This is a genomic window from Mycobacterium riyadhense (assembly GCF_963853645.1).
GTDB lineage: Bacteria > Actinomycetota > Actinomycetes > Mycobacteriales > Mycobacteriaceae > Mycobacterium > Mycobacterium riyadhense.
In genome coordinates, this window is record NZ_OY970456.1 from 2,581,743 (window position 1) to 2,638,523 (window position 56,781).

The 56,781-nt window shown below is 65.3% G+C and carries 50 protein-coding genes and 5 pseudogenes (2 of these 55 running past the window's edge); 35 read left to right on the forward strand and 20 right to left on the reverse strand.

Annotated features, from left to right (window positions below):
- Positions 1–878: pseudogene (locus AADZ78_RS11730) on the forward strand (IS5 family transposase) (it extends 50 nt beyond the left edge of the window).
- 84 nt (positions 879–962) lie between these two features.
- Here AADZ78_RS11730 and AADZ78_RS11735 read toward each other — a convergent pair.
- Together AADZ78_RS11735 and AADZ78_RS11740 are read right to left on the reverse strand one after the other, a co-directional pair.
- Positions 963–3,008: a PPE family protein gene (locus tag AADZ78_RS11735; protein WP_085252731.1), complete on the reverse strand. Its 2,046-nt coding sequence runs from the start codon at positions 3,006–3,008 to the stop codon at positions 963–965.
- A 174-nt stretch (positions 3,009–3,182) separates the two neighbouring features.
- A pseudogene (locus AADZ78_RS11740) lies at positions 3,183–3,359 on the reverse strand (class I SAM-dependent methyltransferase); the annotation flags it as partial.
- A 228-nt stretch (positions 3,360–3,587) separates the two neighbouring features.
- Here AADZ78_RS11740 and fadD11 point away from each other — a divergent pair.
- Both fadD11 and AADZ78_RS11750 read left to right on the forward strand, forming a co-directional pair.
- Positions 3,588–5,411 (forward strand): fatty acid--CoA ligase FadD11, encoded by a 1,824-nt coding sequence (fadD11, locus tag AADZ78_RS11745; RefSeq protein WP_085252729.1) that lies wholly within the window; start codon positions 3,588–3,590, stop codon positions 5,409–5,411.
- A gap of 13 nt (positions 5,412–5,424) precedes the next feature.
- Positions 5,425–7,164, forward strand: a pseudogene (locus AADZ78_RS11750) (lysophospholipid acyltransferase); the annotation flags it as partial.
- On the opposite strand, the pseudogene AADZ78_RS11755 reads toward AADZ78_RS11750, so the two are convergent.
- Positions 7,156–8,083: pseudogene (locus tag AADZ78_RS11755) on the reverse strand (IS5 family transposase). The pseudogenes AADZ78_RS11750 and AADZ78_RS11755 sit on opposite strands and share 9 nt — an antisense overlap.
- 46 nt (positions 8,084–8,129) lie before the next feature.
- Between AADZ78_RS11755 and AADZ78_RS29030 the strand changes: the two are divergent.
- The 8 genes and pseudogenes from AADZ78_RS29030 to ilvA form a co-directional block, all read left to right on the forward strand.
- A pseudogene (locus AADZ78_RS29030) lies at positions 8,130–8,273 on the forward strand (hypothetical protein); the annotation flags it as partial.
- Positions 8,274–8,451: 178 nt separating this feature from the next.
- Positions 8,452–8,694: a hypothetical protein gene (locus AADZ78_RS11760; RefSeq protein WP_239656296.1), complete on the forward strand. Its 243-nt coding sequence runs from the start codon at positions 8,452–8,454 to the stop codon at positions 8,692–8,694.
- Positions 8,695–8,703: 9 nt separating this feature from the next.
- On the forward strand, positions 8,704–10,455 hold the full coding sequence (gene frdA / locus AADZ78_RS11765; RefSeq protein ID WP_085251928.1) for a fumarate reductase (quinol) flavoprotein subunit: 1,752 nt from the start codon (positions 8,704–8,706) through the stop codon (positions 10,453–10,455).
- 2 nt (positions 10,456–10,457) lie between these two features.
- Positions 10,458–11,201: a succinate dehydrogenase iron-sulfur subunit gene (sdhB, locus tag AADZ78_RS11770; RefSeq protein WP_085251927.1), complete on the forward strand. Its 744-nt coding sequence runs from the start codon at positions 10,458–10,460 to the stop codon at positions 11,199–11,201.
- A complete protein-coding gene (locus tag AADZ78_RS11775) occupies positions 11,198–11,602 on the forward strand; it encodes a fumarate reductase subunit C (protein ID WP_085251926.1) in 405 nt (134 codons plus the stop codon). The genes sdhB and AADZ78_RS11775 overlap by 4 nt, the downstream gene beginning before the upstream one ends.
- Complete coding sequence (gene frdD, locus AADZ78_RS11780) at positions 11,599–11,964, forward strand: fumarate reductase subunit FrdD (RefSeq protein ID WP_085251925.1); 366 nt, start codon at positions 11,599–11,601, stop codon at positions 11,962–11,964. The genes AADZ78_RS11775 and frdD overlap by 4 nt, the downstream gene beginning before the upstream one ends.
- A 49-nt stretch (positions 11,965–12,013) precedes the next feature.
- Positions 12,014–12,451, forward strand: coding sequence for a nitroreductase family deazaflavin-dependent oxidoreductase (locus AADZ78_RS11785; RefSeq protein WP_085251924.1), 438 nt, complete (start codon positions 12,014–12,016; stop codon positions 12,449–12,451).
- Between the two features lie 33 nt (positions 12,452–12,484).
- Entirely contained in the window at positions 12,485–13,774 is a 1,290-nt protein-coding gene (gene ilvA / locus AADZ78_RS11790; RefSeq protein ID WP_085251923.1) for a threonine ammonia-lyase, read from the forward strand.
- Here the strand turns inward: ilvA and AADZ78_RS11795 are convergent.
- Positions 13,762–14,442 (reverse strand): pyridoxamine 5'-phosphate oxidase family protein, encoded by a 681-nt coding sequence (locus AADZ78_RS11795; RefSeq protein ID WP_085251922.1) that lies wholly within the window; start codon positions 14,440–14,442, stop codon positions 13,762–13,764. The genes ilvA and AADZ78_RS11795 overlap by 13 nt on opposite strands.
- Before the next feature lie 41 nt (positions 14,443–14,483).
- Between AADZ78_RS11795 and AADZ78_RS11800 the strand changes: the two genes are divergently transcribed.
- Positions 14,484–15,809, forward strand: coding sequence for an aminotransferase class I/II-fold pyridoxal phosphate-dependent enzyme (locus AADZ78_RS11800; RefSeq protein WP_085251921.1), 1,326 nt, complete (start codon positions 14,484–14,486; stop codon positions 15,807–15,809).
- A 55-nt stretch (positions 15,810–15,864) separates the two neighbouring features.
- On the opposite strand, the gene treZ is transcribed toward AADZ78_RS11800, so the two are convergent.
- The 6 genes from treZ to AADZ78_RS11830 form a co-directional block, all read right to left on the reverse strand.
- Positions 15,865–17,598: a malto-oligosyltrehalose trehalohydrolase gene (treZ, locus tag AADZ78_RS11805; RefSeq protein WP_085251920.1), complete on the reverse strand. Its 1,734-nt coding sequence runs from the start codon at positions 17,596–17,598 to the stop codon at positions 15,865–15,867.
- Entirely contained in the window at positions 17,591–19,888 is a 2,298-nt protein-coding gene (gene treY / locus AADZ78_RS11810) for a malto-oligosyltrehalose synthase (protein ID WP_085251919.1), read from the reverse strand. The genes treZ and treY overlap by 8 nt, the downstream gene beginning before the upstream one ends.
- A gap of 3 nt (positions 19,889–19,891) precedes the next feature.
- The gene (gene glgX / locus AADZ78_RS11815; protein ID WP_085251918.1) at positions 19,892–22,084 is read right to left on the reverse strand and encodes a glycogen debranching protein GlgX; all 2,193 of its coding nucleotides are present in this window, start codon (positions 22,082–22,084) and stop codon (positions 19,892–19,894) included.
- Between the two features lie 35 nt (positions 22,085–22,119).
- Complete coding sequence (locus AADZ78_RS11820) at positions 22,120–24,273, reverse strand: acyltransferase family protein (protein WP_085251917.1); 2,154 nt, start codon at positions 24,271–24,273, stop codon at positions 22,120–22,122.
- 101 nt (positions 24,274–24,374) lie between these two features.
- Positions 24,375–25,172, reverse strand: coding sequence for an NlpC/P60 family peptidoglycan-binding protein RipD (gene ripD, locus AADZ78_RS11825; protein WP_085251916.1), 798 nt, complete (start codon positions 25,170–25,172; stop codon positions 24,375–24,377).
- Positions 25,173–25,479: 307 nt separating this feature from the next.
- Positions 25,480–25,917 (reverse strand): hypothetical protein, encoded by a 438-nt coding sequence (locus tag AADZ78_RS11830; protein WP_085251915.1) that lies wholly within the window; start codon positions 25,915–25,917, stop codon positions 25,480–25,482.
- Between the two features lie 95 nt (positions 25,918–26,012).
- On the opposite strand from AADZ78_RS11830, the gene AADZ78_RS11835 reads away from it, so the two are divergent.
- The 4 genes from AADZ78_RS11835 to AADZ78_RS11850 are packed head-to-tail and all read left to right on the forward strand — an operon-like array spanning position 26,013 to position 29,656.
- Positions 26,013–27,323, forward strand: a complete 1,311-nt coding sequence (locus tag AADZ78_RS11835) for an adenosylmethionine--8-amino-7-oxononanoate transaminase (protein WP_085251914.1) — start codon at positions 26,013–26,015, stop codon at positions 27,321–27,323.
- Between the two features lie 4 nt (positions 27,324–27,327).
- Complete coding sequence (locus AADZ78_RS11840) at positions 27,328–28,470, forward strand: 8-amino-7-oxononanoate synthase (protein ID WP_085251913.1); 1,143 nt, start codon at positions 27,328–27,330, stop codon at positions 28,468–28,470.
- Positions 28,467–29,147 carry a dethiobiotin synthase gene (gene bioD / locus AADZ78_RS11845; RefSeq protein ID WP_085251912.1) on the forward strand — a complete coding sequence of 227 codons (681 nt, stop codon included), beginning with the start codon at positions 28,467–28,469 and terminating at the stop codon, positions 29,145–29,147. Before AADZ78_RS11840 ends, bioD begins: the two co-directional genes overlap by 4 nt.
- A complete protein-coding gene (locus tag AADZ78_RS11850) occupies positions 29,147–29,656 on the forward strand; it encodes a 2'-5' RNA ligase family protein (RefSeq protein WP_085251911.1) in 510 nt (169 codons plus the stop codon). Before bioD ends, AADZ78_RS11850 begins: the two co-directional genes overlap by 1 nt.
- A gap of 1 nt (position 29,657) precedes the next feature.
- Here AADZ78_RS11850 and AADZ78_RS11855 read toward each other — a convergent pair whose 3' ends face one another.
- The 4 genes from AADZ78_RS11855 to AADZ78_RS11870 form a co-directional block, all read right to left on the reverse strand.
- Positions 29,658–30,989, reverse strand: coding sequence for a hypothetical protein (locus AADZ78_RS11855; RefSeq protein WP_085251910.1), 1,332 nt, complete (start codon positions 30,987–30,989; stop codon positions 29,658–29,660).
- A complete protein-coding gene (locus AADZ78_RS11860; RefSeq protein WP_085251909.1) occupies positions 30,986–31,345 on the reverse strand; it encodes a hypothetical protein in 360 nt (119 codons plus the stop codon). Before AADZ78_RS11860 ends, AADZ78_RS11855 begins: the two co-directional genes overlap by 4 nt.
- Positions 31,345–33,165 carry a hypothetical protein gene (locus AADZ78_RS11865; protein ID WP_204903414.1) on the reverse strand — a complete coding sequence of 607 codons (1,821 nt, stop codon included), beginning with the start codon at positions 33,163–33,165 and terminating at the stop codon, positions 31,345–31,347. The genes AADZ78_RS11860 and AADZ78_RS11865 overlap by 1 nt, the downstream gene beginning before the upstream one ends.
- 119 nt (positions 33,166–33,284) lie before the next feature.
- Positions 33,285–33,473, reverse strand: a complete 189-nt coding sequence (locus AADZ78_RS11870; protein ID WP_085251932.1) for a hypothetical protein — start codon at positions 33,471–33,473, stop codon at positions 33,285–33,287.
- 291 nt (positions 33,474–33,764) lie between these two features.
- Between AADZ78_RS11870 and bioB the strand changes: the two genes are divergently transcribed.
- The 3 genes from bioB to AADZ78_RS11885 are packed head-to-tail and all read left to right on the forward strand — an operon-like array spanning position 33,765 to position 35,793.
- Positions 33,765–34,814, forward strand: a complete 1,050-nt coding sequence (gene bioB / locus AADZ78_RS11875) for a biotin synthase BioB (protein ID WP_085251907.1) — start codon at positions 33,765–33,767, stop codon at positions 34,812–34,814.
- 11 nt (positions 34,815–34,825) lie between these two features.
- On the forward strand, positions 34,826–35,053 hold the full coding sequence (locus AADZ78_RS11880) for a hypothetical protein (RefSeq protein ID WP_085251906.1): 228 nt from the start codon (positions 34,826–34,828) through the stop codon (positions 35,051–35,053).
- Positions 35,050–35,793, forward strand: coding sequence for a DUF2567 domain-containing protein (locus AADZ78_RS11885; RefSeq protein WP_085251905.1), 744 nt, complete (start codon positions 35,050–35,052; stop codon positions 35,791–35,793). Before AADZ78_RS11880 ends, AADZ78_RS11885 begins: the two co-directional genes overlap by 4 nt.
- Here the strand turns inward: AADZ78_RS11885 and AADZ78_RS11890 are convergent.
- Both AADZ78_RS11890 and AADZ78_RS11895 read right to left on the reverse strand, forming a co-directional pair.
- Complete coding sequence (locus tag AADZ78_RS11890; RefSeq protein WP_085251931.1) at positions 35,734–37,074, reverse strand: lipase family protein; 1,341 nt, start codon at positions 37,072–37,074, stop codon at positions 35,734–35,736. The genes AADZ78_RS11885 and AADZ78_RS11890 overlap by 60 nt on opposite strands.
- Positions 37,075–37,364: 290 nt before the next feature.
- Positions 37,365–38,087, reverse strand: a complete 723-nt coding sequence (locus tag AADZ78_RS11895; protein WP_085251904.1) for an NUDIX hydrolase — start codon at positions 38,085–38,087, stop codon at positions 37,365–37,367.
- 47 nt (positions 38,088–38,134) lie between these two features.
- On the opposite strand from AADZ78_RS11895, the gene nadA reads away from it, so the two are divergent.
- Genes nadA through nadC form a run of 3 tightly spaced genes read left to right on the forward strand, consistent with a single transcriptional unit; the run spans position 38,135 to position 41,648 of the window.
- The gene (gene nadA / locus AADZ78_RS11900; RefSeq protein ID WP_085251903.1) at positions 38,135–39,193 is read left to right on the forward strand and encodes a quinolinate synthase NadA; all 1,059 of its coding nucleotides are present in this window, start codon (positions 38,135–38,137) and stop codon (positions 39,191–39,193) included.
- Positions 39,190–40,791, forward strand: a complete 1,602-nt coding sequence (locus AADZ78_RS11905; protein WP_085251902.1) for an L-aspartate oxidase — start codon at positions 39,190–39,192, stop codon at positions 40,789–40,791. Before nadA ends, AADZ78_RS11905 begins: the two co-directional genes overlap by 4 nt.
- Entirely contained in the window at positions 40,791–41,648 is an 858-nt protein-coding gene (gene nadC, locus AADZ78_RS11910; RefSeq protein WP_085251901.1) for a carboxylating nicotinate-nucleotide diphosphorylase, read from the forward strand. The genes AADZ78_RS11905 and nadC overlap by 1 nt, the downstream gene beginning before the upstream one ends.
- Before the next feature lie 55 nt (positions 41,649–41,703).
- Here nadC and AADZ78_RS11915 read toward each other — a convergent pair whose 3' ends face one another.
- Together AADZ78_RS11915 and AADZ78_RS11920 are read right to left on the reverse strand one after the other, a co-directional pair.
- The gene (locus AADZ78_RS11915; protein ID WP_085251900.1) at positions 41,704–42,276 is read right to left on the reverse strand and encodes a hypothetical protein; all 573 of its coding nucleotides are present in this window, start codon (positions 42,274–42,276) and stop codon (positions 41,704–41,706) included.
- An 86-nt stretch (positions 42,277–42,362) separates the two neighbouring features.
- Positions 42,363–42,773 carry a nitroreductase family deazaflavin-dependent oxidoreductase gene (locus tag AADZ78_RS11920; RefSeq protein ID WP_085251899.1) on the reverse strand — a complete coding sequence of 137 codons (411 nt, stop codon included), beginning with the start codon at positions 42,771–42,773 and terminating at the stop codon, positions 42,363–42,365.
- A gap of 73 nt (positions 42,774–42,846) precedes the next feature.
- Between AADZ78_RS11920 and hisD the strand changes: the two genes are divergently transcribed.
- Genes hisD through hisI form a run of 8 tightly spaced genes read left to right on the forward strand, consistent with a single transcriptional unit; the run spans position 42,847 to position 49,235 of the window.
- Entirely contained in the window at positions 42,847–44,175 is a 1,329-nt protein-coding gene (hisD, locus tag AADZ78_RS11925) for a histidinol dehydrogenase (RefSeq protein WP_139828893.1), read from the forward strand.
- A complete protein-coding gene (locus AADZ78_RS11930) occupies positions 44,172–45,305 on the forward strand; it encodes a histidinol-phosphate transaminase (protein ID WP_085251897.1) in 1,134 nt (377 codons plus the stop codon). Before hisD ends, AADZ78_RS11930 begins: the two co-directional genes overlap by 4 nt.
- Positions 45,302–45,922 (forward strand): imidazoleglycerol-phosphate dehydratase HisB, encoded by a 621-nt coding sequence (hisB, locus tag AADZ78_RS11935; protein WP_085251896.1) that lies wholly within the window; start codon positions 45,302–45,304, stop codon positions 45,920–45,922. Before AADZ78_RS11930 ends, hisB begins: the two co-directional genes overlap by 4 nt.
- Complete coding sequence (gene hisH, locus AADZ78_RS11940; protein ID WP_139828891.1) at positions 45,919–46,533, forward strand: imidazole glycerol phosphate synthase subunit HisH; 615 nt, start codon at positions 45,919–45,921, stop codon at positions 46,531–46,533. The genes hisB and hisH overlap by 4 nt, the downstream gene beginning before the upstream one ends.
- Before the next feature lie 4 nt (positions 46,534–46,537).
- Complete coding sequence (priA, locus tag AADZ78_RS11945) at positions 46,538–47,272, forward strand: bifunctional 1-(5-phosphoribosyl)-5-((5-phosphoribosylamino)methylideneamino)imidazole-4-carboxamide isomerase/phosphoribosylanthranilate isomerase PriA (RefSeq protein ID WP_085251895.1); 735 nt, start codon at positions 46,538–46,540, stop codon at positions 47,270–47,272.
- A 7-nt stretch (positions 47,273–47,279) separates the two neighbouring features.
- The gene (locus tag AADZ78_RS11950; protein ID WP_085251894.1) at positions 47,280–48,092 is read left to right on the forward strand and encodes an inositol monophosphatase family protein; all 813 of its coding nucleotides are present in this window, start codon (positions 47,280–47,282) and stop codon (positions 48,090–48,092) included.
- Between the two features lies 1 nt (position 48,093).
- Positions 48,094–48,891 carry an imidazole glycerol phosphate synthase subunit HisF gene (gene hisF, locus AADZ78_RS11955; RefSeq protein ID WP_085251893.1) on the forward strand — a complete coding sequence of 266 codons (798 nt, stop codon included), beginning with the start codon at positions 48,094–48,096 and terminating at the stop codon, positions 48,889–48,891.
- Positions 48,888–49,235, forward strand: a complete 348-nt coding sequence (gene hisI / locus AADZ78_RS11960; protein WP_085251892.1) for a phosphoribosyl-AMP cyclohydrolase — start codon at positions 48,888–48,890, stop codon at positions 49,233–49,235. The genes hisF and hisI overlap by 4 nt, the downstream gene beginning before the upstream one ends.
- On the opposite strand, the gene AADZ78_RS11965 is transcribed toward hisI, so the two are convergent.
- On the reverse strand, positions 49,236–50,744 hold the full coding sequence (locus tag AADZ78_RS11965; RefSeq protein WP_085251891.1) for a serine/threonine-protein kinase: 1,509 nt from the start codon (positions 50,742–50,744) through the stop codon (positions 49,236–49,238).
- Between the two features lie 286 nt (positions 50,745–51,030).
- Between AADZ78_RS11965 and AADZ78_RS11970 the strand changes: the two genes are divergently transcribed.
- A complete protein-coding gene (locus AADZ78_RS11970; protein WP_085251890.1) occupies positions 51,031–52,101 on the forward strand; it encodes a calcium:proton antiporter in 1,071 nt (356 codons plus the stop codon).
- 72 nt (positions 52,102–52,173) lie between these two features.
- Here the strand turns inward: AADZ78_RS11970 and AADZ78_RS11975 are convergent, their stop codons facing one another.
- Complete coding sequence (locus AADZ78_RS11975) at positions 52,174–52,632, reverse strand: peroxiredoxin (protein WP_085251929.1); 459 nt, start codon at positions 52,630–52,632, stop codon at positions 52,174–52,176.
- Positions 52,633–52,757: 125 nt separating this feature from the next.
- Here AADZ78_RS11975 and AADZ78_RS11980 point away from each other — a divergent pair, with 125 nt between their 5' ends.
- The 4 genes from AADZ78_RS11980 to trpB all read left to right on the forward strand — a co-directional run.
- Positions 52,758–54,296, forward strand: a complete 1,539-nt coding sequence (locus AADZ78_RS11980; RefSeq protein ID WP_085251889.1) for an anthranilate synthase component I — start codon at positions 52,758–52,760, stop codon at positions 54,294–54,296.
- Entirely contained in the window at positions 54,277–54,957 is a 681-nt protein-coding gene (locus AADZ78_RS11985) for a TIGR02234 family membrane protein (RefSeq protein WP_085251888.1), read from the forward strand. The genes AADZ78_RS11980 and AADZ78_RS11985 overlap by 20 nt, the downstream gene beginning before the upstream one ends.
- Before the next feature lie 91 nt (positions 54,958–55,048).
- Positions 55,049–55,867, forward strand: a complete 819-nt coding sequence (gene trpC / locus AADZ78_RS11990; RefSeq protein WP_085251887.1) for an indole-3-glycerol phosphate synthase TrpC — start codon at positions 55,049–55,051, stop codon at positions 55,865–55,867.
- Between the two features lie 46 nt (positions 55,868–55,913).
- Positions 55,914–56,781, forward strand: partial view of a tryptophan synthase subunit beta gene (trpB, locus tag AADZ78_RS11995; RefSeq protein WP_085251886.1) — the 5' portion only. 401 nt of this gene lie beyond the right edge of the window; only the first 868 of its 1,269 coding nucleotides appear in the window; the start codon lies at positions 55,914–55,916; the stop codon falls past the right edge of the window.

A 56,781-nucleotide genomic window follows, 5' to 3' on the forward strand; every position in this document is an offset into this window, starting at 1 on the left:
GGTGATGCCGTCGCATGAGGGCAAGCGCGGCAACAGGTTTAGTGATCATCGGCTGATTCTGGAAGGGATTGTCTGGCGGTTTCGCACGGGAAGCCCGTGGCGGGACCTGCCTGCGGAGTTTGGGCCCTGGCAAACGGTGTGGAAGCGCCATCACCGGTGGTCGCTGGATGGCACCTACGACGAGATGTTCGCCCACGTCGCAGCCGCGTGCGGGTCCGGCGCCGAGATGACCGAGGGCATCGAGAAGTTGTTGTCGGTGGATTCGACGAACGTGCGGGCACACCAGCACAGTGCGGGTGCGCGCTCGGACACGCTGCACACAGGGGGCACTGTCGAATTACAAGAAATCCGCCGATGAGCCCGACGATCATGCGATCGGCCGTTCGCGTGGCGGGCTGACCACCAAGATCCACGCTTTGACCGATCAGCGCCAAGCTCCGGTGAGGATCCGATTGACCGCCGGCCAGGCCGGCGACAATCCGCAACTGATGCCCCTGCTCGACGACTATCGCCAGGCATGCGCCGAATACGCCCTGGGCAGCACGGATTTTCGGTTGCTCGCCGACAAGGCCTACTCGCACCCGAGTACCCGTACCGCATTACGGTCTAAGAAGATCAAGCACACCATTCCCGAACGCCAAGATCAGATTGACCGGCGCAAGGCCAAGGGGTCAGCCGGCGGGCGGCCACCGGCTTTCGACGCGACGCTCTACGGGCTGCGCAACACCGTCGAACGCGGCTTCAGCCGGCTCAAGCAGTGGCGCGGAATCGCGACCCGCTACGACAAATACGCCCTGACCTACCTCGGCGGCGTGCTACTGGCCTGCTCCGTCATCCACGCCAGGGTAGGGGCCAACAAATCGGGAGACACGCCCTAAGCGGGCGGCTGCGACGGCGCGGTGAAATGACCTCCGGGCGTCACCGCCAATGTTAGTGCGGCCCAACAAGTTCCAGACTGATCGCTAGTGGATCCAACCCGATGCTTGATCTTCTGCGTTGAGGTACCCGGAGACCTCGTCGCTGAAGTTCGCGAAGCCCGACATGAGGTTGCCGAAGTTGAAAAAGCCCGAAATTGACGTTCCCACGTTGACGAAACCCGAGTTGGCGGCGGTGCCGGTGACTGTGGCTGCCGCGTTTCTGAAGCCCGAGCTGTAGTCACCAACGTTGATGATGCCCGCGTTGTAGTTGCCCTTGTTTGCAAGGCCCGCATTGCCGGTGACGGCGGGGTCCTGACCGGTGTTGTGATCGCTATTGTCGTGGTCGAAGCCCGAGTTATTGGTGCCGGTGTGTGCGTACCCCGAGTTATTGGTGCCGGTGTGCACCCAGCCCGAGTTTTCGACGGGTTGGTTAACCGAGTTGAACAACCCCGTGTTGAGGTCGCCCGAGTTGAGAAAGCCTGTGTTGATGTTGCCCGAGTTGAAGGAACCGGTGTTCGTGTCGCCCGAGTTGAAGTCACCCGTGTTTGTGCTACCCGCATTAAAACTGCCGACGTTTGTGTGGCCTGAGTTGAACAAACCCATGCTGCCACTGACCAAATTTCCGCCCGAGTTTCCGAATCCCGTGTTGGTGGTGCCCGAGTTGAACCAGCCCGTGTTGGTGGTGCCCGAGTTGAACCAGCCCGTGCTGGTGCTGGCCGAGTTGAACCAGCCCGTGCTGAGCGGGCCCGAGTTGCTGAGGCCCGTGCTGAGCTCGCCCGAGTTGCCGAAGCCCGAGTTGCGGTAGCCCGAACTGCCGAACTCCACGCTCAAGGCACCTTTTCCGGTGCCCGAGTTGTGTGCGCCGATGTTTGAATCGCCCGAGTTGAAGAAGCCGATGTTACCGTTGCCCGAGTTTCCGAAGCCGATGTTTCCGCTACCGGAATTCAGGGCGCCGAAACCTATCTGGTTATCGCCGGTGAGTCCGAAGCCGATGTTATTGCTGCCGCGGTTCCCGAAGCCGATGTTGTTGAAGCCTTTGTTCCCGAATCCGATATTGCCAGTGCCAAAGTTGCCGCTGCCAAGGTTCGTGTCGCCGGTGTTGCCGTTACCAAAGTTGGTATTGCCGGTGTTGCCGAACCCAAAATTCGAGTTTCCGGTGTTGCCGCCGCCCAGGTTGAGATTGCCGGTATTTCCGCTGCCAAAGTTGGAATGGCCGGTATTCCCACTACCCGGGTTTGAGTTTCCGACGTTGCCGCTGCCGAGGTTGTAGCCGCCAATGTTTCCGCTACCCAGGTTGAGCCCTCCCGTGTTTCCGCTGCCGAGGTTGAAGTCGCCGGTATTGCCGCCACCCAGGTTGTAACTGCCGATGTTGCCGCTGCCAAGGTTGACGTTCCCGATGTTGGCGATGCCCAAGTTGGTGTCGCCCGTGTTGGCGCTACCCAAGTTGAAACTGCCAAGGTTGCCGATGCCCAGGCTGCCGCTGGCAAAGTTGAAGCCGCCGATGGTGACGTTACCCAGGTCCAGAAAGGGAAGCCCCGCGACGAACACTGCACCGCCGTTCGAGGCTGCCGCGCTCGACACTGGCACGAACGGCGTCAACAACGAGGCGACCGTCGAGACCTCGCCGTGGTAGCCAAGCATCGCGACCACATCCTGGGCCCACATCTCGTCATATGCGGCCTCGGTGGCCGCAATGGCCGGGGCGTTCTGCCCCAACAGATTCGCCGCCACCAGTGAGATCAGCCGACTCCGATTGGCCGTCACCGCGGCCGGATGCACCGTTGCCGCCAACGCTGTCTCGAACGCAGACGCGGCCGCCCGGGCCTGGTTCGCCGCCTGTTCGGCTTGGATCGCCACCGTGCGCAACAATCCCGCATAGGAGCCCGCAACGCCCGTCATCGCGGCCGCTGCCGGACCCCGCCAGGCGCCGCCGACCAACTGAGAGGTCACCGACGAAAATGAGGCCGCTGCCGAACCCAAGTCGCCGGCCAGCCCATCCCAGGCCGACGCCGCCGCCAACATCGGTCCAGATCCCGCACCGGTGAATAGCAGCACCGAATTGACCTCCGGCGGCAACACCGAAAAATTCATCACAACCATCCCGTCGGCCAGCAATGCACGATGGGCCGACGACGTTGTGCGAGCCCAAACCGCAGCGAATCCTATGGATAGACAGCGGGCTTTGGGGCGGCACAGGTTAAATCCGTGTAACGCCGGCCCAACGATGAGGCAGCTGTGACTCTTGTTACGTGCGACGCTCGGAATTCACACGGTGGCAAACCGATAGCGCAAGATGCGTGCCTTACGGGCACCCGCCTTGAACTTCGCGAATACCTTGGTAGCCAAGCGAATCCAGCCCGGAAACAACTCAACCTCGGGAGCATGCGCCAGGCTGGCCTCTTCCACGAGCGTTAACCGCGGATTCCAGGACTCCGCTACCCGGGGCCACCGGCTATCGAGCGCCCTGGCGTACCGGGTCAGCAGCGCAGTCCGCTCAACCGGGGACAGATTGCTGACGTCGATGCTTGGACTGACACCCACTGTCGCCAACGTACTCGGCGCCCCGCCGGCCGGCGAGGCCAAGCGTGCGGGCTTCCGCGCCCCACGACGCGGACGTACGCTCACCGATGTGATGCGGGCAGTGCTGATTCGGGGCTAAGGAGAACCGAAATGACCACAACCGGGCGTCCGACGACCATGTGCGAGGCATTCCAGCGCACCGCGGCGATCGATCCGGACGCCGTGGCGCTGCGGACGCCGGGCGCCACGCAGACGTTGACCTGGCGCGAGTATGCGGCGCAGGTGCGCCAGGTCGCCGCCGGCCTAGCGGGTCTTGGTGTGCGGCGCGGCGACACCGTGTCGCTGATGATGGCAAACCGGATCGAGTTCTATCCGCTCGAGGTAGGTGCCCAACACGTTGGCGCAACCTCGTTTTCGGTGTACAACACGCTGCCCGCCGAGCAGCTGTCCTACCTGTTCGACAATGCCGGCACCAAGGTGGTGATGTGCGAAGAACAATACGTCGACCGCGTGCGCGCCAGCGGTGCCCCCATCGAACACATCATCTGCATTGACGGGACGCCGGCGGGCACACTCTCGGTCGACGACCTGTATGCCGCCGGCAGCACGGATTTCGACTTCGAGTCGAGCTGGCGCGCCGTAGCGCCCGACGACATAGTCACTTTGATTTACACCTCCGGGACGACGGGAAACCCGAAGGGCGTGGAAATGACCCATACGAACATCCTGTTTGAGGGTCACGCCATCGACGAGGTACTCGGAATCCAGTCCGGTGACCGGGTCACGTCGTTCTTGCCGACGGCCCACATCGCCGACCGGATGACGGGCCTGTATCTGCAGGAAATGTTCGGCACCCAGGTCACGGCGCTGTCTGACGGACGCGCAATCGCGGCCGCGCTGCCCGACGTGCGGCCGACGGTATGGGGAGCGGTGCCTCGGGTTTGGGAAAAGCTCAAGGCCGGAATCGAATTCACGGTCAGCCACGAGACCGACGAGATGAAGCGACAGGCGATGCAGTGGGCGCTGTCGGTGGCCGTCAAGCGTGCCGACGCCCTGCTGGCCGGTGACTCGTTGTCGGATGAGGTTGCCGCCGAATGGGCTAAGGCCGACGAGTTGGTGTTGTCCAAGCTGCGCGAGCGGCTCGGCTTCGGCGAGCTTCGGTGGGCCATCTCGGGAGCGGCGCCGATCCCCAGGGAGACCCTGGCGTTCTTCGCCGGCATCGGCGTCCCTATCGCCGAGATCTGGGGGATGTCCGAGCTCAGTTGCGTGGCTACCGCAAGCCATCCCCGCGACGCACGTCTGGGCACCGTCGGCAAACTGCTGCCCGGATTGGAGGGCAAGATCGCCGACGACGGCGAGTTTCTGGTGCGCGGTCCGCTGGTGATGAACGGCTACCGGCGGGAACCGGAGAAGACCGCCGAGGCGATCGACGCCGACGGCTGGCTCCATACCGGTGACATCTTCGACATCGACGCTGACGGTTATCTACGAGTGGTGGATCGCAAGAAGGAGTTGATCATCAATGCGGCCGGCAAGAACATGTCACCGGCCAACATCGAGAACACCATCTTGGCCGCGTGCCCGATGGTCGGCGTCATGCTCGCAATCGGCGATGGGCGACCGTACAACACCGCGCTCATGGTCTTCGACGCTGACTCGGTGGGCCCGTATGCGGCCAGGCGCGGATTAGCGGTCTCGCCCGCTGCCTTGGCAGCCGATCCCGAGGTGATCGCACAGATCGCCGCCGGGGTGGCCGCGGGCAACGCGAAACTGTCTCGGGTGGAACAGATCAAGCGGTTCCGCATCTTGCCCACTCTGTGGGAGCCCGGCGGTGATGAGATAACGCTGACGATGAAGCTCAAGCGCCGGCCGATCGCCACCAAATACGCCGCGGAGATTGAGGAGCTCTACGCGCCTGAGCCGGGACCGCAGATTCACGAACCCGCCGCCGCACCGACGGCACAACCGGTGTGATGGGGGAGCGGCGGTGACTGCACGCGAGGTCGGCCGGGTAGGAGTGCGAAAGTTATTGCAGCGCACCGGCATTATTGACGAGTCGACGGCACCCTTGGCGACCGACCCGGACGAGGTCGCCGAGCTGTTGAACGCCCGATGGTTTGGCGAGCGGCTGGATGCGCTGGCTGACGAGCTGGGCCGCGACCCGCAGAGCGTGCATTCGGAGGCCGCGGGATATCTGCGCGAGGTAGCGGCTTCGCTGGACGAGCGAGCGGTGCAGGCGTGGCGTGGCTTCAGTCGGTGGCTGATGCGAGCCTACGACGTGCTGGTCGACGAGGACCAGATCGCGGAGCTGCGCAAGCTGGATCGCAAGGCGACGCTGGCCTTTGCCTTTTCGCATCGGTCCTACTTGGACGGCCTGTTGCTGCCGGAGGTGATCCAGGCCAACCGCCTCTCGGCGGCGCTGACGTTCGGCGGGTCCAACCTGAACTTCTTTCCGATGGGCGGCTTCGCCAAGCGCACCGGCACGATCTTCATCCGGCGGCAGACCAAAGACATTCCGGTCTACCGGTTCGTGCTGCGGGCCTACACCGCGCAGCTGGTACAGAACCACGTCAATCTCACCTGGTCGATCGAAGGGGGACGGACCCGAACCGGCAAGCTGCGGCCTCCGGTGTTCGGCATCCTGCGCTACATCACCGACGCGGTCGACGAAATCGATGGGCCCGAGGTGTATTTGGTGCCGACGTCCATCGTCTACGACCAGCTGCACGAGGTGGAGGCGATGACCACCGAGGCCTACGGTGCGGTGAAGCGACCCGAAGACCTTCGGTTCTTGATCCGGCTATCGCGCCAGCAAGGTGAACGGCTGGGCCGTGCCTATCTCGATTTCGGTGACCCGTTGCCGCTGCGCAAGCGCCTCGAGGAGATGCGCGCCGACCCGTCGGGCACCGGCACCGAAATCGAACGCATCGCGTTGGACGTGGAGCATCGGATCAACCGCGCCACGCCGGTCACGCCCACGGCGGTGGTGAGTCTGGCATTGCTGGGAGCGGACCGCTCGCTGTCCATCAGCGAGGTGCTGGCCACGGTGCAACCCTTGGCGAGCTATATCGCCGCGCGGAACTGGAAAGTCGCCGGAGCCGCCGACCTGACGAATCGCTCGACAATTCGGTGGACGTTGCACCAGATGGTTGCCTCGGGAGTGGTCAGCGTTTACGACGCCGGGACCGAAGCGGTGTGGGGCGTCGGCGCAGATCGGCATTTGGTAGCGGCGTTTTACCGCAACACCGCCATCCACATTCTGGTCGATCGCGCCATTGCCGAGCTGGCGTTACTTGCGGCTAGTGAAGCATCAGCGGACGGCACCGTCGCCCCGGCGATGGTGCGCGACGAGGCGCTGCGTCTTCGCGAGTTGCTGAAATTCGAGTTTTTGTTCTCCGCACGTGCGCAGTTCGAGAAGGACCTCGCCGACGAAGTGCGCCTGATCGGGCCGGTCGCGGACACCACCAAGGCCGCCAGCGCGGCTGACGTGGGGCGGCTGCTGGAATCGGCGGACCTGCTGCTGGCGCATCTGGTGTTGCGTCCGTTCCTCGACGCGTATCACATCGTCGCCGATCGGCTGGCCGCCCTCGAGGACGAACAGCTCGACGAGGATGCGTTCCTGGCTGAATGTCTACAGGTGGGCAAGCAGTGGGAGCTGCAGCGCAGAATCGCCAACGCCGAGTCGAGGTCGATGGAACTGTTCAAGACCGCGCTGCGGCTAGGGCGTGTCTCCCGATTTGTTGGCCCCTACCCTGGCGTGGATGACGGAGCAGGCCAGTAGCACGCCGCCGAGGTAGGTCAGGGCGTATTTGTCGTAGCGGGTCGCGATTCCGCGCCACTGCTTGAGCCGGCTGAAGCCGCGTTCGACGGTGTTGCGCAGCCCGTAGAGCGTCGCGTCGAAAGCCGGTGGCCGCCCGCCGGCTGACCCCTTGGCCTTGCGCCGGTCAATCTGATCTTGGCGTTCGGGAATGGTGTGCTTGATCTTCTTAGACCGTAATGCGGTACGGGTACTCGGGTGCGAGTAGGCCTTGTCGGCGAGCAACCGAAAATCCGTGCTGCCCAGGGCGTATTCGGCGCATGCCTGGCGATAGTCGTCGAGCAGGGGCATCAGTTGCGGATTGTCGCCGGCCTGGCCGGCGGTCAATCGGATCCTCACCGGAGCTTGGCGCTGATCGGTCAAAGCGTGGATCTTGGTGGTCAGCCCGCCACGCGAACGGCCGATCGCATGATCGTCGGGCTCATCGGCGGATTTCTTGTAATTCGACAGTGCCCCCTGTGTGCAGCGTGTCCGAGCGCGCACCCGCACTGTGCTGGTGTGCCCGCACGTTCGTCGAATCCACCGACAACAACTTCTCGATGCCCTCGGTCATCTCGGCGCCGGACCCGCACGCGGCTGCGACGTGGGCGAACATCTCGTCGTAGGTGCCATCCAGCGACCACCGGTGATGGCGCTTCCACACCGTTTGCCAGGGCCCAAACTCCGCAGGCAGGTCCCGCCACGGGCTTCCCGTGCGAAACCGCCAGACAATCCCTTCCAGAATCAGCCGATGATCACTAAACCTGTTGCCGCGCTTGCCCTCATGCGACGGCATCACCGGCTCGACCACCGCCCAGAACTCATCTGAAATCACACCCATTCGCGTCACTGGACAATCCTCACCAGTCAGGACGCAAATATTCGGGAGACACGCCCTAGCCCGGCATCGCGAGCTGGTCTCGGATTTTCAAGGCGCTGATCATGGGCACGTTGCCAAACGTCGACAGGAATTCGCAGACGAGATCGCGACGGCGACAAGGCGCGTCAATGTGATTGCCGAACTGGCCAGGAGGCGATGATCCCGTCGACAGGGCAGGCCGTCGACGGGGCACGGCAGTGCTGGGTGCCGTGCTCGACGGTCGGACCACGCGGCGATCGATCGTGACCCGTTTAACGGCGAACGGTAGACGCGCAGTCATGGCGGGCATACGCTGAATGTGATCTCGGTCACTCGCGGAACATCGAGGAGGCGGGACGGTGATTGTGGCCACGACGCACTTCCCGAAGCAAAAGGCGCCCTGCGGACATATGGCAGATGGTGAGCATCACATCGAGGGTGACGACGACGGCCTCTCATACGACGACTTGACGTTCTCCTGCGGGTGCCGCGAGATCCGGCACGTGTACCACGACGGATCTACTCGCATACGAACGATCCGACACGACGGCAAAATATTGCGGGACGAGCACTCCGGCGAACACGAGTCGTTCGAGGTGTAAGCCACGGCGATGACCGCGACACACAACATAGTGGTGATCGGTGGCGGTGGCGCGGGCCTGCGTGCGGCAATAGCGATAGCGGAAACGAATCCGCGATTGAATGTGGCGATTGTCTCCAAGGTGTACCCGATGCGCAGCCACACCGTCTCTGCAGAGGGCGGCGCGGCTGCCGTGGCGGGCGAGGACGACAGCCTGGACGAACACGCGCACGACACCATATCCGGTAGTGACTGGCTGTGCGACCAAGATGCGGTCGAGGTGTTCGTCGCCGAGGCGCAGCGGGAGTTGATCCAGCTCGAGCATTGGGGCTGTCCGTGGAGCCGTAGGCCGGACGGGCGCATCGCCGTTCGCGCATTCGGCGGGATGCAGAAGCAACGCACCTGGTTCGCCGCTGACAAGACCGGATTTCACCTGCTACACACGCTGTTTCAGCGCCTCCTCGGGTACCCGGACATCGTGCGTTACGACGAGTGGTTCGCCACGACCCTGCTCGTCGACGAGGGCAGGATATGTGGCGTTGTCGCTATCGAGCTGGCGACCGGACGTATCGAGACGATCCTCGCCGACGCGGTGATCGTATGCACCGGCGGATGCGGGCGGGTGTTTCCCTTCACCACCAACGCGAACATCAAGACCGGCGATGGAATGGCTCTGGCGTATCGTGCCGGCGCGCCGCTGAAGGACATGGAGTTCGTCCAGTACCACCCCACCGGTCTGCCGTTCACCGGAATCTTGATCACTGAGGCCGCACGAGCAGAAGGCGGCTGGCTACTCAACAAAGACGGCTATCGCTACCTGCAGGATTACGACCTGGGCAAACCCACACCCGAGCCGAAGCTGCGCAGCATGGAGCTCGGTCCCCGCGACCGGGTGTCTCAGGCCTTCGTCCACGAGCACGAGAAGGGACGGACCGTCGACACCCCGTACGGTCCCGTCGTCTACCTCGACATCCGGCACCTCGGTGCCGCCTTGATCGACGAAAAGTTGCCGTTCATTCGTGAGCTGTGCCGCGACTACCAGCACATCGACCCGGTTACCGAATTGATCCCGGTGCAACCCGTGGTGCACTACATGATGGGTGGCATTCACACGGATATCGACGGCGCCACAACAGTTCCGGGGCTATACGCGGCAGGCGAAACGGCATGCGTGAGCATCAATGGCGCCAACAGGTTGGGCTCCAATTCGTTGCCGGAGTGCCTGGTGTTCGGAGCCCGAGCGGGCCGCGCCGCGGCGGAGTTTGCCGCCGAGCATGCGGGGACGACCCGTGGGGCTTCGCCCGCCGTGCAGGCACAGGCACGCACGGAGGCGCTGCGACTGGAGCGTGAGCTGAGTCGCCACGCCGACGGCAGCGACCGAATCGCCGATATTCGGTCGGACATGCGGGACACCTTGGAAACGGCCGCCGGAATCTATCGAGACGGGCCCACCCTCACCAAGGCGGTCGACCAGATCCGGGTGCTGCAAGAACGATTCGCGAAGGTGGGCATCGACGATCACAGCCACACGTTCAATACCGAGCTGCTGGCGCTGCTCGAGTTGTCGGGGATGCTCGATGTAGCTCAGACGATCATCGAATCTGCCTTGCGCCGCGAAGAATCTCGCGGCGCACACCAGCGAACCGACTTCCCCAACCGTGACGACGAACATTTCTTGGCGCACACACTGGTTCATCGAGAACCCGACGGAAGCGCGCGAGTCGACTACCTTCCGGTCACGATCACGCGCTGGCCTCCGGGCGAACGGGTGTATGGGAGGTAGCGATGGCGGAACGAATAGTCATGGAGGTCGCCAGGTATCGACCGGAGATCGAATCCGCCCCTGTGCTGGAGGTTTACGAAGTTCCCTTCGCCCGCGAATGGGCCATCCTGGACGGCCTGAACTACATCAAGGACCACATCGACGGAACACTGACCTTCCGGTGGTCGTGCCGGATGGGAATATGCGGCAGCTCAGGCATGACGATCAATGGCGACCCGAAACTGGCGTGTGCGACGTTCCTCGTCGACTATCTGCCGGGACCGGTGCGAGTCGAGCCGATGCGAAACTTCCCGGTGATCCGCGATCTCGTCGTCGACATCGGTGACTTCATGGACAAGCTACCCAGAGTCAAGCCGTGGATCATCCGGGATGCTGAGCCGCCCCCCGAGGATGGCGAATATCTGCAGACCCCAACGGAATTGGACGAATTCAAACAGTTCAGCTTGTGCATCAACTGTATGTTGTGCTACTCGGCATGCCCGGTGTATGCGCTGGACCCAGACTTCCTCGGTCCCGCGGCGATCGCCCTGGGACAGCGCTACAACCTGGATTCGCGCGACGAAGGTGCGGCCGATCGCAGTGACGTGCTGGCCGCGGCCGACGGCGCATGGGCGTGCACGTTCGTCGGGGAATGCTCGACGGCTTGTCCAAAGGGTGTCGATCCGGCAGGTGCGATACAGCGCTACAAGCTCAGCGCGGCAATGGATTCGGTGAAGAAACTGCTGCTCCCGAAGGGCGCGCGATGACAAGCGTTTCTCGCGAGCCGGTCCGCGCGTATCGTCAGCCGATGCCCAGGCTTTGGTGGCTGAAGCGGCGCTCTTACCTCTCGTTCATGCTTCGCGAGATCAGTTGCGTTGCCGTGGCCTGGTGTGTCGTGTATGTGTTGTTGCTGGTGAATGCCGTTGGCGCCGGACGGGATTCATACCTTCGTTTCCTGGACTTCAGCGCTAATCCACTGGTGGTTTCGCTGAACGTCGTCGCATTGATTTTCCTTCTGCTACACGCGGTTACCTGGTTCGCTCTGGCGCCGCGCGCGATTGTGGTTCACATCCGGGGAAACCGCGTTGCCGCCCCCGCAATTCTTGCGGGCCATTATGCGGCGTGGCTGGTCGTGTCGGTGGTCGTCGCCTGGGTGGTGATGTCGTGAGCACGACCGCACCCCGTCGACGGTCACCCGAGCCCGTCTTGTGGCTGCTGTTCAGCTCAGGAGGCATGGCCGCCGCTCTCGTCCTGCCGGTCCTGCTGTTCATATTCGGATTGGCGTTTCCGCTCGGGTGGCTCGAGGCGCCGGACCATACGCAGCTGCTGTCAATTGTGCGAAATCCGTTGACCAAGCTTGTTCTTCTGGGCGTTAGCGTACTGGCCATGTTCCATTGGGCGCACCGCTTCCGGTTCGTGCTCGAGCACGGGTTGCAATTGGGCGGGTTCGACCGCGTGATCGCCCCGTGCTGTTACGGCACAGCCGTATTGGGATCTGCGGCGGCGAGTTGGGTCTTGCTCACCGCGTGAGCCGGTTAGTGGTTCGGGCCGCGGTCGTATTGGGCATAGGGTGGTTGGCATGCCTCTTTCTGGTGAATATGCACCCAGCCCGCTCGACTGGTCCCGCGAACAAGCCGACAAGTACCTGGAATCCGGCGGAACCCAAGGCACGGATCTGCAGGGCAAGCCCGTCATCCTGCTGACCACCGTCGGAGCCAAGACCGGCAAACTCCGCAGGACGCCGCTGATGCGAATCGAGCACAACGGCGACTACGCAATCGTTGCCTCGCTCGGCGGCGCTCCCAAGAACCCGGTCTGGTACCACAACGTGGTGAAGAACCCGCGGGTCGAGCTGCAGGACGGAACCGTGGCCGGCGATTACCACGCCCGCGAGGTGTTCGGCGACGAGAAGGCCACGTGGTGGGCGCGGGCGGTCGAGGTCTGGCCGGACTACGCCGAATACCAGAAGAAGACCGACCGCCAGATTCCGGTTTTCGTGCTGACCCCGGTGAGCTGACCCGCCAGTTGGGCGACATGGCACCATTGATCGGTGTCCGCTGAACTGAGCCAGAGCCCCGGTGGCCCGATGACTCTACCGCTGTGCGCGGCGGACATTGACAGTGCCGCGAAGCGGATCGCCCCGGTTGCCACTTCCACGCCATTGCAGCTGAGCGATCGATTGTCGGTGATCACCGGTGCGAACGTTTACCTCAAGCGCGAAGATCTGCAGACGGTGCGGTCCTACAAGCTGCGTGGGGCCTACAACCTGCTGGTGCAGCTGTCCGATGAGGAGCTGGCCAACGGCGTGGTGTGCTCCTCCGCCGGCAATCATGCGCAGGGGTTCGCGTACGCGTGCCGGTCACTGGGTGTGCACGGCCGCGTCTATGTGCCGGCCAAGACGCCCAAACAAAAGCGTGACCGGATTCGCTACCACGGCGGGGAGTTCATCGAACTGATCGTGGGCGGTTCCACCTACGATCTCGCCGCCGAGGCGGCACTCGCGGATGTGCGACGGACCGGCGCCACGTTGGTACCGCCGTACGACGACCTGCGCACCATTGCCGGCCAGGGCACTATTGCCGTCGAGATCCTGGACGCGCTCGGTGGAGAGCCCGACCTGGTGGTGGTCCCCGTGGGTGGCGGCGGCTGCATCGCCGGGATCACCACATACCTGGCCGAGCGGACCACCAACACCGCTGTGCTAGGCATCGAACCCGCTGGTGCTGCCGCGATGATGGCCGCCTTGGCGGCTGGTGAGCCGGTGACGCTGGACCATGTCGACCAGTTCGTCGACGGCGCCGCGGTGAACCGGGCGGGCACGCTGACGTATGCCGCCCTCGCGGCCGCCGGCGACATGGTGTCGATCACCACCGTCGACGAGGGTGCGGTGTGCACCGCGATGCTCGACCTCTACCAGAACGAGGGGATCATTGCCGAACCGGCGGGCGCGCTGTCGGTCGCCGGACTTTTGGAAGCCGACGTCGAGCCGGGGTCCACCGTGGTCTGCCTGATCTCGGGTGGCAACAACGACGTGTCCCGCTATGGCGAGGTGCTCGAGCGCTCGCTGGTCCACCTGGGCCTCAAGCACTACTTCCTAGTGGACTTTCCCCAGGAGCCCGGAGCGCTGCGCCGTTTCCTCGACGAAGTGCTTGGTCCCAATGACGACATCACCTTGTTCGAATACGTCAAGCGCAACAACCGCGAGACCGGTGAGGCGCTGGTGGGCATCGAGCTGGGGTCGGCCGCGGACCTGGATGGCCTGTTGACCCGGATGCGGGCGACTGAGCTTCACGTCGAGACCCTCGAGCCCGGTTCCCCGGCCTATCGCTACCTGCTGTAGCCCGAAGGTCGACGCTCGACGGCTGCGGCAAGGTATGCCGGCAACGGGGTAGCGGGGTCGAGATCGCCGGCCGGCTGCGGAGTTCCCGACGTCAGGCGCAGCGGTACCACGCCCGCCCAATATGGCAATGCGCTGTCTTCCGGATCGTCGACCGGGCCGCCGCTGCGCACCTTGGCCGACACCTCAACGAGGTCCAGCGCGAGCACCGCCGTCGCGGCGAGCTCACGCGCGTTCGGGGACCGGCAGTCGGCTGCGCGCCCGGATCGGATGTGGTCGAGCAGGGCGCCGAGAGCCCGTCGCTTCTCGGCAGGATCCGCGACCAAGCGCGCGGTGCCCACCACGACGACGGAGCGGTAATTCAGCGAATGGTGCATCGCCGCCCTGGCCAGCACCAGCCCGTCGACAAGGGTGGCCGTCAAGCAGACCGACAGGCCGGATGGTTTCGCGGCGAGCATGGGGCCGCTGCCGGTCGAGCCGTGGATGTACAGGACTTCACCGAAGCGGGCGTGCGTCGTCGGCAGGACCACCGGTCTGCCGGCGTTGACATAGCCGAGGTGACAGATCAGCGCCTCGTCGAGGATGCGATGCACCGTCTCGCGGTCGTAGTGCGCGCGTTCACGGTAGCGGGTCGGGGTCGTTCGTGTCGTCGGGCGATATGCGGTATCCAATTTGGTTGCCTTGCATATTGTACTAGTACATAATATTCACTGTGCCAGTACAATACAGGATTTCAGGAAAGGGCGCGGAGTCGATCGCGGGCAGCATCGAGGAGGCCATCTCTGCGGGCCGGTTGGCGCCCGGCGACACCCTTCCGCCGATCCGCGAAGTCGCAGCGCAAGTCGGCGTGAATGTCAATACCGTTGCCGCCGCTTACCGCCTGCTCCGCGATCGCGGGGCCGTCGAAACTGCGGGACGGCGCGGGACCCGCGTGCGCGATCGGCCCGCGACCACGCCCCGATCCCTGCTCGGCCTTGGCGTCCCCGCAGGTGCGCGCGATCTGTCGACTGGTAACCCCAACCCTGCGCTGCTACCCATTGCCGACCTGAGATTGCCTGCCGGTTCCCACACGCCCGTGCTGTACGGCGAGTCGGCGGTGTCGGCCGAGCTTGCCGAGTTCGCCCGCGCAACCCTGACCGCCGACGGCGTCGGGGCAGATCACCTCACGGTGACCAGCGGCGCACTCGATGGCATCGAGCGGGTGCTCACCGCATACCTGCGTCCGGGTGACCGGGTAGCCGTCGAGGATCCGGGCTGGGCAAATTTGTTAGATCTTCTTGCGGCACTGGGGCTTTCGGCCGAGCCGGTTCGGGTCGACGACGATGGGCCATTGATTCTGGAGATGGCCCGGGCGCTGCGCCGCGGTGTGCGGGCGGTTGTCGTCACCAGTCGTGCGCAGAACCCGACCGGGGCAGCGTTGTCCGCGGATCGCGCCGGCGCACTGCGCAGCCTGTTGGCGGGCCGGTCCAGCGACCTGCTGGTCGTCGAGGACGACCACTGCGCCGGCATCGCCGGCACGCCACTGCACTCGTTGGCCGGGTCCACGCGCCGGTGGGCATTCGTCCGGTCGGCGTCGAAGGCCTACGGCCCTGACCTGCGGCTCGCCGTCCTGGCTGGAGATCGCCGCACCATTGAGCGGGTGCACGGACGGCTGCGGCTTGGGCCGGGCTGGGTGAGCCGCCTGCTGCAAGACCTCGCTGTCAGCTTGTGGTCCGACGACGCGGCGACGCGCCTTGTCCTCGCGGCCGAGGAGCGCTACGCGAGCAACCGGTCGCAGTTGTGTGCGGCGCTGTCCGATCGTGGCGTCGCCGCCCACGGTCGGTCGGGGCTCAACGTCTGGATCCCGGTTGTCGACGAGGCGGCCGCCATCACCCGGTTGCTCAACGCTGGCTGGGCCGCGGCGCCGGGAACGCGGTTCCGGATCGTCACGTCACCGGGAATGCGGATCACCATCGCTGATCTGGCCAGCGACGAGATCGATCCGCTCGCCGACGCCGTTGCCGAGGCCGTACACGGTACCGGCCGTCGCAGCGTGTAAGTTCGCGGCGCGAGCAGACGTAAAAGCGCCCAAAACCGCATGGTTTTGGGGGCTTTTACGTCCGCTCGCGCAAACGAAGCGCGGCGAACGAATGCGGCGGTAGCTGGGTAGCTGTGGCTGCGATGTTCGGTGAATCCCAGGCCAAGACCAGCTGGCCGCTGACCGGCACACTGGTCTCCCGAGCGCCGAAATTGCAAGCGATCACGAGTCGGTTGCGGCGCACCACAATCCAGCGTTGCTCTTCGTCGTAATCGACAACGAGGTGATCCAGCCAGGGGTCTGCCAGGTCAGGCTCGCTGTGCCGCAGGGCAATCAGATCGCGATACAGACGATGCAACCGGGCGTGCTCGCCGGTGCCGACCTCGTCCCAGTCCAACTTGGAGCGCGCAAAGGTCTGCGGGTCTTGCGGGTCGGGTATCTCGTCGGCGCCCCAGCCGTGCTCGGCGAACTCCTCTTTGCGGCCGTCCCTGGTGGCTTGCGCCAGCTCGGGTTCGGGATGCGAGCTAAAGAACTGAAACGGGGTCGATGCACCCCATTCCTCGCCCATGAAAAGCATTGTGGTGTACGGCGACCCGAGTGCCAGTGCGGCTTTGATCGCCAGCTGACCGTTAGTCAGATTCTGCGATGGGCGATCCCCGAGCGCGCGGTTGCCGACCTGGTCGTGGGTGCACGTATAGGCCACTAGCCGGGTGGCGGGGATCGCCGAGGTGTCCAGGGGACGCCCATGGCGCCTGCGCCGGAACGACGAGTAGGTGCCGGCGTGGAAGAAGCCATGGCGCAACGTGTGTGCCAGGGTGGCCAGTGACCCAAAGTCGGCGTAGTAGCCCTGGCGCTCGCCCGATACCGCGGAATGGATGGCGTGATGGATATCGTCGTCCCACTGCGCGGTGAGCCCGTAGCCACCACGGTCGCGCGAATCGATCAGCCTCGGATCATTGAGGTCGCTCTCGGCGATCAACGCCAGCGGACGTCCCAATTGCTGGGACAACCAATCGGTCTCGGCGGCGAGCTCTTCGAGGATATGCACGGCCGTGGTGTCCACCAGAGCGTGCACGGCGTCCAGCCGCAGGCCGTCGGCGTGAAAGTCACGCATCCAGCGCAGCGCGCACCCGATGATGTAGTGCCGGACCTCGTCGGAGTCGGCGTCGGCGATATTGATCCCTTCACCCCACGGGTTGCGTGCCGACGAGAGGTAGGGCCCGAACCGTGGCAGGTAATTGCCCGACGGGCCCAGATGATTGAAAACGGTATCGATCAGCACGCCCAAGCCACGCGCGTGGCACGCGTCGACGAACCTGACCAGCCCGTCGGGGCCGCCGTAAGGCTCGTGCACGCTGTACCAAAGCACGCCGTCGTATCCCCAGCCGTGGCTGCCGGAGAACGAGTTGACCGGCATCAGCTCGACGAAGTCAACGCCGAGATCGACCAGGTAGTCCAGCTTTTCGATGGCCGAGTCGAACGTGCCGCCCGGTGTGAAGGTACCGATGTGCAGCTCGTAGATCACCGCGCCTTCGACGGACCGGCCATCCCAGTGGTCGTCGGTCCAACGGGCGCCGGTGACGTCCCACAGTTGCGAGCGTGCGTGCACTCCGTCGGGTTGGCGCGCTGATCGAGGATCGGGCAAGACGGTGGAATCACCGTCGAGCACATAGCCGTACCGGGCGTCCGGCGCGGTGTCCACGGTCGCGTGCCACCAGCCGTCGTCCGAGCGGGTCATGGCGTGCACGACGCCTTCGACGTCGAGCCGTACCAGCTCCGGTGTGGGTGCCCAGACCCGGAATTCAGGCATGGTTGCGCTCCATCAGGACGACGGGCAGGTCCGCAAACAACTTGGCGGCCGACGTCGGACCACTTGCCGTCGCACCGGTAATCCGGTCGGTCCAGGAGCCCTCAGGCAGCGGCACCACCGTGTCACCCCAGCGCGTTTCGGCCAGCCGCACCGTCCAGCGCGTCACCGCGACCAGTACGTCGTCACCTCGGCAAAACGCTACGACATGGTCACCGGCCTGCCCGCTCGCGAGCACCGGAAGGTAGTCGCCGTGCAGGAAGCAGTCCGGACGCGAGCGACGTAGTCGAAGTGCCGCGGTAACGACCCGAATCTTGGGGTGCTGCAACCCTTTCAGTGCGGCCCGGCGAGCGGTGTAGTCGACCTCGCGGCGGTTGTCCGGGTCGACCAGGCTGTCGTCCCACAGCTCGGTGCCCTGGTAGACGTCGGGGATGCCGGGGACGGTCAGGGCGAGAAGCTTCTGGCCCAGCGCATCACTTGTCGCATGAGCGTTGAGCTGGGTGACAAGTTCGGTCAGCGCGCCAGCCGCCGGCCCGTCAAGCACGGTATCCAGCCACCGGTGCACCGAATCCTCGAAAGTGGTATCCGGGTCGATCCACGACGTGTGCCACGCTGCTTCCCGGATGGCCTTCTCCGCGTAGGCGTGCAGCCGGCGGCGCAGCTGGTCGCTGATCTCGCCACTCACCGGCCACACCCCGAAAATGTTCTGCCACAGGAACAATCCCGTTGCGGGATCGGGGGAGGGGGCCTGCGTCTCCCAACGGGCGACGAACTCCGTCCACAGCGACGGCACCTGCGACAGCACGCCGATGCGGGCGCGCACGTCCTCACCGCGTTTGGTGTCGTGACTGGACAGCGTCGTCATTGCCTGCGGCCATAACCGGGCCCGGGCGGCGGCCCGGTTATGAAACTCCGCGGCGCCGACGCCAAACCGGTGCGGTTCGCCACCCACCTCGTTGAGTGACACCAGCCGGGCGTCGCGGTAGAACATGCAGTCCTCCACGGCCTTGGCGGTCACCGCTCCACACAGTTGTTGCAGACGGGTGGCCGGGTCGCCGCCGCGGGCCAAAGCGGCGGCGAGTACCCGCAACGCTGGCCCGAATTCTGGTGTCGCCATTTGGGTTTCAGCCAATGCGCGGGGAAGGATCGCCGCCAGACCGGGGTAGTCACAGCGGTAAACCCCAATATGGGTGAGCAGTGCGGCGATCGCCTCGGGCAGCAGCGAATCGTCGCGCCCGGCCGCCGCCGCGACGGACCGACGCAGCCTACCCAGCTCACTGGCCAGAGTGTCGGTAGCGGCCCGGGTCTTGAGGTCAGCCAATATCGCCGGCATCGCGCGATAGTCCACGCCCGCGGATTCGACCAGCGCCGTCAGCGCCGCTTCCCCGCTCGGGTCGACGAAGATGCCGCCGACTTCGCGCAGCACATCGTAGCCAGTCGTGCCGGCCACCGGCAGCGTCGGCTCCAACGCCTCGTCGACCGCCAGGATTTTCTCGATCACGATCCAGGCGTGCGGGCCTACCAACTCCCGCAACCACACCAAATACCCTGGCGGGTCGGACAATCCGTCGAGGTGGTCGATCCGTACCCCGTCCACGAGGCCCTCGGTGAACCAGCGCGCGACTTCGGCGTGGCTGGCGTCAAACACTATCCGGTCTTCCTGGCGCAGTGCGGCCAGCGAGGTGATCGAGAAGAAGCGGCGATAGCCACACAGTCCGCGCCGCCAGCCCACCAGCCGATAATGCTGGCGGTCATGAACTTCCGGTCCGGTGCCCGCACCGGTTCCGGGCGCGATCGGAAACGCCAGCTCACCCAGCCGCAGCCGATCGCCGTCCACCGTCAGATCGGCGACGTCCTCGTCAGAACCCAGCACCGGCAACACAATCCGGCCATCGGCAAGATCCCAGTCGATATCGAAGAAGGTGGCGTAGTGCGACGACCGTCCATGCCGCAAGACGTCCCACCACCATGGGTTCTGTTCGGGTTTGTCGATCCCGACGTGGTTGGGCACGATGTCGACGATTAGCCCCATACCGCGCGCCCGTGCGGCCAGCGACAGCCGCGCAAGGCCGGCGGGACCGCCAAGCTCCGCCGACACCGTCGCCGGGTCGGTGACGTCATAACCGTGCGTCGATCCGCCGACCGCGGTCAGGATGGGGGACAGGTACAGATGTGACACCCCGAGGTCGTCAAGGTAGTCCAGCAGGTTCTCGGCGTCGGCGAAGGTGAACCCGAGTCCGCTCGACGCACCGCGCAGTTGCAACCGGTAGGTCGATAGAACCGGAAAAGACATGTGTCACAAGGTCTTACGCAAAATGAGAACGGATCGCGCCGGCAATGCAATCTCCTCGCCGTCCTTGACAACTCGTTCCGCGACACCGGTGGGGCTGGTGGTGTCCAGTTCCACGGTCCACTCTCTGGCGTAGTCATCGTGCGGCATGACGAAGTTGACCTCATGGTCATGGGCGTTGAAGCACAGCAGGAATGAGTCATCGACAATGCGTTCGCCGCGCCGGTCAGGTTCGGGCAGGGCTTGGCCGTTGAGAAACACCGCAATGCTCTTGCCGAAGTCGTTGTCCCAATCTTGGGCGGTCATCTCCTGACCGGCCGGTGTCAGCCAGGCGATGTCACGGACTTCGGCACCGCTGCGGATCGGCTGGCCCTTCAGGAACCGGCGGCGACGAAACACCGGATGCTTCCGACGCAACCGGGTCACCTTCCGGGCAAAGGCCAACTGATCGGCGTTCTTCTCGACCAACGACCAATCCATCCAGGACAATGCCGAATCTTGGCAGTACACATTGTTGTTGCCCTGTTGGGTGCGTCCGATCTCGTCGCCATGCAAGAACATCGGTGTGCCCTGGCTGACCATCAGGGTGGCCATGATGTTGCGCATCTGTTGGCTGCGCAATGCGAGGACCTCCGGATCGTCGGTGGGGCCTTCGACCCCGCAGTTCCAGGATCGGTTGTGGCTCTCGCCGTCCCTGTTGTCCTCGCCATTGGCCTCGTTGTGCTTTTCGTTGTAGGAGACCAGGTCGTTGAGCGTGAAGCCGTCGTGTGCAGTGACGAAATTGATGCTGGCGCCGGGGCGGCGCCCGGTCGCCTCGTAGAGGTCCGACGACCCGGTCAGCCGCGACGCGAACTCGCCCAGCGTCGCGGGTTCGCCCCGCCAGTAATCGCGCACGGTGTCGCGGTACTTCCCGTTCCATTCGGTCCACAAACCTGGAAAATTGCCCACCTGATAGCCGCCTTCGCCCAGATCCCATGGCTCGGCGATCAACTTGACCTGGCTGACGACCGGGTCTTGCTGCACCATGTCGAAAAACGACGACAGCCGGTCGACCTCGTAGAACTCGCGGGCGAGCGTGGCCGCCAGGTCGAAGCGGAAGCCGTCGACGTGCATTTCGAGCACCCAGTAACGCAGCGAGTCCATGATCAATTGCAGGGTGTGCGGATGGCGGACGTTGAGGCTGTTACCGGTGCCGGTGAAATCCTTGTAGTGGCGCAGGTCGCCGTCGACGAGCCGATAGTAGGCGGCGTTGTCGATGCCCCGGAAGTTGATGGTGGGACCCAGGTGATTGCCTTCGGCGGTGTGGTTGTAGACCACGTCGAGAATCACCTCGATGCCCGCCTCATGGAAGGTGCGGACCATCGCCTTGAACTCGGCAACCGCGCCGCCCGGCTTTCGGGTCGCCGCGTACTGGTAGTGCGGTGCCAGGAAGCCGAATGTGTTGTAGCCCCAATAATTCCGCAGCCCTAGATCCAGCAGCCGGTGGTCGTGCAGGAATTGGTGGACCGGCATCAGCTCGATGGCGGTCACGTTCAGCGACTTGAGATGATCGATGATCACCGGGTGGGCCAGCCCCGCATAGGTGCCGCGCAATTCCTGTGGGATGCCAGGATGCGTCTGGGTCATGCCCTTGACGTGCGCCTCGTAAATGATGGTTTCGTGGTACGGCGTGCCGGGCGCGCGGTCGGATGCCCAGTCGAAGAACGGGTTGATCACGACGCTGGTCATGGTGTGACCGAGCGAGTCGACCATCGGCGGAGTGCCGGTTTCCGACGGGTTCTGCGCCGCGACCGCCATGTCGTAGGAGAACAGCGCCTGCCCGAACTTGAAATCGCCGACGAACGACTTCCCGTACGGATCGAGCAACAGCTTGCTCGGATCACACCGATGACCCGCGTTCGGATCGAACGGTCCGTGCACGCGAAATCCGTAGCGCTGCCCGGGTGTAACGGCCGGCAGGTAGCAATGCCAGAGGTAGCCGTCGACTTCGTCGAGATTGATCCGGCTTTCGGTACCGTCGCGGGCGATCAAGCACAGCTCGACCTTCTCGGCGACTTCGGAGAACAGCGAAAAGTTGGTGCCCGCCCCGTCATACGTCGCCCCGAGGGGAAACGGTGTCCCCGGCCATACCGTGGCCAGCGAGGGGGAGGTATCGGCGCTGTCAAACGATTCCTCGGTCCCACTTTCGGTCCCAGCCATTACTCGACCTTATCCGCGCCCGACACGACAGCGCGTCACCACCAACCGGTGCTCGCCCCGATTTGCCGGCCGAGCTCAGGGGCCATGGTCCGCATGTAGGTGGGGGTCAGGTGGTGAGCATCGCGGTAGATCAGGACGTTTCCTTCGACCGCCCGGCAGATGTGGGGTCGGCATATCGCGTCGGACATGTCCAGCGGCTTGAGGAGCGGGAACTGCGCGACGAAATCCAGGGTCGTATTGTGATCGGACAATACGTCGGACCGCTTGATCCCGCAGGAGTCCGCGTTGCCGCCCTTGGCCAGACAATCAGCGGGGTTGAACGGTTGGCCGTCTCTGACCAACCATGGGGTGTCTCGAATGCCCAGGATCGGAATATTGTTGTCGGACAACGTTTGCCAGATCCCAATGTAAGTTGCGGGCATCACGTCGCCCGACTTGATGTTCCACGGCCGCGTCGACGTGGTGAACACGTAGTCGGGACGGTCGGTGACCAACTTGGCCATCGTCGTTTCCACCCATTCGCGGCACTGCGGATAGGGGGCGTTGTTGCCCATGATCAGCGGCACTTGCTCGGTGGACAGCGCGCAGCCCATCTTGAGGTATGTCACCACCTTGAAGTGGTGCATACGACCGAGCAGGTCCAGCGCGGTCAGCCAGTGTTCGGCGTGCGATCCGCCGGCCAGTGCGATGGTGCGCGGAGCATCCGTATCGCCGTATGTGCAGTTCACGACCGCCGGGTTGAAGAAATCGCTGATGCAGCCGTCCCTGGTCGACGCGGGTAGGTCCTCCTTGACTTCCAGCACGGTGGGCCGCATCCGCAGCTTGGGCACTCGCACGTGGTCAGTCAGGGCGCGCGCGCCGGGATAGTCCAGCGAGCTGAGTCCACTCAGCTCTTTGCCCGAAGCCCGCGCGACAATGACGTGCTCATGCCAGGTGAACGAGGTCGCGGTGAGGGTGACGCCCAGCAGCGCCACCAGCGATCCCAGCGCGATTGTCGGGCGTCGCAGCCGTAACCGCCAGGGAACCGCTGTGGCCGTCGCGGTTGATTCGGCGGCGGATGCGCGGTACCGCAATGGGTCCTCGACGTGGCGCATGGTCAGGTAAGCCAGCAACCCAGACGCCAGCAAAACCGCCGTGCCCTCGACAAAGTTGGCGCGGCGATGGCCGGTGTAGGAGAGCCAGAAGATGAGCAGTGGCCAGTGCCACAGGTATAGGGAATATGCCATCCCACCCAGGGTCACCAGCGGGCCGACTCCCAGCAGTCGATTGGGCAGCGGCATCCGATCGCTGGTATCGGGGCGGCCTTGCAGGTTGGCGCCGGCCAGGATCATCAGCATCGTGGCTCCGACGGGTACCAGCGCCCATGGGCCGGGGAACTCTTTGACACCGTCGATCAGCGCGCCACACGACAGAATCGCTGTCAGCGCGACGGTGGCAACGATGGTGCGCAGCCACATCGGCCAGCGGATGTAGGGCACCAGCGCGCCGACGAGCGCTCCGAGCAACAACTCCCACGCTCGCGCAAAGCTGTTGTAATAGGCAGCTGCCTGGTCGGCCTGATGGGCGACGATCGCGTAGCCGAACGACGCCACCGTCAGAGCGCCCAGCAACACTACAAACATGGCGCGTAGCCGGGTACCGAGCGGGCGCCTGAAGAGAAATGCGCAGCCGGCGACGAGAAGCAGGAAAGCGACATAGAACTGGCCCTGCACGGACATCGACCAGATGTGTTGCAACGGGCTCACAGCCTCGCTGGCACGCAGGTAATTCGAGGCGGAGTTGGCGAGTTCCCAGTTCTGGTAGTAGCCCAGGCTGGCCAGGCTCTGGTCGGCGAACGTCTCCCACCGGGTTTGCGGTTGCACCAAGACGGTAAGCAGCGCACACCCGGCGAGAACGACGACCAGAGCCGGAAGCAGCCGCCGGACCAGCCGGACCACCTCGGTGACCGGTGACAGTGACGCGTTGAGTGCGGCGCGGAGCACCTTGCCGCCGAAAAAGAAACCGGACAGCGCCAAGAAGACGTCCACCCCGCCGGAAACCCGGCCGAACCACACGTGGAACACGGCCACCAGCGCGATCGCGATGCCGCGCAAGCCGTCGAGGTCGTAGCGATAGAAACCGGTCGTTCGGGTCGAGGTGAGCGGTGCCGCGGTGGCAACCGGTGCGGGAGGCGGTGACAGGCTGATCATGATCGACAGCCAATCTACCCAAACCCGCCGCCCGTTTCCCTACCGTGAGCAGCAGCGCTGTCAGCGAGGGAGCGAGTGGCGGGTGTAGGGGGGCTACGGAATTACCGCGTGGGCGCGACGACAGTCGGCTGCAATGGCGCCTGCTGTACCGGGGTCAGTTGCGTGGGTGCCGCCTGCACCGGCGCCTGCTGCACGGGTGCCTGCTGCGCCGGTGCCGGTTGGCCGGGCAGAGTCTGCACCGGCGCCTGTTGCACGGGCGCCTGCTGCGCCAGCGCCGGTTGACCCGGCAAAGTCTGCAGGGGCACCTGCTGCGCTGGTGCCGGTTGGGCGGGCAGGGTCTGTGCCGGCGCCGGTTGCAGGGGCAGGGTCTGCGCCGGCGCCGGTTGCACTGATGCCGGCTGCGTCCCGAGAATCCGAACCAGGTAGGGCGCCATCCCGTTGCTGCGCACCGGCGAGACCTGGACGACGTCGCCCACCTCCACCATCTGCCCGTTTCCGAGGTACATCGCGACGCTCTGCGTGCCCTCGGGGCCGTAGAAGATCAGGTCGCCCTTGCGTGCTTGCTGCGGTAGGACCCGTTGGCCGACCTTGTACATCTGGCCGGACGAACGCGGCAGCTTGAGCCCGGCGCCGGCATAGGCGTACTGGATCAGGCCTGAGGCGTCAAATCCGACCGTGTTGATGCCCGTGCCGGTACCGCGAGTGGGGCCCGTGACGCCGCCGCCGGCCCAGGAGAACGGCACGCCGCGTTGCGACAGGGCGCGCGCCACCACGGTGTCGGTGGCCTGTTGGTAGTCCATCGGCCTGGTGGCGGGATCCGCGACGGCGATGCTCGGGACGGCCGCCATCGGTGCAACCGTGATAGCCACACCGAGCGCGAGGGCGTAGATGCGTTTCATGGGGATTCCAACCTCCTCGGCCCACTTGTGGGCCCTCTTACGATCCTGTGTGCTTCGGCGCGATGACCGCCGCGTCGGGCCTAGCGCCGCTGCATGACGCTTGGGAAGTGAACCAGCCGGTCTAACCCGCTGTATTCACACCAGTCACTACAGACACTTTGACAACAGAAGTTAGTAGTCGCCAGAGCCACGAAGCAACCTTTGTCGGACCGTGACCGGACGGTGACTGGCGCGCTCAATCTTGTATGGGCAGTTGTGATTTGGGTCTCACCGGCGTTGCGGCCGCGTGATCAGTCAGACACCGGCGTCAGTGCCAGTACCGCTCACTGAAGCCGGTCATTGCATAGCCCAGCACAGAGGTAACGGTGATGACGCCGATCGCGATGATCGGCCAGAACGACATGTACCAGCCCTTCAACATGGACACGAACGGGCCGATTACCGCAGCGGATATGGCCGCGCCGATGCCACCCCACATCACCGGGTAGATGTAGTAATTGATGCCGTATGGCACCGGTGGGCAATCCTCCGCCAGGCACACGTTTTCGGTGAAGCCGAAGAGTCGCGTAGGCCAGCTGGTCATCGACACCAAGATGAGCAACACCCCCAAGATCGCGGCGGTGCAGACCACGTCCCAAGGTGCGATCCGCAGCTTGAGTACTTGTGGCGCCCGATCGCCGGAGTCGTCGGCTAACGGCGGGGATTCCGCGTCCGGGCTTTCATCGTGCTGATTCGGCGAAGCCATGGCGCTTAATGCTCCCCGATAGTTGGCGATTGCGCGACCCACGCGATATGCGTGGCACTGCTCGGGCTGCGCGGCCTGCACTAGTGTCGGTCCCCATGTTGCGTCCTGGGCTCACGCCCGAGCAGATCAGCGCGATCGACGCCGCCCATCTATGGCATCCCTACAGCACCATCGGCAGTGCAGCCGTCCAACCTGTGGTGGCGGTCGCGGCCCGCGGCGCCTGGCTGACGCTGATGCGCGACGGCACGCCGGTCGAGGTGCTCGACGCAATGAGCTCCTGGTGGACGGCGATCCACGGGCACGGCCACCCCGACCTGGACGCGGCGCTGGCCAACCAACTGCGCACCATGAACCACGTCATGTTCGGCGGTCTGACCCACGAGCCGGCAGCCCGGCTGGCCAAGCTGCTGGTGGAGATCACCCCGGCGGGTTTGGAGACGGTGTTCTTCAGCGACTCCGGTTCGGTGTCGGTGGAGGTCGCAGTGAAGATGGCGCTGCAGTACTGGCGCAGCCGCGGCCGCCCCGGCAAACACCGGCTGATGACCTGGCGCGGCGGCTATCACGGCGACACCTTCATGCCGATGAGCATTTGCGACCCCGACGGCGGCATGCATTCGCTGTGGACCGATATTTTGGCGCGGCAGGTGTTCGCGCCACAGGTACCACGCGACTACCAACCTGGCTACAGTGCCGTGTTCGAACAGCAACTCGCGCAGCACACAGCCGAGCTGGCCGCGGTGGTTGTCGAGCCGGTCGTGCAGGGCGCAGGCGGCATGCGGTTCCACGATCCGCGCTATCTGGCCGACCTGCGCGACATCTGCCGTCGCCACGAGGTGTTGCTTGTCTTCGACGAGATCGCAACCGGCTTCGGCCGCACCGGGGAGCTGTTCGCCGCCGACCATGCCGGGGTGAGCCCGGACATCATGTGTATCGGCAAGGCGCTGACCGGCGGATACCTCAGCTTGGCCGCCACCTTGTGCACAACCGAGATCGCGCACACCATCAGCGCCGGTGAGGCCGGTGCGCTGATGCACGGTCCCACGTTCATGGCCAACCCGCTGGCCTGCGCGGTATCGGTGGCCAGCGTCGAGCTGCTGCTTGGCCAGGATTGGCGGTCGCGGATCGCCGAGATCACCGCCGGACTGACCGCCGGCCTGGAAGCCGCCCGGGCGTTGCCCGCCGTCACCGATGTGCGGGTGTGTGGCGCCATTGGCGTGATCGAGTGCGATCGACCCGTCGATCTGGCTGTTGCCACTCCGGAGGCACTGGACCGCGGCATCTGGCTACGCCCGTTCCGCAACCTGATCTACGCGATGCCGCCGTACATCTGCTCGCCCGCCGAGATCGCGCAGATCACGTCGGCGATGGTCGAGGTCGCGCGCCTCGTAGGCTCCCATAAGATTTAGCCCAATGAAGGCACCCATCGAGACGTCACCGCTGGCCTGGTTGGAGGCGGTGGAGCAGCAGCGCCGCGAGGCCGGGCTGCGTCGCTCGCTGCGGCCGCGTCCCGCCGTGGCCACCGAACTGGATCTGGCCTCCAATGATTACCTCGGTCTGTCGCAACATCCCGACGTGATCGACGGTGGTGTGCAGGCGCTGCGTGTGTGGGGCGCCGGTGCCACGGGCTCGCGACTGGTCACCGGCGATACCGAGCTGCACCAGGAATTCGAGTCCGAACTCGCCGACTACGTGGGCGCGGCTGCGGGCTTGGTGTTTTCCTCGGGATACACCGCCAACTTGGGGGCGGTCGTCGGTTTGTCCGGCCCGGGGTCTCTGTTGGTGTCCGACGCCTATTCGCACGCGTCGCTGGTGGATGCCTGCCGACTGTCGCGGGCCCGGGTGGTGGTGACGCCGCACCGCGACCTCGACGCCGTGGACGCCGCGCTCGGTTCACGTGACGAGGAGCGCGCCGTCGTCGTCACCGACTCGGTTTTCAGCGCCGACGGCGCGCTGGCGCCGATTCGCGAGTTGCTGGATGTGTGCCGTCGCCATCGTGCGCTGCTCATCGTTGACGAGGCACACGGTCTTGGTGTGCGTGGTGGCGGGCGTGGGCTGCTGCACGAGGTCGGGCTGGCGGGTGCGCCGGATGTGGTGATGACCACGACGTTGTCCAAGGCACTAGGCAGTCAGGGTGGGGTAGTGCTTGGGCCCTCCGAGGTGCGGGCTCATCTGATCGACGCGGCCCGGCCGTTCATTTTCGACACCGGACTGGCACCCGCGGCAGTCGGGGCGGCGCTGGCCGCGCTGCAAATCTTGAAGGCCGAGCCGTGGCGGCCGGCGGCTGTTCTGCGGCACGCCGGCGAACTGGCTCGGACCTGCGGGGTATCGCAGCCGCCGCAGTCGGCGGTGGTGTCGGTGATCCTGGGTGATCCGGACGTGGCGCTGGCCGCCGCGACTGCCTGCCTGGACGCCGGGGTGAAGGTGGGATGCTTCCGGCCGCCGACGGTGCCCGCCGGGACGTCGCGGCTGCGGCTTACCGCGCGCGCATCGCTGGATGCCGCCGAACTCGAACTCGCTCGACGAGTCCTCACTGACGTTCTTGCGCGCCGTTGACCGTCCTGGTTGTCACCGGGACCGGTACCGGCGTCGGCAAGACTGTCGCCGTTGCGGCGCTGGCATCTCACGTGCGCCAGGCCGGGATCGACGTGGCGGTATGCAAGCCGGTTCAGACGGGTACCGCCACCGGCGATGATGATCTCGCCGAGGTCGCCCGACTGTCCGGGGTGACCGAGCTCGTCGGGCTGGCGCGATATCCACAGCCCATGGCGCCGGCCGCCGCGGCCGAGCAGGCAGCCATGGCGTTACCCACCCGCGACCAGGTGCTGGGGCTCATCCGTGGCCTGGATCGTCCGAAACGGTTGACCCTGGTTGAAGGCGCCGGCGGACTGCTGGTCGAGCTCGGCGACGCTGGCCTTACCTTGCGGGATCTCGCCGTCGACTTGGAAGCCGCTGCCCTGGTGGTGGTCTCCGCTGAGCTGGGCACCCTCAACCACACCGCGCTAACACTGGAAGCACTTGCCGCACAAGGTGTTTCGTGTGCAGGCCTGGTGATTGGCAGCTGGCCCGGGCAGCCCGGGTTGATCGAGACCTCGAACCGGGCCGCGCTGGGCTCGCTGGCTGAAGTGCGTGCCGTACTGCCGGCCGAGGCGACTTCGTTGGACCCGGCGGACTTCGCGGCCATGAGCGCGGCGGCGTTCGAGCGCGACTGGGTGAATACGTTGGTCGCCTGATGGTGCATTCGATCGAGCTGGTCTTCGACCGCGATACCGAGGCGGCGATCCGTCGCACCTGGGCGGACCTCGCCGCCGCCGGAATCCCCAGCCAGGCGCCGGCCAGCCGCCCCCACGTCACCCTGGCCGTTGCCGAGCGGGTGGCCCCGGAGGTCGACGAGCTGCTGAGTCCGGTCGCCGCCCGGTTGCCGTTGCGCTGTGTTATCGGTGCACCGGTGTTGTTCGGCCGGGCCAACGTCGTATTCGCGCGGCTCGTGGTGCCGACGAGCGATCTGTTGACCTTGCATGCCGAGGTGCACCGGCTGTGCCTGCCGCATCTGGCGCCGGCGCCGATGTCGAACAGCCTGCCCGGTCAGTGGACCGGACATGTCACGCTGGCCCGCCGGGTCGGTGGCCCTCAATTGGGTCGGGCGCTGCGCATTGCGGGTCGGCCATCGCAGATCAACGGCCACTTCGCTGGCTTGCGCCGTTGGGACGGGACCAACCGCACCGAGTATCTGATCGGCTGATCTAGCCGCCGAACAACAGATACAAGCCGGTGAAGGTGTAGCCGACCATGACCAGCATCATGGTGAGCTGCCCGGTGAGCTGATGGCCGTCGGGTAGCAGCCGCAGCGCTTTGTCGTGAGCCGCGATCACCGCCACGATGTGCCCGGTGACCACGCACGCAACCTTGATCGTCGCCAGCACCGGCGGGTGCATCGACAACACATAGGCGACGTGCCATCCGCGACTCAGTGGATTGGCCAGGGCTATGACGGTCTGCTGTCCACGCTCGACGAGATAGGACAGGTAGTGGGCGAAGATGTAGCCCACGACGATCGGGATCAGCGAGTGTGCCATCTGGCCCGGCAAGGCGCGGCGCTGCTCGGCATCAACTCCGCCCGTCGCGCGCGCCGCGAGCGAAAAGGTCACTGCGACAACGGAAATGAAGACGATCAGCCCCACGGTTCGCAGTGCCGACGAGGCCAGCGTCTCGGGCACATCGTCGACGGCGCGCACTACCCCATCCGAGAAATTGCGCCAGGTCGACGACGACGAATAGCTGTCAAACGCAGTAGACCCGAGCAACACCGACAGCATGACGACAACCCCCGGACGCGCCGGCAGCGACGGCAGGCGGTCAAAAGGGTTGCCGATGACCATTTTTCCGGAATCCGGGTGCCGCCGAAACGGACACAACCGCGATACCGCGAGGCTGTACACGCCGAACGGGTCCACCCGGGCCAACCACCGCTGGCCGCACAACCACGCTCCGCCCAGCAACACCACGGCATAGACCAGCAGCCACACCTTCACCCACGGCAGCGACGCCGGATCTGGACTGGCCAATTCCATCCACACAAAGGCGAAGAGGCCCAGCGCGGCGGGGCGATATCCCCACCCTTCGGGATACGAAAGCCGCGGTTCCCGCAGACGTCTCGGCAGGAGCACATATACCGTGCGCACCGGTGAAATCACTCGCCACACCGGACCTAACACCAGCGAGAGCGGCACCAGCCCGACCCACAGCAGCACATAGAAGGCCCCGAGCAAGCCGTTGGCTGGTGTTTGCGGACCCCACACCCCGGCCAGCACTACCCAGACCGCGAATGCCAACGCCAGACCGGCGGCGGTCCACCGCGTGACGCGCGAATCGACCAGCGCCGTCAGCGCCGCCGGCAACGCGTGGCCGGGCCTGGCCGGATCAAACCGCGGCCGCCGCCACGCAAAGGCCACCAGGGCGAACGTGAACGTCAGCGCCCACGCCGCACCGACCATCGCGTAGGCGTAGGGGACCGGCAGATCGGTCGACCCGCCCAGGCCGTGCGCCAAAACCACCGAGGCGCGATCGCCGCTCACGGGTTCACTCGAATCGTGGCGATGGTGCGCTTGAGGTGATGCAGCTCGACGTCGACACTGCCAGGTACCTCGACGCTGAACTGAAAATTCTGGTTGGGTGCGGCCGCGACCGCGAACTTGTGATCGGGTACCGAGTGCACGTGCAGCTCATCGGTGGCGTCGCTGGTGACCCGCAGGGTGATCTGCTCGCCAACCTTGGCCTGCATTCGGGCATTCGCGGGCTGGACTTGTCCTGAAGCGATGGTGACGTCGATTACCAAGCCTTGTCCGGAGGGCTTCGTCGGCGAACCACCACAGCCAACCAGGCCGGAGATCAGTACCGCTAACCAGGCAGTGACCGGAATGCGACTCGGCATTATCGACTTACCAGGGGACGTTTGTCCTCCGCTGCCTGTTGGGTGTTGGTTTCCCTGTTGATGCGGCCTGCTCCCCACGCAATGGACGCGATAACCATCAGGGTGAGGATCAGCACCACCACCGAGCCGGCGTTGAACAGCCAGACCGGGCTGTCTTGGTCGCGTTCACGCTGCAGGATGGTGATCTCCTGCACGAACGGCCGGGTGCTGGACTCCAGAGCGGGAACCTCGGCGGCGGGAATGGCCGCATCGGCTGGTTCATAGATCGGCACGGCGGTCATGGTGACACCATCTTGGACCCGCAGCAGCGTCTTCCACGATCCCCAGACCGGAACCGGCTCGGTGGAACGGTAGTGGCCCGGACCGACTCGCTCCAGTCGGTCTATCACCAGCCCCCGATGATTCTCGATCTGACCTTGCCACGACAGAATCGACAGCCATTCGGGATTGTCGCTCACCATATTGGGCGGATTGAGCCGTACATCAGCCGAAACCATGCGCTGTCCCCGCGGGCTGGGCAGATCGGTCAAGGCAATGGTCGCGGTGTGCTGCTTTGGCACGACTATGTGCAACCCGTTGGCCACCGCGCCGCCGATGACCAGTACTGTCGCCGCAACCACCGCCATACCGATGGCGCGGCGGGGTAGGCGTTGCCCGCTGAGCACCATTCCCATCAGCGCCCCGCACACGCCCGTCAGCACCGCCACCGGCACTGCCATCGCCAGGGCCTCGCCCCACATGTTGACCGGCCATGGATAGTGGTACACCGCGCCGATCCATAGCGACTCCAACCAAAGCCCCACCGTGCCAACGCCGAGACCGGCAACCGCGCCAAAGGCGATGGGACGCTTGAACAACGGAGTCAATGCAAGCGCCTCGACCACTAGCGCGGGACCCAGATAGAGCGGGAACCAGTTGGTGGGAGCCCCCAGAACGGGGCCCACCAATAGCGCGACGATCCCGCGCAGCCCAATCGCAAAGAGGGCGGCCAGGATTGCCGCGCCTCGTCCCATCGTCATGCGAGCCACCACGAGCCCCAGCGCCGCGACTCCCGCGATCATCATCGGCTGCAGCACCAGCCGGAACTGCTCGACACCAAAGTCATATTCGATCTGATAGACCGACAAGCCGATCAGCAATCCGCCGCAGGACAGGTAGCGCAGGAACACCACGAACGGACGCTCGGAGGATTCCCCCGGAAGCACCCGCCCGCCTTCGTATTCCAGCATCAGCGCCGCAAACAGCGAAAGTCCCGCACCGCCGATCATCATCAAATGCGTTGGTCCCCAAAGGGTGACGTCTTGTCCGAAGAGGCGATGCCAGATGTCGTCGAGCGGAAATCCGATCAATGCGTACAGTCCGCAGCCGGCCATCAGCACACCGCCGACGGGCGCGTGCCATTTGCTGGTGATGCGCACCGGGGCGGGTCCGGGCCGATCGAACGGCAGCACGATCGCCAACATGCCCGCCAGAAATATCCCGAACAGGCCGATGATGATGAAATAGTGCGCGGGATTGGCCAGCGGACCGGGATCGCGGCCATTGCCGATATGCCAGCTCACATCCCAGATAAACCCGAACAGCGCGCCAATGATCGACGTGGTGAATAGCAGCACCGGCAGCGCGACCCAAGGCGGGCGGTGGAATTTCTCGCCCAACCGGTCGGCGAACCGTCCCAGCCAGCTGATGCGATTGCTGCGGTGCGCATGGCCCACCCACAACATCAACAGGGTTATGAGCAACGCGGCGATCGACAGGCCGATCACCTGGTTCAGGCCCGTACCGCGAGCCGGTGCCTCGGCGATAAGCGTGCGTCCCATCGACTCCATCGTGCCCTCCCAACTGCGCCGGGCCGCCCCGGGAGATGTGATCCGGCGACCGCTTCTTACTTCGAGGTAAGTTCAGCGATCCAGGTGGTAGTGCCCCGATTCAAGGCCCGTCAATCACGCGTGTCGTCTGAAGTGTTGGTTCGTTGATCGGAGTCGTCCGACGTGCCGTCGCCCGCGTTTCGGCGGTCTCGGATCGCGGCGTACAAGACCACGCCGACGAGGATTACCGCGGGCAAGAAAGCCGGTATCGCGAGCAACAACCCGTGGTGCGCCAGGTACGCCACGTGCGCCGTGGTCATGGTGTGTGTATACCCCGGCCACAGCCGGAACACCGTTCAACTCAGGCTGCGATGGCCGACCAGCCGGCTTCCGGCGAGTTAGCCGGACTGATGGTCGGGGCTGAAGTTCGCTGAATTCGCTGGTCGTTCGCCTGGAGGCGGTGCGATGGCGGCCATGCGAATGTGCGGACTAGGGCGTGTGCGCCAGGTACCGACGCGTAGCCCGCTACCCTAGCCTCAACACCGTTCGGCTCGGGCCGCGATCAGACTGCGGTAAATCTGCCGAAAAGCAAGGACCTAGGGGAGTACTCGATGACACAGGCGGCTGCTGGACCGATTGTCGACGCCGGCCGGGATGCCGTGAACGCCTCAGACATCCTCGCGGTCGCGCGTCATCAGGTCCTGGACCGTGGTGAGGGATTGACCAAGGACCAGGTGCTGCAAGTGCTGCAGCTACCGGACGAGCGGCTCGAGGAACTGCTGACACTGGCCCACGACGTGCGGATGCGCTGGTGCGGTCCCGAGGTCGAGGTCGAGGGCATCATCAGCCTGAAAACCGGTGGCTGTCCAGAGGACTGCCATTTCTGCTCCCAATCGGGGCTCTTTGCGTCGCCCGTGCGCAGCGCCTGGCTGGATATTCCCAGCCTGGTCGAGGCGGCCAAACAGACCGCCAAGTCCGGCGCCACCGAGTTCTGCATCGTGGCCGCGGTACGCGGCCCAGACGAGCGGTTGTTGGCCCAGGTCGCCGCCGGCATCGAGGCGATCCGCAACGAAGTCGAAATCAACATTGCCTGCTCGTTGGGGATGCTGAGCGTCGAGCAAGTGCAGCGGCTCTCAGCGATGGGTGTGCATCGCTACAACCACAATCTCGAGACCGCGCGCTCGTTCTTCACCAAGGTCGTAACGACGCACACCTGGGAAGAGCGCTGGCAAACCTTGTCGATGGTCCGCGACGCCGGCATGGAGGTGTGCTGCGGCGGCATTCTCGGCATGGGTGAGACGCTGGAACAACGGGCGGAATTCGCCGCTGAGCTGGCCGAACTCGGACCCGACGAGGTCCCGTTGAACTTCCTCAACCCGCGGCCCGGGACCCCGTTCGGTGACCTAGAGGTGATGCCGGCCACCGAAGCGCTCAAGGCGGTGGCCGCGTTCCGGCTGGCACTGCCACGCACCATGCTGCGCTTCGCCGGTGGCCGTGAAATCACCCTGGGCGACCTTGGCGCCAAGCAAGGCATCCTGGGCGGCATCAATGCCGTCATCGTCGGGAACTACCTCACTACCCTTGGCCGCCCGGCCGAAGCCGATTTGGAACTGCTCGACGACTTGCAGATGCCGATCAAGGCGCTCAACGCCAGCTTGTAAAGCAGGACACCATGGCTGGAAACCTGGGCGCTCCCGTCGCCGCCGGCGTCTACAACGTCTACACGGGGGAATTGGCGGGTACGGTTACGCCGACCGCGGCCCAGTTAGGCCTGGAGCCTCCTCGGTTCTGCGCCCAGTGCGGGCGTCGGATGGTCGTGCAGGTTCGTCCCGACGGCTGGTGGGCTCGCTGCTCGCGGCACGGACAGGTGGATTCGGCCGACCTGGAGGCGCGGCGATGACCGAACAAGCCGGCCTCGCGGCGTCCCCAGGGCTTTCAGACTGTTCCGGGCCCTCGGGATTTGAGCCTTTCCAGCGGGAGTCTTCCGGCTCGCCGTCCACTTCGCGAGTGCGTGCGGTCACCGCGGTGGTGCTGGGTCTGTCGGCGACCGGCCTGGTGGTCGGTGCACTGTGGGCGTGGATCGCACCTTCGATCCACGCGGTCGTGGCGATCTCTCGAGCGGGCGAGCGAGTCCACGAGTACCTGGGTAGCGAATCGCAAAACTTCTTCGTCGCGCCGTTCCTGATGTTGGGCTTACTGGGTGTGATGGCCGTGGTGGCGGCCGTACTGGTGTGGCAGTGGCGCGAACACCGTGGGCCCGCGATGGCCGTCGCGCTTGCGATCGGATCGGTGGCTGCGGCCGCGGTCGCGGCGGCGGTTGGGGCGCTGTTGGTCCGGCTGCACTACGGCGCGCTGAATTTCGACACCGTGACGCTGGCGGGCGGCGATCACTCGTTGACGTACGTCAGGCAGGCGCCGCCGGTGTTCTTTGCGCTCCAGCCGCTGCAGGTGGCCGCCACTCTTATGGCACCGGCCGCGGTGGCGTCGCTGGTGTACGCCTTGCTTGCGGCTGGCAGCGCGCGCGATGACCTGGGCGCGTATCCGGCCGCGGAGTCGGAAGCCTCGGTGTCGAAACCGGCGTCAGAGCGGACGCCGGCCGATCCTCATGCCCGTGATGACCTTGGCGGCGATGACCGCTAGTCGCGCCATGCCGGCGTAGGTCATCGGGTTGAACATGGTCGGCCATTTGGTCCGGATGAGATGGTCGGTCAGCGGCCGACCGGCGAACCGGTCAGTGAGCCAGCGAAGTGTCATCGGCGCAGACAGCGGATGCAGGCACATGTGCTCGCTGAACGCGTCGCGGTGGTAGGTGACGTCGGCGCCGCCGGCTGAGTAGGCGTCGGCGAGCACGTCGATGTCATCGACGTCAATGAGGTAGTCGTGCACGGCCTGCACGATCAAGACCGGCGGTGTGGGCACAGCGGCGCCAAGTTTGGTGGTCTCGAAGACATGCGCAACCGCCGGCGTAGACAGGATGTCCTCGAGCGGCTCGTCGAGGTAATCGCCCAGGTCCTTGTTGACCGTGCGAATGACGGCGGTCAAGGTCGTCATCGTCTCCAGGTCACGTAGCAGTGCCTGCCCTTCCGCGTTGGCGTGTTCCTCGATCATCTTGCCTAGGTCGGGATAGCTATGTGCCAGTGCGGCCACCACCAAGGCCGGCAAACCGGATAGAAGAGTGCCGTTCAGCCGGCGGAAGGTGTGGCCCAGGTCACCGACGGGTGACCCCAATACCGCGCCGACAATGTCCAGCTCAGGCGCGTATTCACCGCACATTTCGGCGGCCCAGGCGCTGGCTAGTCCGCCGCCCGAGTAGCCCCACAGCCCAATCGGTGCCGATGGCGATAACGCGAGTCGTTCTGAGCTCAGGGCGGCCCGGATCCCGTCGAGGATCCGGTAGCCCGGTTCATACGGTGCACCCCAGAGCCCCTTGATTCCTTCGTGATCGGGGATCGAAACCGCCCAGCCCTCCGCAAGCGCGGCACTGATCAACAGAAGTTCGAGTTGGGTCAATGAACCGAGGGCCTTCGCCCGCCGGCGCAACGCATAGGACGGAAAACAGCGGGACGATATCGCGTCGATCGCGCATTGATAAGACAGCAGCGGGTAGGTCTGGCCTGGAGCGACTTCGGCCGGCAGGAGGACGGTGGTCACGGTCGCCTCGGGGTCGCCGTTCATGTCCGTCGTCCGGTACAGCAGCTGGGTCGCGGTGATGGATTGCGGGATCAGGCCCAGAAAGGCCACCTCGACGTCACGCGAGCGCAGCACGGTTCCGGGCGCGGCGTGCTGGAAGCCGGCGGGTGGTTCGTAGAACGGGTCGTCGCAGGGCAGTAGCGGGCGCACCTTGCGCTGCAATTCCTGATGCGGCGGCCGGCCGATCCACTCCGGGCGGGTCGCGCCTGCCAAATTGCCGAGCTCCACCATTGAGGCTCCCTTCATGGCCACCGGGATTTTCGCGCTTCAGCAGTGCTAACCAAACAGTGCTAACCAAACAGGGTGGCGGCGCAGTTGGCCCTGTGACAGTCCAATGCTGGCACCCGCAGGCGCCAGCATCTCTTACTCGGTTCTTATACAGCCTTATCCGACTCTTATACAACTTAGCGGCATTGACTGTGAAATCGTTGTGAGGCGCAGCGTGCGGGGCGTCACATCTGGCGGCAGATTCCTACGACAAGGAAATCCGAGGGCCGCGGAACAAACGCTCAGCGACCGAATCACAATGGCCCCGGAGGTCGAAGCGCGGCGAATTCGTCGGTAACCCTGAGCTGGGAATCGGTGAACCGGTACAGTGCGGCGGGCCGCCCGCCACTGCGGCCGGATTGAGCGATAGTGCCGGTCTGTGTGATGACTTTTCGCCGGACCAGGACTCGCTGCAGATTCGTCGCGTCGACCTGGTACCCGAGCGCCGCGCCGTATATATCGCGGAGCGCAGAGAGTGCGAATTCTTTTGGTGCTAAAGCGAATCCGATGTTGGTGTAGGACAACTTGGCGACCAGCCTGGTACGGGCGTGGGCCACCATGGGGCCGTGGTCGAACGCCATCGTTGGTAGGGAATTCACCGGGTGCCAGCGCGTGTCTGGCGGCAGTTCGGGGGTGGCGGGGGAGGGCACCAGACCCAGGAAGGTCGATGCGATCATCCGGGTACCGGGTAACCGGTTGGGGTCGGAGAACACCGCAAGCTGTTCCAAGTGGGCGAGTTCGCGTAGATCAACTTTTTCGGCGAGTTGGCGACGAACCGACGTGATCATGTCCTCGTCGTTGCGCAGGCGTCCACCTGGAAGTGACCACGCGCCTTTTTGCGGATCGCGCGCACGTTCCCATAGCAGCACGTTCAGCTGCGGTTTTTCCCTGGTTAACCCTTGTTCAAGCCCTGTCGAAAGCCTGCGAACCTGGAACACGACTGCCAGGACCTCGTGCGCGGTGCTACCATGGGCCATGTTTTCGATTGTAAGTCGAAAACCTCCCCGGTGCGAAAGGAGCCGCCGTGACGGTCTTGACCCGCATGGACACGCTCGCCTCAGAAGTGACCGCCTTGACTGCTTGCATCACTAATTCCCCCACTGGCTACACCGGCGTCGATGGTGACGAACGGTGGGCCGCTGAAGTTCGGCGCCTGGCGCGTCTACGTGGAGCCACTCTGCTGGCGCACAACTACCAGCTACCGGCGATCCAGGACGTCGCCGACCATGTGGGGGATTCGCTGGCGTTGTCTCGGATCGCGGCCGAGGCGCCTGAGGACACCATCGTGTTCTGTGGAGTGCACTTCATGGCCGAGACCGCCAAGATTCTCAGCCCGGACAAGACGGTGCTCATTCCGGATCAGCGGGCCGGCTGCTCACTGGCCGACTCGATTACCCCCGAGGAGCTGCGGGCCTGGAAGGACGAGCACCCCGGCGCCGTCGTCGTCTCCTACGTCAACACCACGGCGGCCGTGAAGGCCCTCACCGACATCTGTTGCACCTCGTCAAACGCGGTCGAGGTGGTTGCGTCGATCGACCCGGACCGCGACGTGTTGTTCTGCCCGGACCAGTTCCTCGGCGCCCACGTGCGCCGCGTGACCGGCCGCACCAACCTGCACGTGTGGGCGGGCGAATGCCACGTGCACGCCGGGATCAACGGTGACGAGCTCACCGACCAAGCCCGGACGAACCCCGATGCCGAACTTTTCGTTCACCCCGAGTGTGGCTGCGCCACCTCCGCGCTCTACCTCGCCGGCGAAGGCGCCTTCCCGCCCGAGCGAGTGAAGATCTTGTCCACCGGCGGCATGCTTGACGCCGCGCACCATACGCGCGCCCGCAAGGTTCTGGTCGCGACCGAGGTCGGCATGTTGCACCAGCTGCGCCGGGCCGCGCCCGACGTCGATTTCCAAGCGGTCAACGATCGCGCGTCGTGCAAGTACATGAAGATGATCACCCCCGCGGCCCTGTTGCGCTGCCTGGTGGAGGGCGCTGACGAGGTCCATGTCGACCCGGACATCGCGGCCGCGGGACGGCGCAGCGTGCAGCGGATGATCGAAATCGGGCAACCCGGCGGTGGCGAATGACGGCCGGTCCCGCGTGGCGGGATACGGCCGACGTCATTGTGGTCGGCACGGGCGTCGCCGGATTGGCTGCCGCACTGGCCGCCCACCGCGCCGGCCGCAGGGTTGTCGTACTCAGCAAGGCGGCCAAGGCCCGAGCGGTGACCGCGACCCATTACGCACAAGGCGGCATCGCGGTGGTGTTGCCTGATAACGATGATTCGGTCGAAGCCCATGTCGCCGACACCCTGGCCGCGGGCGCGGGCTTGTGTGATCCGGATGCGGTGTATTCAATCGTCGCCGACGGGTACCGCGCGGTTACCGAATTGGTCGGTGCGGGAGCGCGCTTCGATGAATCGGCCCCGGGCCGTTGGGATTTGACGCGCGAGGGTGGGCATTCGCGGCGACGCATCGTGCACGCCGGCGGCGATGCCACCGGCGCCGAGGTCCAGCGGGCGCTCGACCATGCCGCCGACATGCTCGACATCCGCGCCAGCCACGTGGCCCTGCGAGTGCTCCACGACGGCGTGGCGGTAACCGGGGTAATGGTGGGCAATCGGGACGGTTGCGGCATTATCAGCGCCCCGTCGGTGATCCTGGCCACGGGAGGGCTCGGACACCTCTACGGCGCGACCACCAACCCCGAGGGCTCTACCGGAGATGGCATCGCGTTGGCGCTGTGGGCCGGGGTCGCGGTCAGCGATCTCGAGTTCATCCAGTTCCACCCAACGATGCTCCATTCAACCAGTGCCCGCGGTCGGATCGGCCGTAGGCGACCGCTGATCACTGAGGCCATCCGCGGTGAGGGCGCGAAATTGGTTGACCGGCAAGGCAATTCGATTACCGCCGGAGTCCATCCGATGGGCGACCTGGCGCCGCGCGACATCGTCGCAGGTGCCATAGACGCGCATTTGAAGGCCACCGGCGATCCGTGCGTCTACCTTGACGCGCGGGGCATCGCGGGCTTTGAATCACGGTTCCCGACCGTCACCGCGTCATGCCGGGCCGCCGGCGTCGATCCCGTACGGCAACCCATTCCGGTCGTCCCGGGCGCGCATTACAGCTGCGGAGGCGTCGCCACCGACGTGTACGGCCAGACCGAGCTGCTCGGGCTGTTCGCAGCGGGTGAGGTGGCCCGCACCGGAATGCACGGCGCTAACCGACTGGCTTCCAACAGCCTGCTGGAAGGTTTGGTGGTCGGCGGCCGTGCCGGAAGGGTTGCGGCCACGCATGCGGCAGCGGCGCGGCCTTCGCGGGCGAGCTTGCCGGCGCCATGGCCCGAGCCGATCACCCACCCCGCGCCGGAACGCGATGACCTGCAACGCGCGATGAGTCGGGACGGCTCGGTGGTGCGAGACGCGGAGGGTCTGCACCGGCTGTCGGAAACGCTGAGCGCCGCGCCGGTTCGCACGCTGGCGGGGCGCCGCGATTTCGAAGACGTGGCTTTGGCGGTAGCCGCCCGGGCCGTGACCGCCGCCGCGCTGGCCCGCAACGAAAGCCGGGGATGTCACCGCCGCGCGGAATATTCGTGCGTCGTGCCTGAGCAAGCGCGCAGCAGCGTGGTCCGGCTGGCCGATGATCAAAACGCGGTCGCTGTGGAGGCATTGGCGGCGGTGGGTTGATGGTGCTGTCCGAATGGGAGCTGGCTGCAGTTCAAGACGCCATTCGACATGGTCTCGACGAGGACCTGTGCTACGGGCCGGACGTCACCACGATCTCGACCGTGCCCGCTGGCGTGAAAGCCACCGCGGCGATGGTGACCCGCGAGCCCGGCGTGATCGCCGGAGTGGATATCGCGTTGTTGGTGCTCGATGAGGTGCTCGGTAGCGACGGCTACCAGGTGGTCGACCGGATTGCGGACGGTGCCCGGTTGCAGCCGGGCGAATCCCTGTTGACGGTACGTGCCGAAACGCGCGGCCTGTTGACCGCGGAGCGGACGATGCTGAACCTGGTTTGCCACCTGTCCGGAATCGCCACGGCGACAGCGGCGTGGGTCGACGCGGTGCGTGGTACCAAGGCCAAGATCCGTGACACCCGCAAGACCCTGCCCGGCCTGCGCGCGCTGCAGAAGTATGCGGTGCGCGTCGGCGGGGGCGTCAATCACCGGCTGGGGCTGGGCGACGCCGCTTTGATCAAGGACAACCATGTTGCCGCTGCGGGGTCGGTGGTCGACGCGTTGCGGGCCGTGCGGGCCGCCGCGCCCGATCTGCCGTGCGAGGTCGAAGTGGACTCGTTGGAGCAGTTGGACACTGTGCTGGCCGAAAAGCCTGAGCTAGTGCTGCTGGACAATTTCGCCGTGTGGCAGACGCAAACGGCGGTGCAGCGGCGCGATGCCTGTGCGCCCGCCGTTTTGTTGGAGTCCTCCGGTGGGCTCAGCCTCGATACCGCGGCGACGTACGCCAGTACCGGTGTCGATTACCTCGCTGTGGGTGCGCTGACCCACTCGGCGCGTGTCCTCGATATTGGCTTGGATATGTAGGCCTGGACGATTGAGCAGGGTGTTGAACGCGACGATCTGTACGTGACGACCTGTGCTACCGGTGCAGCCCGATCCAAGCGCCACGCGGATTCTTCAAAAACATCCCGGGCTTGTCGGTGAGTTCGATCGCGGCGCGCACTCGGTTGTGGACAAGCTGGGGGTCTTGGGGATGGCCGTTCCCGGCGTCATGGATGACGCAGACCGATCCGTGTTTGCCGGCGGAGGCCCATAGCGCGATCTCGTCGAGCCGATAGGGCACTCCGGAGTCGAGGATTATCAGGTCTGCGGCTGCCATTTGCTCCACTGTCGGCGTGGGCTCGGGGCGGTAGTCGATGTCTGGGTTGCACCGCCATTTCTCGTCGGATTCGAAGCCGAAATACTTCGCCTCGCCAAGGCAGAGGAACTGAGTGATACGTCCGGTGCCGACGCCGGTTTCGACGATGACCTGGGGTTGCAGCATCCGCTGCAGCGCCCCGACGAACGTGCAAAACTCCACCTCCGGTGACCAGGCGTCCCATGCGGTCCAGCCCCGCGCAGCGTGGGGGGTGAACTCCTGCTCGTCGTGCAGCGCCGGATCAAACTTCGGCCGCGCAAGCGAAGTGAGGACTGATGACAGGTCGTCAGTCACATCGGCATTTTAGCCAACCAATATGCGCGCAACCTACCAGCGCCCAGTGGGTTTCCGGGGGCACCAAATCACGCTCGCCGGTGCGCTCAGGCGATATCGGCGACGAATACTCCCATCCGGCGCAGCTGCGCCCGGGCCATAAATGGCAATCCTGCACCGTCGGCGCCGGCGGGCAGAATTCGGGTGTTGGTGACGTGTACCTTGCCGCGGGTGAATTGCACGTCTGCTTCGCCTGCGGCCAGCACGTTTTTGACCCAGTCGGTCTTCCCGTGGCCCAGTGCGATCGCCAGCACATTGCCTTTGCGGTAAGCGGTCACGATGGTCTGATAAGGCTTTCCGGACTTGCGGCCGCGGTGCTCGATGGTGGCCGTTCCGGGCAGGTAGCGCGCGATCGGCTTCAACGCCGGGTTGATGTATTTGATCTGGAAGCGCTCGAACCATGGCGGGAACAACATCGGAACCCCAGGGGCGTTGTTGGGGTGATCCTTTGCGGACATGGGGCCACCCTACCGGTCGGATATCGACTTGAGCTGCTCTGGGACAATGGTCCACGTGAACACACCTCCTGCGGTGCTGGCCCGCATTGACTTGCGGCGCGCGGATTTGACGGCTGCCCGGTTGCGGGCCGCCCTGCCGCGCGGCGGCGCCGACGTGGAGAGTGTGCTGCCGAAGGTGCGGCCCATCGTGGAGGCGGTCGCTGAGCGAGGGGCCGAAGCCGCATTGGAATTCGGCGCGTCATTCGACGGCGTGCGGCCCACAGCGGTCCGGGTGCCCGAAGCCGCTCTGGACGCCGCGTTGGCCGGGCTGGACCGCGACGTGCGTGACGCGCTGCAGGTGATGATCGAACGAACCCGCGCGGTGCACGCCGATCAGCGCCGCACCGATGTGACGACGACGCTGGGCCCCGGCGCGACGGTCACCGAGCGCTGGGTTCCCGTCGAGCGGGTGGGCCTATACGTGCCCGGGGGCAACGCGGTGTACCCGTCCAGCGTGGTGATGAACGTGGTGCCCGCGCAAGCCGCCGGAGTCACCTCGCTGGTCGTGGCCAGTCCACCACAGGCGCAGTGCCCGGGTCAGTTTCAAGGGCTGCCGCATCCGACGATCCTGGCCGCGGCCCGCCTACTCGGTGTCGACGAGGTTTGGGCCGTTGGCGGAGCGCAGGCGGTCGCGTTGCTGGCCTACGGCGGCACCGATACCGATAGTTCTGAACTCGCGCCGGTCGACATGATCACTGGGCCCGGCAATATCTACGTCACCGCCGCCAAACGGCTGTGCCGCTCCCAGGTTGGCATCGACGCCGAAGCCGGGCCAACCGAGATCGCCATCCTCGCCGACCACACCGCCGACCCGGCGCATGTGGCGGCCGACCTGATCAGTCAGGCCGAACACGACGAAATGGCCGCCAGCGTGCTGGTCACCCCCAGCCCGGAGCTTGCCGACGCCACGGATACCGAACTGTCCGCCCAACTGCAGACCACGGTGCATCGCGACCGGGTGACGGCCGCGCTCTCGGGGCGCCAGTCGGCCACCATCCTCGTTGACGACCTCGATGCCGGAATCAAGGTGGTGAACGCTTATGCCGCCGAGCATTTGGAGATTCAGACCGCCGACGCCGCGCAGGTCGCCGGCCGGATCCGTTCGGCCGGAGCCATTTTCGTCGGTCCATGGTCGCCGGTCAGCCTCGGCGACTACTGTGCCGGTTCCAATCACGTGTTGCCGACCGCGGGCTGCGCCCGGCATTCCAGCGGCCTGTCGGTGCAGACCTTCCTGCGCGGCATCCACGTCGTCGACTACACCGAGGCGGCGCTCAAAGACGTCTCGGGCCACGTGATCACACTGGCCAAGGCCGAAGACCTGCCGGCCCACGGTGAGGCGGTACGGCGGAGGTTCGAGCGATGACCGTACGCCGGCCAACGCTGGACGACCTGCCGCTGCGCGACGACTTGCGCGGCAAATCGCCGTATGGCGCGCCCCAGTTGGCGGTACCGGTGCGGCTCAACACCAATGAGAACCCACACCCACCCACCCAAGCATTGGTCGACGATGTGGTGCGGTCGGTGCGGGAGGCCGCCGCGGATCTGCATCGCTATCCCGACCGAGACGCGGTGGCCCTGCGCGCCGACCTGGCCAGTTACCTCACGGTGCAGACCGGCGCCCAGCTTGGCGTCGAAAATGTTTGGGCTGCAAACGGTTCCAACGAGATCCTGCAGCAGCTGCTGCAGGCATTCGGTGGACCGGGGCGGACCGCGATCGGCTTCGTCCCGTCCTACTCGATGCACCCGATCATCGCCGACGGAACCTACACCGAGTGGCTCGAAACGGTCCGGGCCGACGACTTCAGCCTCGACCTAGAGGTCGCGATCGGTGCTGTCGTTGATCGCCAGCCCGACGTCGTTTTCATCGCCAGCCCCAATAACCCAACCGGGCAAAGTGTTTCGCTGCCAGACCTGCGCAGGTTGCTTGACGTGGTGCCGGGCATCCTGATCGTCGATGAGGCCTACGGTGAATTCTCATCCCAGCCCAGTGCGGTGACATTGATCGAGGAATATCCAACCAGGCTTATCGTCACGCGCACCATGAGCAAGGCGTTCGCCTTCGCCGGCGGCAGGCTCGGATACTTGATCGCTACGCCGGCTTTGGTTGAGGCCATGCTGTTGGTGCGGCTGCCGTATCACCTGTCGTCGGTCACGCAAGCCGCTGCCCGGGCTGCGTTGCGGCATGCCGACGACACACTGGGCAGCGTTGCCGCGCTGATCGCCGAACGTGAACGGGTGACAACGGCGTTGACCGACATGGGTTTTCAGGTCATACCCAGCGATGCCAACTTTGTGCTGTTCGGGCAGTTCGTCGCCGCGCCGGCCGCCTGGCAGCATTATCTGGACAGCGGCGTACTGATTCGCGACGTCGGGATCGCCGGCTACCTGCGTACCACGATCGGACTGGCCGATGAGAACGATGCGTTCCTGAAAGCGAGCGCTCAAATCGCTGCCACCGACTTGGCCCCAGCCACCCCCATAGGAGCACCGTGACAGCCATAGCGACCCGCCACGCGCGCATCGAGCGCCGCACCCGCGAATCCGACATCGTGATCGAGCTCGACCTGGACGGCACCGGACAGGTCGACGTCGACACTGGTGTCCCGTTCTACGACCACATGCTGACCGCGCTGGGCAGCCACGCCAGTTTCGATTTGACGGTGCGCACCAAGGGCGATGTCGAAATCGAAGCGCACCACACCATCGAGGACACCGCGATCGCGCTGGGCACCGCACTGGGCCAGGCCCTGGGCGACAAGAAGGGCATCCGCCGGTTCGGCGACGCTTTTATCCCGATGGACGAGACCCTGGCGCATGCCGCCGTCGACGTATCCGGCCGTCCGTATTGTGTGCACACGGGGGAGCCGGATCACCTGCAGCACACCACCATTGCCGGAAGCTCGGTGCCGTACCACACCGTCATCAACCGGCATGTGTTCGAATCGCTGGCCATGAACGCGCGCATCGCGCTACATGTTCGCGTCCTGTATGGGCGCGACCCGCACCACATCACCGAAGCGCAGTACAAGGCCGTCGCCCGCGCATTGCGTCAGGCCGTCGAGCCCGACCCGCGCGTTTCGGGAGTGCCGTCCACCAAAGGCGTTCTGTGAAATCGGTGGTGGTCCTGGACTACGGTTCGGGCAATCTACGGTCGGCGCAACGTGCGGTGGAGCGCGTCGGCGCCTCAGTTGATGTGACCGCGGAGGCTGACGCAGCATTGGCCGCCGACGGACTCGTGGTGCCCGGCGTCGGTGCGTTTGAGGCGTGCATGACGGGGTTGCGGAAAATCGGTGGGGACCGGATCATCGCCGAGCGGATAGCCGGTGGACGCCCGGTATTGGGGGTCTGCGTCGGCATGCAGATCTTGTTTGCCCGCGGCGTCGAGTTCGGGGTGGAGACAACAGGATGTGGGCAATGGCCCGGTGCCGTGACCCGGTTGCACGCGCCGGTGATCCCACATATGGGCTGGAACGTGGTGCAAGCCGCGCCGGGCAGTGCGCTGTTCAAGGGTTTGGATGCCGACACCCGGTTCTATTTCGTGCACTCCTATGCCGCCCAGCGATGGGAAGGGCCGGCCGAGGCGCTGCTGACCTGGGCCACCCATCAGGTGCCGTTCCTGGCCGCGGTTGAGGACGGGCCGTTGGCCGCCACCCAATTCCACCCGGAGAAGAGCGGGGACGCGGGTGCGGCCATCTTGAGCAATTGGGTTGAGGGGCTGTAGATAGATGCCGTTGATTTTGTTACCCGCTGTCGACGTGGTCGAGGGTCGCGCCGTGCGCCTGGTGCAGGGCAAGGCCGGCAGTGAAACCGAGTACGGCTCAGCGCTTGACGCCGCACTGGGCTGGCAGCGCGACGGCACCGACTGGATCCACCTCGTCGACCTGGACGCCGCATTCGGCCGCGGCTCCAACCGGGAACTCCTGGCCGAAGTGGTGGGCAAGCTCGACGTCGCGGTCGAGCTGTCCGGCGGTATCCGTGACGACGATTCCTTGACCGCTGCGCTGGCCACTGGCTGCGCGCGGGTTAACCTGGGTACGGCCGCATTGGAGAACCCACACTGGTGCGCGAGGGTGATCGCCGAGCACGGCGACAAGGTGGCTGTCGGCTTGGACGTCCAAATCGTCGACGGCGAACACCGATTGCGTGGACGCGGCTGGGAAACCGACGGCGGCGACCTGTGGGACGTGCTGGAACGCCTTGACAGTGAAGGATGTTCGCGGTTCGTCGTCACCGATGTCACCAAGGACGGCACGCTGGGCGGTCCCAACCTCGACCTGCTGGCCGGCGTCGCCGATCGCACCGACGCCCCGGTGATCGCGTCCGGTGGTGTCTCCAGCCTGGATGACCTGCGCGCCATCGCCACCCTCACCGGCCGGGGGATCGAGGGCGCGATCGTGGGCAAGGCCCTGTACGCGGGGAGGTTCACCTTGCCGCAGGCACTGGCAGCGGTGCAAGAGTAGAGCGGCGATGGCTCTGGACGCGCTGGTGGCCCCGCTGGTTGAAAAGGCGTCGGCAATCCTCGACGCCGCCGCCGAGCCGTTTCTCGCGGGCCATCGTGCCGATTCAGCGGTCCCCAAGAAGGGCAACGACTTCGCCACCGAGGTCGACCTTGCGATCGAGCGTCAGGTGGTCGCCGCGCTGGTCGAAGCGACCGGAATCGACGTGCACGGCGAGGAATTCGGCGGCCCGGCCCTCGATTTGCCGTGGGTCTGGGTGTTGGACCCCATCGACGGCACGATCAACTACGCTGCCGGATCGCCGATGGCCGCGATCCTGTTGGGCTTGCTGCACAATGGCGAGCCGGTGGCGGGCCTGACCTGGTTGCCGTTCACCGACGAGCGGTACACCGCCGTAACCGGCGGCCCGCTGATGAAAAACGGTGTAGCGCAGCCCTCGCTGGCTCCGGCCGAGCTGTCCGACACGCTGGTTGCCGCCGGATCTTTCAGCGCGGACTCACGGGGCCGGTTCCCGGGGCGCTATCGGGTTGCGGTGCTGGCGAATCTCAGCCGCGTGTCGTCGCGGTTGCGCATGCACGGTTCCACCGGCATAGATCTCGCCTACGTCGCCGACGGAATCCTCGGTGGTGCAATAAGTTTCGGCAGTCACGTGTGGGACCACGCCGCCGGCGTCGCGCTGGTGCGCGCTGCGGGCGGCGTGGTCACCAACCTGACCGGTGAACCGTGGACCACTGCATCGCGGTCCGCTCTGGCGGCGGCTCCTGGCGTGCACGCCGAGATTATCGAAATCCTGCGCAGCACAGGCGAACCGGAGGACTACTGAGATGTCCCCTCGTAATGGTCTTGCGGTACGAGTGATCCCATGCCTGGACGTTGACGACGGCCGAGTGGTCAAGGGAGTCAATTTCGAGAACCTCCGCGACGCTGGCGATCCCGTAGAACTTGCCGCCGTCTATGACGCCGAGGGCGCCGACGAACTGACGTTTCTCGACGTGACCGCGTCGTCCTCGGGCCGGGCCACCATGCTGGAGGTGGTGCGCCGCACCGCCGAGCAGGTGTTCATTCCGTTGACGGTTGGCGGCGGGGTGCGCACCGTGGCCGACGTCGACATGTTGCTGCGCGCGGGGGCCGACAAGGTCTCGATCAACACCGCGGCCATTGCCCGCCCCGAGTTGCTGGCCGAGATGGCAAGGCAGTTCGGGTCGCAATGCATTGTGTTGTCCGTCGATGCCCGTACGGTGCCCGTCGGCTCCGCACCGACACCGTCAGGCTGGGAGGTCACCACCCACGGCGGCCGTCGGGGCACCGGTATCGACGCGGTCGAATGGGCCGCCCGCGGCGCCGCGCTCGGAGTGGGGGAGATCCTGTTGAACTCGATGGATGCCGACGGCACCAAAGCCGGTTTCGACCTGGAGATGCTGCGCGCGGTACGCGCCGCGGTGACGGTTCCGGTAATCGCCAGCGGCGGAGCCGGGGCAGTAGAGCACTTTGCGCCGGCGGTTGTGGCGGGAGCCGACGCGGTATTGGCGGCCAGCGTCTTTCACTTCCGGGAACTGACGATCGGGCAGGTGAAGGCGGCCTTGGCCGCGCAACAGATCACAGTGCGGACCACACGTCGATGACGCTGCACCCAGAGATTGCGGCGCGGTTGAAGCGCAACGCCGAAGGATTGGTTACCGCCGTCGTTCAGGAGCATGGCAGTGGCGATGTGCTGATGGTCGCATGGATGGACGACGAGGCATTGGCTCGCACGCTGGAAACCCGTGAGGCTACCTATTTTTCCCGCTCGCGCGGCGAACAGTGGGTCAAAGGCGCTACGTCGGGCCACACCCAGCATGTCCACTCCGTGCGATTGGACTGCGATGGGGACGCGGTCCTGTTGACGGTCGACCAGATCGGCGGAGCCTGCCACACCGGTGACCACAGTTGCTTCGACGCCGTCGTGCTGCTCGAACCCGAGGATTGATTATCGCGGAGCGACATCCAAGCCGTTGGCCGCGGCTAGCGCCGCTCGGGTCCATTCGCGGCGAACAACGGCCGGTTCGATGCGGTCGCGGCGAATGATCTCCACATCGATGGCCCCGCCGGCTGTGACCTCGGCCGGCACCCGGAAGGAGAAGACCCGTGTGTCGGTGGCGATGGCGAGGATGGCATCGGTATCGGCAAAATCGTTGGCGCGCATCACGTTCTCGGCCCATCTGGCAGGTAACAGGCCGCCGAAGTTCGTTACGTAAACCACCCAGAGCCGGATGCCGCGCTCGTTATAGAGCTTGCTGAGGGCCCGGTCGATGATGTTGCGCTCGCCTGCGGTCAAGACTCTCGAGTGATCGGTGAGCTGGTCGGACAGCCGCAGTGTTGGCGTGGGGGCAGCGCTACTGCTTGGTGGTTCCGTCGACGGTGACGGGCTACTGTCGGCAGGCTCGCTAGGGTGGCCGCGCAACACCTGGACCCCGAGAACAATCGCTACGGCGACCAGCACGACGGTGGCGAGTGCAACGAACACGGACGCCGGCGCCCGCCGGTACCAGCTCGCATTGGGCGTTGTGGTTGGCGGCGGTGCGATCAGTTGCCTAGGGCCGTCGATGAAGGCCGCATCGTCCTGCCCGTTGTCGGTGTCACTGGGTTGGGCGCCGAGCGCGGCGGCGAAATCCGCGCAAGTCGGATATCGGTCGTCGGGATTCTTGGCGAGTGCTCGGGCAATGACGGCGTCGAGGTGGGCCAATTCCGGGCGTCGCTGACTGATCGGCGGCGGTGGCGCGGACAAATGCTGGGTGATGACCACGGCTGGGTTGGAATGCTGAAACGGGGCAGACCCGGTCAGCAGCTGAAACGCGGTGCAGCCGAGCGCGTACTGGTCGGCTCGCCCATCGAGGTCCGCACCCTGCAGTTGCTCGGGCGCACAGTACGCGGTGGTCCCCATCAGCATGTTGGTTGCGGTCAGCCCACTGATCTCACCCAGCTGGCGCGCGATGCCGAAATCGGCGAGCAGTATCCGTCGTCGCGGGTTGGGTTCGCCCAGCAGGATGTTGGCGGGTTTGACGTCACGATGCAGCAACCCGCGGGAATGCGCGTAGTCGAGCGCGTCGGCAATAGCCGCAACTATCTCGACGACGTCCGCTCGTGGCATTCCGGACGGGTACTGGCTGCGCAGCAATCTGGCGGCGTCGGTCCCCTCGACATAGTCCATCGAGATCCACAGTTGCCCTTGGTACTCGCCGCGGTCGTGGATGCCCACGATGTGCTCGTTGTACAAGCTCGCCGCTAGGTCGGCTTCCCGGTTGAAGCGTTGGCGAAATTCGAGGTCGGCGGTGAACTCACCGGGCAAGATTTTTAGAGCATCGCGCCGGGGCAACCGCGGATGCTGAGCCAGATACACCTCACCCATACCGCCGCCGCCCAATCGCTCCACGATGGTGTATCCGGCGAACACCTGTCCTTCCTTCAGGCCTGCTCTGGGGCCATCGCTTCGTGACATGTGAGCATGCTACTGAGGCCAGCAAACGCTGATCGTGCCGAGGGCGATGGAAGCGCTGGTACAATTGAGCCCTGATGTGCTGGTAGGCGTAATCGGTTGTGGTCCAGCGTGATTCGTAGGCGCTGGGCTAATTCGGCGGTGATTCGATAAGCTTGGCGGTCTTGCGTCGATTCCCGAATCATGCTGCACCACAGCATTTTTACTGGCACTATTGTCGGCTTGGGATTGATCCGAGAGGAAGCATCGAGTGTCTCGCCGCTGGCCCTGTCGGACGTCACACCCAAGGTTGTCCTGGACCTTCGCGGTGCCGTTGCTGGCCCTGGTCGCACTGGCACTAACCTGGGGCAAGGAGATTGGGCCGGCGATCGGTCTGATCGAGGCGGTGTTGCTCGCCGGTGCGGTTCTGGCCGCGGTCCACCACGCCGAGGTGGTCGCGCTCCGGGTTGGCGAGCCATTCGGGTCGCTGGTGCTTGCCGTCGCAGTGACCGTCATCGAGGTCGCCCTGATCGTCACGCTCATGGCGTCCGGCGGGCACGAAGCCTCGACGCTTGCGCGAGACACCGTGTTCGCCGCGGTCATGATCACCAGCAACGGGATTGTCGGGTTGTCGTTGGTTCTTGGTTCCCTGCGCTACGGCGTCACGTTGTTTAACCCCCACGGCAGTGGCGCCGCGTTGGCCACGGTCACCACGTTGGCGACGCTGAGCCTGGTACTGCCCACGTTCACCACCAGTAAGCCGGGCCCGACGTTTTCACCAGGTCAGCTCGTCTTCGCCGCCATCGCATCACTAGGTCTGTATTTGCTGTTTGTGTTCACCCAAACTGTGCGGCATCGCGATTATTTCCTGCCGGTTGCGCATCAGGGCTCGACCGAAGATGACGGCCATGCGGAGCCGCCGAGTATCCCGGTGGCACTGGCGAGCCAAGGGTTGCTGCTTGTCGCGCTGGTTGCGGTGGTGGGTCTGGCGAAAGTGGAGTCGCCCATCATCGAGCGGGCGGTGTCCGCGGTTGGATTTCCGCAGTCGTTTGTCGGTGTGGTGATCGCCACGCTGGTACTACTCCCGGAGACACTCGCTGCGGCGCGCGCAGCGCGGCAGGGCCGTGTCCAGATCAGCATCAACCTGGCTTACGGCTCCGCGCTGGCCAGCATTGGGTTGACCATCCCGACCATCGCGTTCGTGTCGCTATGGCTCAGCGGTCCGCTGCTGCTCGGTCTGGGTTCGACGCAGTTGGTGCTGCTGGCGCTGACGGTGGTGGTCAGCGTGCTGACCGTGGTGCCGGGCCGAGCCACGCGTCTGCAGGGTGAGCTGCATTTGGTGTTGCTGGCCGCGTATATGTTTCTCGCGGTCGTCCCGTAGGACTGGTTAGCGCGAGCAGACGCAAAAGCCCCCGAAAACGGCGGTTTTCGGGGGCTTTTGCGTCTGCTCGCGCTAACGGCGGGCGCGCAGCGTCGCCAACGCCTTGTCGGCGTGGGTGTCCATGCTGAATTCGCTGGAGATCACGTCGAGCACCTTTCGGTCAGTGTCGATGACGAACGTCGTGCGTTTGACCGGCATCAGTTTGCCCAGCAGACCCCGTTTGACGCCGAACTGCGTGGCGACCGTGCCTTCGGTGTCGGAGAGCAGCGGGTAGTCGAAACGCTCCTTGTCGGCGAACCTTGCCTGCTTTTGGACGGGATCGGCGCTGATGCCGACCCGGCTGGCTCCAACTGCGGCGAACTCTTGCGCCAAGTCGCGGAAATGGCAGGCTTCCTTGGTGCAACCGGGGGTCATCGCCGCCGGGTAAAAGAACAGCACCACGGGCCCGTCGGAAAGCAGGCCGCTGAGTTTACGAGGTGTGCCCGTCTGATCCGGAAGCTCAAAGTCGGCCACGGTGTCACCAGTCTTCATGGCCATCAGGCTACGCGTGCTGCAGCCGAGCGTAACCGCACGGCGAAATCGCGGGTTGAAAGTCGCTGTGGCGTTACGTTCGCGGGTTGGCAGGCGCTGATCGGCCCGTCTGGGAGGATGGTTCGATGCACGCCAACCTCGCAGCCACGACCACGCGGGAGGATTTTCGGGTGCTTGCGGCCGAGCACCGGGTAGTTCCCGTCACTCGCAAGGTCTTGGCCGATAGTGAGACTCCGCTGTCGGCGTACCGCAAGCTCGCTGCCAACCGCCCGGGGACTTTCCTGCTTGAGTCGGCCGAGACTGGCCGCTCGTGGTCGCGGTGGTCGTTTATCGGCGCAGGAGCCCCGACCTCGTTGACGGTGCGTGACGGACAAGCGATGTGGTTGGGTGCGGTGCCGCAGGATGCTCCCACCGGCGGGGACCCGCTGGACGCGCTGCGCGCAACCTTGGAATTGCTGGCCACCGCACCGATCCCGGGGCTGCCGCCGCTGTCGGGCGGGATGGTCGGCTTCTTCGCCTACGACATGGTGCGGCGGCTCGAACGTTTGCCCGAACTGGCCGTCGATGACCTACACCTGCCGGACATGCTGCTGCTGCTGGCCACCGATATCGCCGCGGTGGACCACCACGAGGGCACCATTACCCTCATTGCCAACGCCGTGAACTGGAATGGCACCGATGAGCGGGTCGACTGGGCCTACGACGACGCGATCGCACGGCTGGACGTGATGACCGCGGCGCTCGGCCAGCCGTTGCCGTCGGCCGTGGCCACGTTCGCCAAGCCGGAACCACAGCACCGCGCCCAGCGCACGGTCGAGGAATACGGCAAGATCGTCGATTACCTGGTGGAGCAGATCGCAGCGGGCGAGGCCTTCCAGGTGGTGCCCTCGCAGCGCTTCGAGATGGACACCGACGTCGATCCCATCGACGTCTACCGAGTGCTGCGGATGACCAATCCGAGCCCGTATATGTATCTGGTTCAAGTGCCGAATAGCGATGACGCCGTTGACTTTTCAATCGTAGGGTCCAGTCCGGAGGCACTGGTCACCGTCCAAGACGGTCGGGCGACGACGCATCCGATCGCCGGCACCCGGTGGCGGGGGCAAAGCGAGGATGAAGATCAGCTACTGGAAAAGGAGCTGCTGGCGGACGACAAAGAACTTGCCGAGCACCTGATGCTGGTCGACCTCGGCCGCAACGACCTCGGCCGCGTCTGCACGCCGGGAACGGTCCGCGTCGAGAACTACAGCCATATCGAACGCTATAGCCACGTGATGCACCTGGTGTCCACGGTGACCGGATTGCTCAGTGAGGGCCGCACCGCACTGGACGCGGTGACCGCGTGCTTTCCGGCCGGCACCCTGTCGGGCGCGCCGAAGGTGCGCGCCATGGAGCTGATCGAAGAGGTCGAGAAGACGCGCCGGGGTCTGTACGGCGGCGTGGTTGGTTACCTCGACTTCGCCGGCAACGCCGACTTCGCCATCGCCATCCGCACCGCGCTGATGCGTAACGGTACGGCCTATGTCCAGGCCGGCGGGGGGGTCGTGGCCGACTCCAATGGGCCCTACGAATACAACGAGGCAAGAAACAAGGCGCGCGCGGTGCTGAATGCCATCGCGGCGGCGGAAACGCTGGCCGCTCCCGATGCGAGCAGCTGTGGCTGATACCCGACCCGACCGCAGCCGGCTGACGATCGGGATAGCCCAGTTGCTGCTGGTGGTTGCCGCCGGGGCGTTGTGGGCGGCGTCGCGGCTGCCGTGGGTTGTGATCAGGTCTTTCGACGGACTGGGCCCGCCGAAGGCGGTGACCCTGGCAGGCGCAATGTGGTCGACCGCGCTGGTGCCGTTGGCGCTGGTGATGCTGGCCGCCGCGGTCGCGGCGCTCGCGGTGCGCGGCTGGCCGCTGCGGGCGTTGGCAGCGTTGCTGGTGGCTGCGAGCTTTGCGGTCGGGTATCTCGGCATCAGTCTGTGGGCGATCCCGGATGTGGCCGTGCGCGCAGCCGACCTCACGCACGTTCCGGTGGTGACGTTGGTGGGCAGCGAGCGGCACTACTGGGGTGCGGTGGCCGGGGTAGCGGCGGCGGTGTGCGCCTTGACCGCGGCCGTTTTGTTGCTGCGCTCGGCTTCGAATGCGGGGGCGGCTCGTGAGGGCACTGCGAGATATGCATCGCCGGCGGCACGCCGATCGGTGGCTCACCGCAACGAGGCGACGCCGAGCACCAAAGATGCCGTCTCCGGCATGTCGGAACGGATGATTTGGGATGCTCTTGACGAGGGGCGCGACCCGACCGAGGGGCCGCGCGGGTCGGACACCGAGGGTCGGTGACGGACCGCACGCTCACGGTCGCTACCCTTCATGAACGTCGTCGAAATCGACGTGCCGAGCCTCGGTCACGATGGGAAGGGAAACAGCACGCATGAGTCCGGCAAACGTGCTTGACTCCATCCTCGAGGGAGTCCGGGCCGACGTTGCCGCGCGCGAAGCTGTCGTGAGCCTCCCGGAGATCAAGGCTGCCGCCGCGGCGGCGCCACCACCCTTGGACGTGATGGCTGCGCTTCGTGAACCCGGCATCGGAGTCATCGCCGAAGTCAAGCGCGCCAGCCCGTCGGCAGGCGCGCTAGCGCCCATCGCCGACCCGGCAAAGCTGGCTCAGGCCTACGAGGATGGCGGCGCCCGGATCATCAGTGTTCTGACCGAGGAGCGGCGTTTTAACGGCTCGCTCGACGATCTGGACGCGGTACGCGCCGCGGTCTCTATTCCGGTGTTGCGCAAAGACTTTGTGGTGCAGCCATATCAGATCCATGAGGCTCGTGCGCACGGCGCTGACATGTTGTTGCTCATCGTTGCGGCGTTGGACCAGTCGGCGTTGGTGTCGATGCTGGACCGCACCGAATCGCTTGGCATGACTGCGCTCGTCGAGGTGCACACCGAAGAAGAAGCTGACCGGGCATTGAAGGCCGGGGCCAACGTAATCGGTGTCAATGCCCGCGATCTCACGACACTTGAGGTCGATCGGGATTGCTTCGCTCGCATCGCTCCGGGGCTGCCCAGCAACGTGATCAGGATCGCCGAATCCGGTGTGCGTGGCACCGGCGATCTGTTGGCGTACGCCGGTGCGGGCGCTGACGCTGTGCTGGTCGGTGAAGGTCTTGTCAAAAGTGGTGACCCGCGTGCGGCTGTTGCCGATCTGGTCACCGCGGGCACGCATCCGTCCTGTCCAAAACCGGCTCGCTAGCCCTCGATGAGCCACCGATGAGCCGCGTGTGCATTGAGCATTGCTGATGGCAGATCTATCCGGCCCGGATCTTCCGCGAACGAGTGCTGCCATCGCCGAACGGACCAGCCACGATCCTGATTCGGGCGGGCATTTCGGCGTTTACGGCGGCCGCTACATTCCCGAGGCCCTGATGGCGGTGATCGAGGAGGTCACCGTCGCCTACGAAAAGGAACGTGTCAACCAGGATTTCCTGGATACCCTCGACAAGTTGCAGACGCATTATGCCGGCCGGCCATCGCCACTGTACGAGACAACTCGGCTTGGCGCGCACGCTGGCTCGGCGCGGATCTTCCTCAAGCGAGAAGACCTGAACCACACCGGATCTCACAAGATCAACAACGTCCTGGGTCAGGCATTGCTAGCTCGTCGGATGGGTAAGACCCGGGTGATTGCCGAGACCGGCGCCGGCCAACACGGGGTCGCCACCGCCACCGCGTGCGCGCTGCTCGGCCTGGACTGTGTGATCTACATGGGCGCGGTCGACACCGCGCGCCAGGCGCTAAACGTGGCGCGGATGCAACTGCTCGGCGCCGAGGTCGTCTCGGTTGAGACGGGCTCGCAAACACTCAAAGATGCCATCAATGAGGCGTTCCGCGATTGGGTCACCAACGCCGAGAACACGTACTACTGCTTTGGCACCGCCGCGGGACCGCATCCGTTCCCGACGATGGTTCGCGATTTCCAGCGGATCATCGGCATGGAGACACGGGTGCAGATCCGGCAGCAGGCGGGCAGGTTGCCCGACGCCGTCGTCGCCTGCGTCGGTGGCGGATCCAACGCGATCGGAATCTTTCACGCGTTCCTCGACGATCCCGGCGTGCGACTGGTCGGATTCGAAGCGGCCGGCGATGGGGTCGAAACCGGCCGCCACG

Bases quoted from the DNA above. Each gene is read 5' to 3' on its own strand.
- sdhB (WP_085251927.1), top strand. From the start codon at position 10,458: ATGGCGGAACGAATAGTCATGGAGGTCGCCAGGTATCGACCGGAGATC.
- treZ (WP_085251920.1), bottom strand. From the start codon at position 17,598: ATGCCTGAATTCCGGGTCTGGGCACCCACACCGGAGCTGGTACGGCTC.
- AADZ78_RS11785 (WP_085251924.1), top strand. From the start codon at position 12,014: ATGCCTCTTTCTGGTGAATATGCACCCAGCCCGCTCGACTGGTCCCGC.
- glgX (WP_085251918.1), bottom strand. From the start codon at position 22,084: ATGGCTGGGACCGAAAGTGGGACCGAGGAATCGTTTGACAGCGCCGAT.
- nadC (WP_085251901.1), top strand. From the start codon at position 40,791: ATGGTGCTGTCCGAATGGGAGCTGGCTGCAGTTCAAGACGCCATTCGA.
- priA (WP_085251895.1), top strand. From the start codon at position 46,538: ATGCCGTTGATTTTGTTACCCGCTGTCGACGTGGTCGAGGGTCGCGCC.
- AADZ78_RS11980 (WP_085251889.1), top strand. From the start codon at position 52,758: ATGCACGCCAACCTCGCAGCCACGACCACGCGGGAGGATTTTCGGGTG.
- bioB (WP_085251907.1), top strand. From the start codon at position 33,765: ATGACACAGGCGGCTGCTGGACCGATTGTCGACGCCGGCCGGGATGCC.
- AADZ78_RS11890 (WP_085251931.1), bottom strand. From the start codon at position 37,074: ATGGTGGAGCTCGGCAATTTGGCAGGCGCGACCCGCCCGGAGTGGATC.
- AADZ78_RS11735 (WP_085252731.1), bottom strand. From the start codon at position 3,008: ATGAATTTTTCGGTGTTGCCGCCGGAGGTCAATTCGGTGCTGCTATTC.
- treY (WP_085251919.1), bottom strand. From the start codon at position 19,888: ATGTCTTTTCCGGTTCTATCGACCTACCGGTTGCAACTGCGCGGTGCG.
- AADZ78_RS11895 (WP_085251904.1), bottom strand. From the start codon at position 38,087: ATGGCCCATGGTAGCACCGCGCACGAGGTCCTGGCAGTCGTGTTCCAG.
- hisF (WP_085251893.1), top strand. From the start codon at position 48,094: ATGTCCCCTCGTAATGGTCTTGCGGTACGAGTGATCCCATGCCTGGAC.
- AADZ78_RS11830 (WP_085251915.1), bottom strand. From the start codon at position 25,917: ATGGCTTCGCCGAATCAGCACGATGAAAGCCCGGACGCGGAATCCCCG.
- AADZ78_RS11920 (WP_085251899.1), bottom strand. From the start codon at position 42,773: ATGTCCGCAAAGGATCACCCCAACAACGCCCCTGGGGTTCCGATGTTG.
- AADZ78_RS11840 (WP_085251913.1), top strand. From the start codon at position 27,328: ATGAAGGCACCCATCGAGACGTCACCGCTGGCCTGGTTGGAGGCGGTG.
- ripD (WP_085251916.1), bottom strand. From the start codon at position 25,172: ATGAAACGCATCTACGCCCTCGCGCTCGGTGTGGCTATCACGGTTGCA.
- AADZ78_RS11880 (WP_085251906.1), top strand. From the start codon at position 34,826: ATGGCTGGAAACCTGGGCGCTCCCGTCGCCGCCGGCGTCTACAACGTC.
- AADZ78_RS11850 (WP_085251911.1), top strand. From the start codon at position 29,147: ATGGTGCATTCGATCGAGCTGGTCTTCGACCGCGATACCGAGGCGGCG.
- AADZ78_RS11820 (WP_085251917.1), bottom strand. From the start codon at position 24,273: ATGATCAGCCTGTCACCGCCTCCCGCACCGGTTGCCACCGCGGCACCG.
- AADZ78_RS11860 (WP_085251909.1), bottom strand. From the start codon at position 31,345: ATGCCGAGTCGCATTCCGGTCACTGCCTGGTTAGCGGTACTGATCTCC.
- AADZ78_RS11905 (WP_085251902.1), top strand. From the start codon at position 39,190: ATGACGGCCGGTCCCGCGTGGCGGGATACGGCCGACGTCATTGTGGTC.
- trpC (WP_085251887.1), top strand. From the start codon at position 55,049: ATGAGTCCGGCAAACGTGCTTGACTCCATCCTCGAGGGAGTCCGGGCC.
- AADZ78_RS11965 (WP_085251891.1), bottom strand. From the start codon at position 50,744: ATGTCACGAAGCGATGGCCCCAGAGCAGGCCTGAAGGAAGGACAGGTG.
- AADZ78_RS11865 (WP_204903414.1), bottom strand. From the start codon at position 33,165: ATGGGACGCACGCTTATCGCCGAGGCACCGGCTCGCGGTACGGGCCTG.
- hisI (WP_085251892.1), top strand. From the start codon at position 48,888: ATGACGCTGCACCCAGAGATTGCGGCGCGGTTGAAGCGCAACGCCGAA.
- AADZ78_RS11870 (WP_085251932.1), bottom strand. From the start codon at position 33,473: ATGACCACGGCGCACGTGGCGTACCTGGCGCACCACGGGTTGTTGCTC.
- AADZ78_RS11835 (WP_085251914.1), top strand. From the start codon at position 26,013: ATGTTGCGTCCTGGGCTCACGCCCGAGCAGATCAGCGCGATCGACGCC.
- AADZ78_RS11950 (WP_085251894.1), top strand. From the start codon at position 47,280: ATGGCTCTGGACGCGCTGGTGGCCCCGCTGGTTGAAAAGGCGTCGGCA.
- AADZ78_RS11985 (WP_085251888.1), top strand. From the start codon at position 54,277: ATGCGAGCAGCTGTGGCTGATACCCGACCCGACCGCAGCCGGCTGACG.
- AADZ78_RS11775 (WP_085251926.1), top strand. From the start codon at position 11,198: ATGACAAGCGTTTCTCGCGAGCCGGTCCGCGCGTATCGTCAGCCGATG.
- frdA (WP_085251928.1), top strand. From the start codon at position 8,704: ATGACCGCGACACACAACATAGTGGTGATCGGTGGCGGTGGCGCGGGC.
- fadD11 (WP_085252729.1), top strand. From the start codon at position 3,588: ATGACCACAACCGGGCGTCCGACGACCATGTGCGAGGCATTCCAGCGC.
- AADZ78_RS11930 (WP_085251897.1), top strand. From the start codon at position 44,172: ATGACCGTACGCCGGCCAACGCTGGACGACCTGCCGCTGCGCGACGAC.
- AADZ78_RS11975 (WP_085251929.1), bottom strand. From the start codon at position 52,632: ATGAAGACTGGTGACACCGTGGCCGACTTTGAGCTTCCGGATCAGACG.
- AADZ78_RS11885 (WP_085251905.1), top strand. From the start codon at position 35,050: ATGACCGAACAAGCCGGCCTCGCGGCGTCCCCAGGGCTTTCAGACTGT.